The 55988-nt window shown below is 59.4% G+C and carries 55 protein-coding genes and 1 tRNA gene (2 of these 56 running past the window's edge); 28 read left to right on the forward strand and 28 right to left on the reverse strand.

Annotated elements, in window-relative coordinates:
- The 3 genes from N5D22_RS08060 to N5D22_RS08070 all read right to left on the reverse strand — a co-directional run.
- Positions 1 to 2970 carry the 5' portion of an SPOR domain-containing protein gene (locus N5D22_RS08060; protein WP_279657261.1) on the reverse strand. The gene continues 57 nt to the left of window position 1, outside the view, so only the first 2970 of its 3027 coding nucleotides appear in the window; the start codon lies at positions 2968 to 2970; the stop codon falls past the left edge of the window.
- Between the two features lie 66 nt (positions 2971 to 3036).
- Positions 3037 to 4794 (reverse strand): arginine--tRNA ligase, encoded by a 1758-nt coding sequence (argS, locus tag N5D22_RS08065; RefSeq protein ID WP_279657260.1) that lies wholly within the window; start codon positions 4792 to 4794, stop codon positions 3037 to 3039.
- 75 nt (positions 4795 to 4869) lie between these two features.
- Positions 4870 to 6087 (reverse strand): deoxyguanosinetriphosphate triphosphohydrolase, encoded by a 1218-nt coding sequence (locus N5D22_RS08070; protein WP_279657259.1) that lies wholly within the window; start codon positions 6085 to 6087, stop codon positions 4870 to 4872.
- Positions 6088 to 6313: 226 nt separating this feature from the next.
- On the opposite strand from N5D22_RS08070, the gene erpA reads away from it, so the two are divergent.
- Both erpA and xth read left to right on the forward strand, forming a co-directional pair.
- Positions 6314 to 6646 carry an iron-sulfur cluster insertion protein ErpA gene (gene erpA, locus N5D22_RS08075; RefSeq protein WP_020811519.1) on the forward strand — a complete coding sequence of 111 codons (333 nt, stop codon included), beginning with the start codon at positions 6314 to 6316 and terminating at the stop codon, positions 6644 to 6646.
- Positions 6647 to 6945: 299 nt separating this feature from the next.
- Complete coding sequence (gene xth, locus N5D22_RS08080; protein WP_279657258.1) at positions 6946 to 7743, forward strand: exodeoxyribonuclease III; 798 nt, start codon at positions 6946 to 6948, stop codon at positions 7741 to 7743.
- A 43-nt stretch (positions 7744 to 7786) separates the two neighbouring features.
- Here the strand turns inward: xth and exoR are convergent, their stop codons facing one another.
- The 6 genes from exoR to N5D22_RS08110 all read right to left on the reverse strand — a co-directional run bounded on the left by exoR (position 7787) and on the right by N5D22_RS08110 (position 15991).
- Positions 7787 to 8581 carry an exopolysaccharide production regulator ExoR gene (gene exoR / locus N5D22_RS08085; RefSeq protein ID WP_279657257.1) on the reverse strand — a complete coding sequence of 265 codons (795 nt, stop codon included), beginning with the start codon at positions 8579 to 8581 and terminating at the stop codon, positions 7787 to 7789.
- A gap of 1 nt (position 8582) precedes the next feature.
- Complete coding sequence (locus N5D22_RS08090; RefSeq protein WP_279657256.1) at positions 8583 to 8876, reverse strand: hypothetical protein; 294 nt, start codon at positions 8874 to 8876, stop codon at positions 8583 to 8585.
- A gap of 269 nt (positions 8877 to 9145) precedes the next feature.
- Positions 9146 to 10435: an OmpP1/FadL family transporter gene (locus N5D22_RS08095; protein WP_279657255.1), complete on the reverse strand. Its 1290-nt coding sequence runs from the start codon at positions 10433 to 10435 to the stop codon at positions 9146 to 9148.
- A 459-nt stretch (positions 10436 to 10894) separates the two neighbouring features.
- Complete coding sequence (locus tag N5D22_RS08100; protein WP_279657254.1) at positions 10895 to 13738, reverse strand: valine--tRNA ligase; 2844 nt, start codon at positions 13736 to 13738, stop codon at positions 10895 to 10897.
- A gap of 218 nt (positions 13739 to 13956) precedes the next feature.
- Positions 13957 to 14928, reverse strand: coding sequence for a cell division protein PopZ (gene popZ, locus N5D22_RS08105; RefSeq protein WP_279657253.1), 972 nt, complete (start codon positions 14926 to 14928; stop codon positions 13957 to 13959).
- 391 nt (positions 14929 to 15319) lie between these two features.
- Positions 15320 to 15991: a protein-L-isoaspartate O-methyltransferase gene (locus N5D22_RS08110; protein ID WP_279657252.1), complete on the reverse strand. Its 672-nt coding sequence runs from the start codon at positions 15989 to 15991 to the stop codon at positions 15320 to 15322.
- A 446-nt stretch (positions 15992 to 16437) separates the two neighbouring features.
- On the opposite strand from N5D22_RS08110, the gene N5D22_RS08115 reads away from it, so the two are divergent.
- Complete coding sequence (locus N5D22_RS08115) at positions 16438 to 16677, forward strand: hypothetical protein (RefSeq protein WP_279657250.1); 240 nt, start codon at positions 16438 to 16440, stop codon at positions 16675 to 16677.
- Between the two features lie 73 nt (positions 16678 to 16750).
- The gene (locus N5D22_RS08120) at positions 16751 to 16945 is read left to right on the forward strand and encodes a dehydrogenase (RefSeq protein ID WP_279657249.1); all 195 of its coding nucleotides are present in this window, start codon (positions 16751 to 16753) and stop codon (positions 16943 to 16945) included.
- Positions 16946 to 16971: 26 nt separating this feature from the next.
- On the opposite strand, the gene N5D22_RS08125 is transcribed toward N5D22_RS08120, so the two are convergent.
- Positions 16972 to 17430 carry an N-acetylmuramidase domain-containing protein gene (locus N5D22_RS08125; RefSeq protein WP_279657248.1) on the reverse strand — a complete coding sequence of 153 codons (459 nt, stop codon included), beginning with the start codon at positions 17428 to 17430 and terminating at the stop codon, positions 16972 to 16974.
- Between the two features lie 126 nt (positions 17431 to 17556).
- Between N5D22_RS08125 and N5D22_RS08130 the strand changes: the two genes are divergently transcribed.
- The 4 genes from N5D22_RS08130 to N5D22_RS08145 are packed head-to-tail and all read left to right on the forward strand — an operon-like array spanning position 17557 to position 19854.
- The gene (locus tag N5D22_RS08130; protein ID WP_279657247.1) at positions 17557 to 18426 is read left to right on the forward strand and encodes an FkbM family methyltransferase; all 870 of its coding nucleotides are present in this window, start codon (positions 17557 to 17559) and stop codon (positions 18424 to 18426) included.
- A gap of 45 nt (positions 18427 to 18471) precedes the next feature.
- Positions 18472 to 18732 (forward strand): hypothetical protein, encoded by a 261-nt coding sequence (locus tag N5D22_RS08135; RefSeq protein WP_112965103.1) that lies wholly within the window; start codon positions 18472 to 18474, stop codon positions 18730 to 18732.
- Positions 18729 to 19337 carry a hypothetical protein gene (locus N5D22_RS08140; RefSeq protein ID WP_279657246.1) on the forward strand — a complete coding sequence of 203 codons (609 nt, stop codon included), beginning with the start codon at positions 18729 to 18731 and terminating at the stop codon, positions 19335 to 19337. The genes N5D22_RS08135 and N5D22_RS08140 overlap by 4 nt, the downstream gene beginning before the upstream one ends.
- A gap of 13 nt (positions 19338 to 19350) precedes the next feature.
- Entirely contained in the window at positions 19351 to 19854 is a 504-nt protein-coding gene (locus N5D22_RS08145; protein WP_279657245.1) for a tyrosine-type recombinase/integrase, read from the forward strand.
- Positions 19855 to 20075: 221 nt separating this feature from the next.
- Here N5D22_RS08145 and N5D22_RS08150 read toward each other — a convergent pair whose 3' ends face one another.
- Both N5D22_RS08150 and N5D22_RS08155 read right to left on the reverse strand, forming a co-directional pair.
- Positions 20076 to 21248: a site-specific integrase gene (locus N5D22_RS08150; RefSeq protein WP_279657244.1), complete on the reverse strand. Its 1173-nt coding sequence runs from the start codon at positions 21246 to 21248 to the stop codon at positions 20076 to 20078.
- Positions 21248 to 21571 (reverse strand): Arc family DNA-binding protein, encoded by a 324-nt coding sequence (locus N5D22_RS08155; RefSeq protein WP_279657243.1) that lies wholly within the window; start codon positions 21569 to 21571, stop codon positions 21248 to 21250. The genes N5D22_RS08150 and N5D22_RS08155 overlap by 1 nt, the downstream gene beginning before the upstream one ends.
- 109 nt (positions 21572 to 21680) lie before the next feature.
- Here N5D22_RS08155 and N5D22_RS08160 point away from each other — a divergent pair, with 109 nt between their 5' ends.
- The 5 genes from N5D22_RS08160 to N5D22_RS08180 all read left to right on the forward strand — a co-directional run bounded on the left by N5D22_RS08160 (position 21681) and on the right by N5D22_RS08180 (position 24683).
- Positions 21681 to 21881, forward strand: a complete 201-nt coding sequence (locus N5D22_RS08160) for a DNA-binding protein (RefSeq protein WP_279657242.1) — start codon at positions 21681 to 21683, stop codon at positions 21879 to 21881.
- Positions 21878 to 22300: a hypothetical protein gene (locus N5D22_RS08165; RefSeq protein ID WP_279657241.1), complete on the forward strand. Its 423-nt coding sequence runs from the start codon at positions 21878 to 21880 to the stop codon at positions 22298 to 22300. Before N5D22_RS08160 ends, N5D22_RS08165 begins: the two co-directional genes overlap by 4 nt.
- 607 nt (positions 22301 to 22907) lie before the next feature.
- Positions 22908 to 23204 carry a DUF6074 family protein gene (locus tag N5D22_RS08170; protein ID WP_279657240.1) on the forward strand — a complete coding sequence of 99 codons (297 nt, stop codon included), beginning with the start codon at positions 22908 to 22910 and terminating at the stop codon, positions 23202 to 23204.
- A gap of 17 nt (positions 23205 to 23221) precedes the next feature.
- Complete coding sequence (locus N5D22_RS08175) at positions 23222 to 24217, forward strand: contractile injection system protein, VgrG/Pvc8 family (RefSeq protein ID WP_279657239.1); 996 nt, start codon at positions 23222 to 23224, stop codon at positions 24215 to 24217.
- 148 nt (positions 24218 to 24365) lie between these two features.
- A complete protein-coding gene (locus N5D22_RS08180) occupies positions 24366 to 24683 on the forward strand; it encodes a hypothetical protein (RefSeq protein WP_279657238.1) in 318 nt (105 codons plus the stop codon).
- 29 nt (positions 24684 to 24712) lie between these two features.
- Here the strand turns inward: N5D22_RS08180 and N5D22_RS08185 are convergent, their stop codons facing one another.
- Positions 24713 to 27496, reverse strand: coding sequence for a phage tail tape measure protein (locus N5D22_RS08185; protein WP_279657237.1), 2784 nt, complete (start codon positions 27494 to 27496; stop codon positions 24713 to 24715).
- 107 nt (positions 27497 to 27603) lie between these two features.
- Between N5D22_RS08185 and N5D22_RS08190 the strand changes: the two genes are divergently transcribed.
- From N5D22_RS08190 to N5D22_RS08200, 3 genes are all read left to right on the forward strand, one after another.
- The gene (locus tag N5D22_RS08190; RefSeq protein WP_279657236.1) at positions 27604 to 28023 is read left to right on the forward strand and encodes a hypothetical protein; all 420 of its coding nucleotides are present in this window, start codon (positions 27604 to 27606) and stop codon (positions 28021 to 28023) included.
- The gene (locus N5D22_RS08195) at positions 28016 to 29875 is read left to right on the forward strand and encodes a prohead protease/major capsid protein fusion protein (protein WP_279657235.1); all 1860 of its coding nucleotides are present in this window, start codon (positions 28016 to 28018) and stop codon (positions 29873 to 29875) included. The genes N5D22_RS08190 and N5D22_RS08195 overlap by 8 nt, the downstream gene beginning before the upstream one ends.
- 213 nt (positions 29876 to 30088) lie before the next feature.
- Positions 30089 to 30484, forward strand: a complete 396-nt coding sequence (locus tag N5D22_RS08200) for a hypothetical protein (protein ID WP_279657234.1) — start codon at positions 30089 to 30091, stop codon at positions 30482 to 30484.
- Here N5D22_RS08200 and N5D22_RS08205 read toward each other — a convergent pair.
- The 4 genes from N5D22_RS08205 to N5D22_RS08220 form a co-directional block, all read right to left on the reverse strand.
- On the reverse strand, positions 30449 to 30685 hold the full coding sequence (locus N5D22_RS08205) for a hypothetical protein (protein ID WP_279657233.1): 237 nt from the start codon (positions 30683 to 30685) through the stop codon (positions 30449 to 30451). The genes N5D22_RS08200 and N5D22_RS08205 overlap by 36 nt on opposite strands.
- Before the next feature lie 16 nt (positions 30686 to 30701).
- Entirely contained in the window at positions 30702 to 31418 is a 717-nt protein-coding gene (locus tag N5D22_RS08210) for a hypothetical protein (RefSeq protein ID WP_279657232.1), read from the reverse strand.
- A 284-nt stretch (positions 31419 to 31702) separates the two neighbouring features.
- Positions 31703 to 31776: transfer RNA gene (locus tag N5D22_RS08215), tRNA-Cys, on the reverse strand.
- Between the two features lie 238 nt (positions 31777 to 32014).
- Entirely contained in the window at positions 32015 to 32167 is a 153-nt protein-coding gene (locus N5D22_RS08220; RefSeq protein WP_084687064.1) for a DUF3309 family protein, read from the reverse strand.
- A 710-nt stretch (positions 32168 to 32877) separates the two neighbouring features.
- On the opposite strand from N5D22_RS08220, the gene N5D22_RS08225 reads away from it, so the two are divergent.
- Both N5D22_RS08225 and N5D22_RS08230 read left to right on the forward strand, forming a co-directional pair.
- The gene (locus N5D22_RS08225) at positions 32878 to 33183 is read left to right on the forward strand and encodes a hypothetical protein (RefSeq protein WP_279657229.1); all 306 of its coding nucleotides are present in this window, start codon (positions 32878 to 32880) and stop codon (positions 33181 to 33183) included.
- 94 nt (positions 33184 to 33277) lie between these two features.
- On the forward strand, positions 33278 to 33523 hold the full coding sequence (locus N5D22_RS08230; RefSeq protein ID WP_279657228.1) for a DUF982 domain-containing protein: 246 nt from the start codon (positions 33278 to 33280) through the stop codon (positions 33521 to 33523).
- A 500-nt stretch (positions 33524 to 34023) separates the two neighbouring features.
- Here the strand turns inward: N5D22_RS08230 and wrbA are convergent, their stop codons facing one another.
- On the reverse strand, positions 34024 to 34623 hold the full coding sequence (wrbA, locus tag N5D22_RS08235) for an NAD(P)H:quinone oxidoreductase type IV (protein ID WP_279657227.1): 600 nt from the start codon (positions 34621 to 34623) through the stop codon (positions 34024 to 34026).
- A 277-nt stretch (positions 34624 to 34900) separates the two neighbouring features.
- Here wrbA and N5D22_RS08240 point away from each other — a divergent pair, with 277 nt between their 5' ends.
- The 6 genes from N5D22_RS08240 to N5D22_RS08265 all read left to right on the forward strand — a co-directional run bounded on the left by N5D22_RS08240 (position 34901) and on the right by N5D22_RS08265 (position 42504).
- Positions 34901 to 35692: a competence/damage-inducible protein A gene (locus N5D22_RS08240; RefSeq protein ID WP_279657311.1), complete on the forward strand. Its 792-nt coding sequence runs from the start codon at positions 34901 to 34903 to the stop codon at positions 35690 to 35692.
- A gap of 104 nt (positions 35693 to 35796) precedes the next feature.
- Positions 35797 to 36642, forward strand: coding sequence for a universal stress protein (locus tag N5D22_RS08245; protein ID WP_279657226.1), 846 nt, complete (start codon positions 35797 to 35799; stop codon positions 36640 to 36642).
- Positions 36643 to 36959: 317 nt separating this feature from the next.
- The gene (gene gpt, locus N5D22_RS08250) at positions 36960 to 37457 is read left to right on the forward strand and encodes a xanthine phosphoribosyltransferase (RefSeq protein WP_080790571.1); all 498 of its coding nucleotides are present in this window, start codon (positions 36960 to 36962) and stop codon (positions 37455 to 37457) included.
- A gap of 27 nt (positions 37458 to 37484) precedes the next feature.
- Complete coding sequence (locus tag N5D22_RS08255; RefSeq protein WP_279657225.1) at positions 37485 to 37754, forward strand: hypothetical protein; 270 nt, start codon at positions 37485 to 37487, stop codon at positions 37752 to 37754.
- A gap of 383 nt (positions 37755 to 38137) precedes the next feature.
- Positions 38138 to 41956, forward strand: coding sequence for a vitamin B12-dependent ribonucleotide reductase (locus tag N5D22_RS08260; protein ID WP_279657224.1), 3819 nt, complete (start codon positions 38138 to 38140; stop codon positions 41954 to 41956).
- Between the two features lie 215 nt (positions 41957 to 42171).
- Positions 42172 to 42504 (forward strand): helix-turn-helix domain-containing protein, encoded by a 333-nt coding sequence (locus N5D22_RS08265; RefSeq protein WP_279657223.1) that lies wholly within the window; start codon positions 42172 to 42174, stop codon positions 42502 to 42504.
- 6 nt (positions 42505 to 42510) lie between these two features.
- Here N5D22_RS08265 and N5D22_RS08270 read toward each other — a convergent pair whose 3' ends face one another.
- The gene (locus N5D22_RS08270) at positions 42511 to 43836 is read right to left on the reverse strand and encodes an Nramp family divalent metal transporter (RefSeq protein WP_279657222.1); all 1326 of its coding nucleotides are present in this window, start codon (positions 43834 to 43836) and stop codon (positions 42511 to 42513) included.
- Between the two features lie 454 nt (positions 43837 to 44290).
- Here N5D22_RS08270 and N5D22_RS08275 point away from each other — a divergent pair, with 454 nt between their 5' ends.
- Positions 44291 to 44518 carry a hypothetical protein gene (locus N5D22_RS08275; RefSeq protein ID WP_279657220.1) on the forward strand — a complete coding sequence of 76 codons (228 nt, stop codon included), beginning with the start codon at positions 44291 to 44293 and terminating at the stop codon, positions 44516 to 44518.
- A 16-nt stretch (positions 44519 to 44534) separates the two neighbouring features.
- On the opposite strand, the gene N5D22_RS08280 is transcribed toward N5D22_RS08275, so the two are convergent.
- Positions 44535 to 46268 carry an ABC transporter ATP-binding protein gene (locus N5D22_RS08280; protein WP_279657219.1) on the reverse strand — a complete coding sequence of 578 codons (1734 nt, stop codon included), beginning with the start codon at positions 46266 to 46268 and terminating at the stop codon, positions 44535 to 44537.
- 233 nt (positions 46269 to 46501) lie between these two features.
- On the opposite strand from N5D22_RS08280, the gene N5D22_RS08285 reads away from it, so the two are divergent.
- Complete coding sequence (locus N5D22_RS08285; protein WP_279657218.1) at positions 46502 to 47740, forward strand: AI-2E family transporter; 1239 nt, start codon at positions 46502 to 46504, stop codon at positions 47738 to 47740.
- 193 nt (positions 47741 to 47933) lie between these two features.
- Here N5D22_RS08285 and N5D22_RS08290 read toward each other — a convergent pair whose 3' ends face one another.
- Positions 47934 to 48389 (reverse strand): GNAT family N-acetyltransferase, encoded by a 456-nt coding sequence (locus tag N5D22_RS08290; RefSeq protein ID WP_279657217.1) that lies wholly within the window; start codon positions 48387 to 48389, stop codon positions 47934 to 47936.
- 106 nt (positions 48390 to 48495) lie between these two features.
- Here N5D22_RS08290 and N5D22_RS08295 point away from each other — a divergent pair, with 106 nt between their 5' ends.
- A complete protein-coding gene (locus tag N5D22_RS08295) occupies positions 48496 to 48915 on the forward strand; it encodes a hypothetical protein (RefSeq protein ID WP_279657216.1) in 420 nt (139 codons plus the stop codon).
- A 187-nt stretch (positions 48916 to 49102) separates the two neighbouring features.
- Here the strand turns inward: N5D22_RS08295 and N5D22_RS08300 are convergent, their stop codons facing one another.
- The 3 genes from N5D22_RS08300 to N5D22_RS08310 form a co-directional block, all read right to left on the reverse strand.
- Positions 49103 to 50257: a DUF2336 domain-containing protein gene (locus N5D22_RS08300; protein ID WP_279657215.1), complete on the reverse strand. Its 1155-nt coding sequence runs from the start codon at positions 50255 to 50257 to the stop codon at positions 49103 to 49105.
- A gap of 105 nt (positions 50258 to 50362) precedes the next feature.
- Positions 50363 to 50980 (reverse strand): flavin reductase family protein, encoded by a 618-nt coding sequence (locus N5D22_RS08305; protein ID WP_279657214.1) that lies wholly within the window; start codon positions 50978 to 50980, stop codon positions 50363 to 50365.
- The gene (locus N5D22_RS08310) at positions 50980 to 51561 is read right to left on the reverse strand and encodes a nitroreductase (RefSeq protein WP_279657213.1); all 582 of its coding nucleotides are present in this window, start codon (positions 51559 to 51561) and stop codon (positions 50980 to 50982) included. Before N5D22_RS08310 ends, N5D22_RS08305 begins: the two co-directional genes overlap by 1 nt.
- Positions 51562 to 51670: 109 nt before the next feature.
- Between N5D22_RS08310 and N5D22_RS08315 the strand changes: the two genes are divergently transcribed.
- On the forward strand, positions 51671 to 52651 hold the full coding sequence (locus tag N5D22_RS08315; protein WP_279657212.1) for a hypothetical protein: 981 nt from the start codon (positions 51671 to 51673) through the stop codon (positions 52649 to 52651).
- Between the two features lie 148 nt (positions 52652 to 52799).
- Here N5D22_RS08315 and thrS read toward each other — a convergent pair whose 3' ends face one another.
- The 4 genes from thrS to N5D22_RS08335 all read right to left on the reverse strand — a co-directional run.
- A complete protein-coding gene (gene thrS, locus N5D22_RS08320) occupies positions 52800 to 54803 on the reverse strand; it encodes a threonine--tRNA ligase (protein WP_279657211.1) in 2004 nt (667 codons plus the stop codon).
- Positions 54804 to 54928: 125 nt separating this feature from the next.
- On the reverse strand, positions 54929 to 55453 hold the full coding sequence (locus N5D22_RS08325; protein WP_279657210.1) for a DUF1697 domain-containing protein: 525 nt from the start codon (positions 55451 to 55453) through the stop codon (positions 54929 to 54931).
- Positions 55450 to 55809 (reverse strand): membrane protein insertion efficiency factor YidD, encoded by a 360-nt coding sequence (gene yidD / locus N5D22_RS08330; RefSeq protein WP_279657209.1) that lies wholly within the window; start codon positions 55807 to 55809, stop codon positions 55450 to 55452. Before yidD ends, N5D22_RS08325 begins: the two co-directional genes overlap by 4 nt.
- A 3-nt stretch (positions 55810 to 55812) precedes the next feature.
- A protein-coding gene (locus tag N5D22_RS08335; protein WP_279657208.1) for an iron-sulfur cluster assembly scaffold protein crosses the window boundary here: on the reverse strand, positions 55813 to 55988 show its final stretch. The gene runs 271 nt beyond the window's last position; the window shows 176 of its 447 coding nt (coding positions 272–447); its start codon lies off the right edge, out of view — the gene reads right to left on this strand; it ends in the stop codon at positions 55813 to 55815.

Raw genomic sequence — 55988 nt, forward strand, 5'->3', positions numbered from 1 at the left:
GGCTTCGTTCTTGTCACCCGCCGGGATGCGGACGCGGTAGAACGTGCCCTTGCCGGCGATTTCGGCGGCCTTGATGTCGACGCCACGTCCACCGATGACCGAGCCGAACTTGGCCGACATGTTCTGGTAGGACTTCTGGGCTTCCGCCTGGCTCGGCAACGAGGCGATCTGGATGTAGTAGCCACCGGCGGAAGGCGTGCTGGTCGCTGCCGGGGTCGCGGCTGCCGTCTGCTGCTGCGCAGCCTGCGGCTGCGCCGGAGCGGTCGCGGGGCGGACATTGCCCTGGTTGGTCACCGTTGCCACCACATTGGCCGGCTGCGAGGACGGACGCGCCGCAGGAACGGGCGCCGCCGACTGTGCAGCCGGTGTCGTTGCGGCAGGCGTGTTGGCCTGCGGCTGAGCCTGCTCCGGAGCGACCGGAACCCGCGAAGCGGCGATGACGGCGGGAGCGCCCTCACCCGGCTTCGCAGTCTGCGGTGCGGCAAGCTCCGCAACCTTGTCGGCCTTCGGCGGCTGGGCTGCCGGCACCTCGACTTCCTGGGCAACCAGCGTGCCGTCAGGCTTGACGATCATGGTGCGGACCTTGCGCGGCGAAACGCCGGTTGCAGCCGAACCTTCGTTCTGCGCGGCCTTTTCTTCCGGCGAAAGCAGGCGCGGATCCTCGGTCTCGCCAACCGGCGTGCCGGCGGCTTCCATATCCGCGTCGTTTTCGCCTTCCAGCGGCAACTGTTCTGGGATCAGCGTGCGCTGAACCACATCCACAGGCTGCTCGTTGCTGGAAATCAGCGCCGGCTGCTTCGGATCGGCAGCGCTGCCGCCGGCCACGCGGTCATAAACCGCCTTGTCCTGGTTCGGCACAACGCGACCGCCCGGATTTTCCGGCGCGACCTTCATCGGATCGTTATCGGCGGAGATGATAACAGGCGCGCCATTGGAACCGGTGCTGGACGAACCGCCTGACACCAGCGCGTAAACGCCGCCGCCGATCAGCACCAGACCGATTGCGGCGGCAACCGGCATGATCCAGCGGCGACCGCCGCGTTCATCCTCGTCACGATAAGCCGCCTGATGGTCGACATAGGTGTTCTCGGCATCGCGGGACGCATTGCCGCGGGAAGCCGCGGCCTCCTGCATCGAGCGGCGGAAATCCTCTTCCAGCGCCCGTTCGAATTCGTCGGCTTCTTCCGGAGCCTGAACCGGACGCGCCTGGGCGGCGCCACGGTTTTCCGCGTGTTTATGACGGTCGAGACCACCGGCAACCGCAGGCGCAAACAGCGTCGCAAGCTCGGTATCGATATCGAGATCTTCCTCGTGACGGCGCGCGGCGGGTTTCGGTTCAAAAACTCCGACCGGCAGTTCCGGCACGTCCATCTCGACGATGGTTTCCGGATGCTCTTCCGTCTCGCCGATCTGCGAAGGGTCGAAAGGCAGGCTTTCCAGCGTTTGCGGTGCAACCGGCTGCGGTCCTGCGACGGCCGGGCGCGGCTGAGCCGGAACGGCGGCCACCGGCGTGGCCGCGGCAACAGGGGCCGGGCGCGGCTGTGGTGCAGGCTGCACCCTCACCGGCTGCGGCGCGGCAGCCGCAACGGCGACCGGTGCGGCCGGCTGCGGGCGCACGGGCTGCGGCGCAGGCACAACCTCCGCTTCGGCAATTTCGGACAGGTCCAGATCAAGGTCGAGATCGTCGAGCGCAAGCTCGAAATCATCATCGTTGAAGCCGGCGAAATCCGTGAAATCAAGCTCCTCTGCGGGTGCCGCGGGCGCGGCAGCGGCAATTGGCTGCGCCTTCACCGATGCGGCGGCAACCACGGGCGGCTCCACCTTCGCAGCCTGCGCAGCGGGAACGTCCTGCACCAGCGGTGTTTCGCCACGACCGGGAATGGAATATTTCGCGACGTCGTAAATCAGCTCGTCCATCGGCGAGAGATGTTTCGCTGCCGGCGTCTCAGCAACCTCAAACGCCAGAGGCTCTGCGGCAGGCGTGAAGGTCTCAGCGACTGGCAGCGCAAAGGAAGGCGCGGTTTCTTCTGCCTGAACGACGGCAGGCGCGGCTTCGACCTGCGGCTCGATGCGGGCTGCGGCAGGTTGCTGCTCGGAACGCGGCCCGACCCGCCTCGGATCGGCAGCCGAAACATCCCGGCGCGCGCCGAAGTTGGCGAGCGGCAGCCGAAGGCTGGAAAATTCCAGCGAAGAACGGCCGCCATGCGACGGCGGACGCACGGAAACCGGTGCGGGCGCTTCCTCGGCGACAGCGATTTCCACCTCATCGGCGAGATCGAAAGCCTGCGGCTCCGCCGCATAGGAATGGCCTTCGGCGTGAATATTGCTCGAAACATCGGCCGGAAGCTCCGGCATGGTGTGCCATTCTGGCTCTACGGGTTCCGCGGCCTGCGGCTCTTCCCACGCCACCTGCTGGGCGGCCTGCTGGTAAACCATAGGCTCGGCAGGACGCGACTGGCGCGAATGCACATCGAAAACTTCCGCCACCGCGCCCGCATCGTCGCGGAAATCCGCGCGAATATCCTGCGTGGTCGTTTCGACATAGTTGTGAATATAGGCCTGATCGACTTCCGGGAGCGGCTCTTCCCTCACCTCTGGTGCAGATGCGGCCACGGGTGCGGGTTCGGCCACCGGCGCAAGCTCCGGCTCACGGCGGGCGAATACCGATTCGACACGCTGCATGAAATCATTGGGGTGGATGCCCGCACGAACATCGTTTGCCGGATCAAGAACGACCGGATCGGCGTGCGGCGCATCGTAAACCTCGAACTCCCGAAGCAGCTCGTCCTCGAGGTTGAATTCGGGTTCGCGGCGGGTTGCCGGTGAGGCAGCGCGTGGCGCAGCTTCGGAACCCGCATGCGAAGGACGATCTTCGAAGCCGACGATACGCGCCAGTTCTGCCAGAGGATCGTTGTCAGCGAAGCCTTCGGACCGGGCGTCCCGGTTATACGCGACATTTTTTTCGACCATTACGTGTTCCACCATCTACGCATTGCAGCTCTTGCCAGCGTATTGTGAGCAAATAATGGTGAGATGTTATCGCATTTCGTCAGGTGCGTCCGCTCCCAAAAGCGTAAGGCCAGACTTCAAAACATTTGCGACAGCATTCACCAGCCCAAGTCTGGCAATGCTCAATTCTCGGTTTTTATCGTTAATAAAACGTAATTCCGGCTGATCCTTACCCTTGTTCCAGTGTCCATGGAAGGAACTGGCGAGATCGTAGAGGTAAAAAGCAAGCCGGTGCGGCTCGTGCGAAAGGGCCGCCGATTCGATCAGGCGCGGATATTCGGCAAGCTTTGCAACCAGCTGCAACTCGTTGATATCGCTGATCAAAGCAACGGATGCCGCCATCTCTTCCGCAGAGGGAGCAAGCCCCGGAAACGCTTCCTGCGCCTGCCGGAAGATCGACTGTGAGCGGGCGTGTGCATATTGCACGTAAAAAACCGGATTATCCTTCGATTGTTCGGTCACTTTCGCAAAATCGAAGTCCAGCGGCTCGGAATTCTTCCGATAAAGCATCATGAATCGCACCGGATCGCGACCCACTTCGTCGACAACATCGCGCAGCGTGACGAAGTCGCCGGAGCGCTTCGACATCTTCACCGGCTCGCCATCGCGGAACAGCTTGACGAGCTGGCACAGAAGCACCGTCAGTTTCGACTTGCCTTCGGAGACGGCGCGCGCGACCGCTTCCAGCCGCTTCACGTAACCGCCATGGTCGGCGCCGAGCACATAGATCATCTCGGAGAAACCACGGTCGAACTTGTTCTTGAAATAAGCAACGTCGGCGGCGAAATAGGTGTAAGAACCGTCCGATTTCATCAGCGCGCGGTCCATATCGTCGCCCACTTCCGTGGAGCGGAACAGCGTCTGTTCGCGGTCTTCCCAGTCCTCAGGCAATTCGCCCTTCGGCGGCGGCAGGGTGCCCTTGTAGACATGGCCCTTGAAGGTGAGGTCGTTGATAGCAGAGAGGATCGGACCGCCATTGCCCTCATGCAGCGTGCGCTCCGAGAAGAACACGTCGTGCCGGACGTTGAGCAGCGCCAGATCCTCGCGGATCATCGCCATCATCGCGTCGATCGCCTTGTCCTTGACGATCGGCATCCACTTTTCCTCGGGCATGGCGCGCAGCTTGATGCCATATTCATCCGCCAGCGCCTGGCCGACGGGAACGAGATAGTCGCCGGGATAAAGACCGGACGGAATGGTGCCGATATCTTCGCCAAGCGCCTCGCGGTAACGCAGGAACACCGAACGGGCCAGCACATCGATCTGCGAGCCGGCATCGTTGATGTAATATTCCTTGGTAACGCCGTAACCGGCAAAAGCCAGCAGGTTCGCCAGCGTATCGCCGACGACGGCGCCACGGCAATGGCCGACATGCATCGGACCGGTCGGATTGGCGGAGACATATTCGACGTTGATCTTCTGGCCCGCACCGATGGTGGAGCGGCCGAAATCGACGCCCTGCCCGATCATGTCGGCGAGAAGACGCTGCCAGTAACCGACCGAGACCTTGAGATTGATGAAGCCAGGACCCGCGACATTGACGCTGTCGACATCGCCATCCGCCTGAAGAGCCGGCACGATGAGTTCGGCAAGCGCGCGCGGATTGGTGCCGAGCGGCTTCGCCAGCACCATGGCGGCATTGGTTGCGACATCGCCATGGCTGAGATCGCGCGGGGATTCGACGGTAATTCGACTGAAATCGACCTTTTCGCGGTTCTCTTTCACGAGATCGAGGGTCTCGAGCGCGTTTTTGATCCTGGTATCGAAATCGGCAAAAATGTTCATCGTTCCAACCTGCGCGAAGGGCTTCTGTTTATATCCGGCCATCATAACCGGGTCGGCTTCGCGATCGCCCGCTGCCTATCGCAAATCGGGGGTGTGGTCAAACAGACGCTGGTGGGCGCGCAGTGCATAACTGTCGGTCATGCCGGCCAGATAGTCGCCCACATGCCGGGCTTTTGCGGCCACGCTCATGCCGGAAATGCTGTCCACCCAATAGTGGCTCTGCATTTCCGCCGGCGTTTCCATATAACGGTGGAAAAGATCGGTGACGATCTTTGTCGCGCCGGCGCGGATGCGCATGATTTCCGGATGCCGGTAGATATGGGCGAACAGCAATTTCTTGATTTGCCGGTCGGTCTCGGCCATCTCGGCCGAGAAGGTCGCGACGGTGAAATCGGCAGCGCGGATATCCGCCGCACTCTTCGGCTTCAGCCGGGCGAGATTCTGCTGCGCAACGCCGATCACATCTTCGACCATATGGGTGATCTGCCGGCGCATGATCTCATTGGCGAAACGCTCCTTGTCGAGCACGGGATATTTCGCCCGCACCTGCGCCATCAGGCCGCCGAGGAAAGGCACCTCCTCCAGCATCTCGAAGGTGAGATAACCGGCGCGCAACCCGTCATCGATGTCGTGGGTATTATAGGCGATGTCATCGGCAATCGCCGCCACCTGCGCCTCGAGGCTGGCATAGCTGCCGATCTCCAGATCCTGCAGCTCGCAATATTCGAGAATGGGCAGCGGAACCGGTCCCTTGATCCCCTCGCCCCTGGCGTCCACCAGCGGCCCATTGTGCTTGACGAGACCTTCGAGCGTCTCCCAGGTCAGGTTGATGCCGTCATATTCGGCATAACGGCGCTCCAGCTTGGTGACGATGCGCAGCGACTGCGCGTTATGATCGAAGCCGCCATAGGGCAGCAGCACCGCATCCAGCGCATCTTCGCCGGTATGGCCGAAAGGCGTATGGCCGAAATCATGCACCAGCGCCACGCCTTCGGCCAGATCCTCATCCAGCTTCAGCGCGCGGGCGAGCGCCCGGGCGATCTGCGCCACCTCGATGGTGTGGGTAAGCCGGGTGCGGTAATGGTCGCCGTCAGGGCTGATGAAGACCTGTGTCTTATGCTTCAGGCGACGAAAGGCTGTCGTGTGAACGATGCGGTCGCGGTCGCGCTGGAATTCGGAACGCGTCAGGCTTCCCTCTTCGGGAAAAAGACGTCCGCGCGTGGTCCATGGATCGGAGGCGAAAACCGCCCTCTCGCCGCTTCCGAAACCCAATGCGCGCTGGTCTATGATCATGCATCCACCTGTTGTCTTCTCCGCCATGACCTCGGCTGTGACTTCCTTTTGGTCTCGGCCATTGACCTTTTCATTCACCCTTCATACCTATCGCAGAGGTCAGCGCAAAGCATCATCGCCGCGCTGACCGTCTTCACACAGGCTATAGACCGGTAATTTGACCGGTTTATAATGGTGACAACGAGATTATTGCTCTCCGGTTCTTGACCCCGGCAGGAGAAACGACATGGAAAACAGCGACATTACCCTTTCTGAAGCTGCGGCGAAGCGAATCGCCCAGATCGTCGCGGCCGAAGCCGGCAAACAGGCGCTGCGCGTCTCGGTGGAAGGCGGCGGCTGCTCGGGCTTCTCCTACAAGTTCGATCTGGCCGAAGACAAAGCCGATGACGACATCGTGATTGCCCGCGGCGACGCCAAGGTGCTGATCGACAGCCTCTCGGTCGTCTATATGGCCGGCTCGGAAATCGACTTCGTGGACAATCTGCTCGGCCAGTCGTTCCAGATCAAGAACCCGAATGCGGTGGCAAGCTGCGGCTGTGGCACGAGCTTTTCTATTTGAGCGAATGGCCCGCGACTCAACCTCGATGCTCTCAGCTTTGAGGTGATCCACATCTCTCTCCTCCCCTCATCCCTGTGCTTGTCACAGGGATCCAGCCAGCCCAAGTCCTTGGGCTGAAAAAAGTCCTCTCGTCGCGCAGACGCGCGTCGGCTGGATTCCTGTGACAAGCACAGGAATGAGGGAAACGAGAACCGCGCCATTCTTGCTTCTTTCCACCGCATCCACAGGGCCGCTTTCCAAAAACGGTGGCAATCGCTTTTGCATCGGGTAAAAGTACCCTCCACAAAAGGGAAACTCCGATGAAGATTGCCACCTGGAACATCAACGGCGTCAAGGCGCGTATCGAAAACCTCTGCCAGTGGCTGAAGGATTCATCGCCCGACATCGTCTGCCTTCAGGAAATAAAATCGGTTGACGAGGGGTTTCCCCGGCTGGAGCTGGAGGCGCTCGGTTATCACGTCGAGACCCATGGCCAGAAGGGCTTCAACGGTGTCGCGCTGCTGTCGAAGGTCAAGCCCGACGAGGTCAATCGCGGCCTGCCGGGCGACGATGCCGACGAACAGGCGCGTTTCATCGAAGGCGTGTTTTCCGTCGATGGCGGTGCGATCCGCGTCTGCTCGCTTTACCTGCCGAACGGCAATCCACCTGATGATCCGGTGAAATATCCCTACAAGCTTGCCTGGATGGAGCGGCTGCGGCGCTTTGCCGAAGATCGCCTTGCGCTGGAAGAACCGCTGATCCTCGCGGGCGACTATAACGTCATCCCTGAACCCTTCGATTGCCACGACCCACGCGTGTGGGAAGGCGATGCGCTGTTCCTGCCGCAGACCCGCGCGGCGTTCCGCAGGCTGGAGAATCTGGGCTTCACCGACGCCGCGCGCGCGACTACGGATGAAGCAGGACTTTATTCCTTCTGGGACTATCAGGCCGGCGCATGGCCGAAAAACAACGGCATCCGCATCGATCACCTGATGTTATCGGCGGAAGCGGCCGACCGGCTGCAATCCGTCAGCATCGAAAAACATGTACGGGCCTGGGAAAAACCGTCCGACCATGTGCCGGTCTGCGGTTATTTCGACTTCAGCCCGGTCGGCTGACCGGCTCTTCACAGGTTGAAAAAATCAAGCGCGCTCGACAGTCTCAATCCGGACCGTCGAGCTGCATGTTCTGCGCCATGGCAATGGCGGCGCGGCGATCATTTTCGCCCGCAAGTGAGAAAGCCTGCTCCTGCAGGTTCTGGATCCAGGTACAGTCAACCGCCGTGCACTTGTCGAGCGCCGCCGTCATGAAGGCCAGCCCCTGCGTCGTCTGGCCTTCCTGGAACAGCAGGTTGCCGAAAATCGACATGGCACCGGCATGGCCGTGCTTGCGGGCCTGATTAAGCCATTTCTTGGCCTGCTGCACATCGGCGCGGCCGCCTTCGCCGGCGAGAATCATCTCCGCCAGACGGAACTGCGCCTCCGCGACGCCAAAGGTGGAAGCCACCTGGAAATAAAGCTGGCGGGCCTGCGAAAGGTCCATTTTGACAGGGCTGCCGGGAATGCCGTGCCGGTAATAATCGGCGAGAGAAAGCAGCGCATTGACAAAGAAGCCGGTATCTTCCGAACCCGGCTCGACGCCCTGATTGGCAATTTCGCTATAGATCTTGAAAGCTTCGAAATCGTTCTTGGCGACGCCGTCACCAAAGGCATACATATTGGCAAGCGCCCAGCGCGAGCCGGTATGGCCCTTTTCAGCCGCGTAGCGATAGGCCTCGACGGCTTCGCCCTTATTGCCGTTCTTGTAGGCCTTGAAGCCGAACTTGAACAGATCGAAGGGGCCGGATTCCTTGGTCACGCCCGCATTGATGTCAAAAGCCGCGGCAGGCATTGCGAGCGACGCAAGCAACATGCCCATGAGGAGCGGCTTTAAAACGTTGGCTTCACATTTCAGCATTTCAGCGAACTTCTCTCACTCTTCCCGGCATATAGCCAATACTTGCGGAATACTGCAAAGCCGAACCCCGCCGGGTCGCGATTTTTCGAACACACTGCGTCTTTCCGGCAGCACTTTCCAGCGCACCACCGGTGGTCTCATGCGGCAATTGCCCTAATTTTCCAGTGAAACAGATATAGGCATAATTTCCGGCAATATAACGGCATTTCGCCGCCCGCCGGCCAGCGTCAAGCAAGAAAGCCGGGCCAAATTCCCGTATTACTTGCTTAAACCCTGAATCCAAACCCGTTTTCACTTTCTGCAACTCCGCAGGCCCACATCAAACGCCTGCATGTTCTTCCATTCCCGCGCCTTTAAACATAAGCCAAGCACCCTGTTTGTGGCGGGAAATGGACAGATATGCTCACATTCCAACGCGACCACACGCTTGCAGAAAAGTGTTGCCAAATCGTCACAAAACTCTCGGGCCAGAAGATTTTATCGAGCAGGAATCATAGCTGCAGATCAAAAAAAGGCCCGGTTGGTAAACCGGACCTTTATTTTAGCATATACGGAAGTAAGGCGTCAGAACTTGACCTTGACGCCCGTGGAGATCGCCGCCACGAGGTCGTTGCCGAAATCGTAGCCTGCCTCGTTGCCGCAGGTGAAGCCCGCGCCGCAAGGTCCGCCGTTGATGGAAGAGCTGCCGGAGGTCAGGAGGCCGAGAGCACCGGCAATCTTGAACTCGATGTTCTTGTTCGGGGAGTAGACGATCTGCGTGCCCAGCGTCCAGGTGTCGGTCTGGGTGCCGATGACGGTCGATGTACCGCGATCCCAGGTCAGGCTCACAGCACCGCTCCACTGCTCGTTGAACTTGTGACCGACGCCGCCGGAAATCGTCCAGCCGTCGCGATAAAACAGGTCGAGCGTGTTCAGCGTGTCAGCGCCGCTCGGAACGCAGGGGGACGTGCCGACCGCGCAGAAAGGAATGACCTGAATCTGGCTCCAGTCAGTCCACTTGACCGAACCGAAAGCGAGCCAGTCCGGCGCAATGCCGGATTGCACCTTGAGTTCGATGCTATCAGGCATCGAAACAGAGCCATAGATCGGCACGAGCTTGCCGCCGTATTTCGCGAGCGTCGGAGAGATGGACGGCGGCGTCTGCGGAACCCCTCTAACGTCGGCGACCCCGGTCAGGTCGTGATCGACGGCGCTGTTATAAACGAGGCTCGCACGGAAGGCGATCTCAGGGATCTCGTAGGCAACGCCGGCGCGCCAGCCCCAGCCGTCACCTTCCATCTCCAGTTTGCCGACGCCACTGAAGCTGGACCAGGCCGGGTTCAGGCCAAGAACGGCCGGGCCAAGAACCTGACGGTATTTATAACCGCTGATCTCCTGGTAGAAGCCGCCGCCGATGATCGAGAAGTCACCCTTGCCAACATCGAATTTCACCCGGCAGGTCGTGGCATAATTGTGCGACTTGACCTTGGTTTCGATGTTGTAGCTCGATCCCTGCCAGATGCCGGGATTGAGATGTGCGCCCCACGGCTGCGAATAATCGAACATGCAGTCGCCGAAATCGCCGATCGACGCCTTGGCGCCAATGCGGGTCGACCAGAAGTTTTCGGAGTCGTCCGCCGTCCTGGACCAGGACGCAGGCAAGGGACCGCTTTTCAGCGGATTGTCACGTGCATTCTCCACCTTGCGCTGCGGCGCGACAAAGGTGGTGGAACTGTCGAGAACGTAATCGGACGGATCGAACAGCAGGTCGATATTGTAACCACCGCGCTCAAGGCCACCCGCCAGTGAAGGCGTTACCGCCGCGATGCTGACTGCGAAACATACCGCGCCGCGAAAAATTGCAGTTTTTGCCATCTCTCTCCCCAATTAAGGCAATGTGATCGTCAAAAGAGTGAAGCGCTTCGCGGCAAATGACAATCTGCCGCACTCTGGCACAGTTCTGCGACACTTCTCCATTTTTTACGTAAGAATTTCATGTCGCTGCCCTTGCATAATCATTTTAGGTTATTTTTCTAATCCAATTGAAGCAATCAGACATAAAATGAAACAAATTCCCACTTAGGACAGGAATTGTCGCCAAATAACCACACTCGCGGGTTTCCCGGGGAAACGCGCTTATCAGGCCGTTTTTGCTTGGTTTTTTGGCCGTCTGGAGGGCTTTCGGCCGGATATGGCGTGAAATAAACGCGCTTTCGCACGGGCATGATTCGCCGTTGCAGCGCAGCAATCAATCGAGACGAATTGTTACACCAAAACAAAAAACGCCCCGTTTGAACCGGGGCGTTTTCTATTCCTGCAAGACCTTAAGCGATATCAGCCTGCTTCGCTGACCCGTGCGAGCGCCGTTCTCAGGCTGGCGAGCTGCACTTCCAGCTCCGCCTTGCGTTCGCGTTCGGCGGCCACGACTTCCGGATCGGCATTGGCCACGAACTTCTCGTTCGAGAGCTTCTTGTCGATACGTTCCATTTCCGCATCCACCTTGCCGATCGCCTTTTCAAGACGCGCTTCCTCGGCCGCCAGATCGATGAGGTTGCCGAGCGGCAGGCAGACCGTCGCCTCACCAACGATGATCTGAGCGGAGCCCTTCGGCGCAACATCGGCGGCGCGGATTTCGTCCGCCCGCGCCAGGCGCCGGATGGCGGCGGCATGGCGGTCGAGCCGCGCTTCGGTGGAGGTATTGGCGCCAACGACGACAAGCGAAGCTGTGGCGCCCGGCGGCACGTTCATCTCGGCGCGCGCGGAGCGGATGCCGGAAACGAGATCGATCAGCCAGTTGATTTCCGCAGCTGCGGCATCGTCGCGGAATTCCGGCACCGGCCAGTCGGTGAGGCAAAGCAGATCATCCCGCTCCTCGCCCTCGCCCGCCGTATGCGCCCACAGCTCTTCGGTCATGAAGGGCATGAAGGGATGCAGCAGCTTGTAGATCTCATCCAGAACATAGGCCGCGCAGGCCTGCGATTCCTTCTTCGCCTTTTCGTCCTCGCCGCCGAAGACGGGCTTCAGCAATTCCAGATACCAGTCGCAGAACTGGTTCCAGACGAAACGATAGAGAATGCCTGACGCATCGTTGAAGCGGAAATTCTCAAGCGCCGCCGTCACGTCGCGCGCCGTATTGGCAAGCTCGGTCAGGATCCAGCGGTTGATGGTCAGCGAAGCGGTTTCTGCAAGGAAATGCGGATCGCGCTTCACGCCGTTCATCTCGGCAAAACGCGTCGCATTCCAGAGCTTGGTGCCGAAGTTGCGATAACCGGCAATACGCGCCGGATCGAGCTTCACGTCGCGACCCTGCGCCGCCATGATGGCGAGCGTGAAACGCAGCGCATCCGCACCATATTCGTCGATCAGTTCCAGCGGATCGATGACGTTGCCCTTGGACTTCGACATCTTCTGGCCGTTCTTGTCCCGAACCAGCGCGTGAATATAGACCGTGCTGAAGGGCTCGACCGGATTGCCCGCATCGTCCTTCATGAAATGCAGGCCCATCTGCATCATCCGCACCACCCAGAACGGGATGATGTCGAAACCGGTCACCAGCACGTTGGTCGGATAATAACGCGCCAGTTCCGGCGTCTGCTCGGGCCAGCCGAGCGTCGAGAAAGGCCAGAGCGCCGACGAGAACCAGGTGTCGAGCACGTCTTCATCGCGCGTCAGGATTTCACCCGGCGCAAAGTTCTCGAGCTTCTCCTCGACCCAGGCCTTCCACGGGCCTTCGTGGGCGATGTAGTGCTGGATGGCCGCCTGCAGCGCCTCTTCTTCGGTCTTCTCAACAAAGACCTGCCCATCCGGGCCATACCATGCGGGAATCTGGTGTCCCCACCACAATTGCCGCGAAATGCACCAGGGCTGGATGTTCTCCATCCACTGGAAGTAGGTGTTTTCCCAGTTCTTCGGCACGAAATTGGTGCGGCCTTCACGAACGGAGGCAATCGCCGGCTGGGCGAGCGTCTTGTTGTCCACCCACCACTGGTCGGTCAGGCGCGGCTCGATCGGCACGCCGCCGCGGTCACCATGCGGCACCACATGCTTGTGCGGCTCGATCTTGTCGAGCAGCCCGGCTTCCTCGAAGATTTCGACGATAACCTTGCGGGCGAAGAAGCGATCCTGTCCTTCCAGACGATCCCATGCGCCATGCAGCGCGGCGGGATGGCTGAGGCCTTCGAGGAAATCCTCGTTCTCCTTGATGGTGATCGTGCCGTCGATATTCATGACGTTGATGGCGCGCAGACCGCAGCGCCTGCCGACTTCGAAATCGTTGAAATCATGCGCCGGCGTGATCTTCACCGCGCCCGTGCCGGCCGTCGGATCGGCATAGTCATCGGCGACGATCGGAATCTTGCGGCCGACAATCGGCAGGATGACGTGCTTGCCGACGATGCCCTTGTACCGTTCATCCTTCGGGTTCACAGCAACGCCGGTATCACCGAGCATGGTTTCGGGCCGCGTCGTGGCGACGACGATATAATCGCGGGTTTCGAACTCGGTGGGCTTGCCCTCCTCGTCGAAAGCGACCGGGTATTGATAGGTGACACCCTTTTCCAGCGGATAACGGAAGTGCCAAAGGTTGCCCTTCACCTCGATCTGTTCGACTTCCATGTCGGAAATCGCAGTCTGCAGTTTCGGGTCCCAGTTGACGAGGCGCTTGTCCTTGTAAATCAGGTTCTGCTTGTAAAGGGTGACGAAGACCTCGAGAACGGCTTCGGACAGGCCCTCATCCATGGTGAAGCGCTCGCGCGACCAGTCACAGGAGGCGCCGAGACGTTTCAGCTGGTTGAAGATCAGGCCGCCGGATTCGGCCTTCCATTCCCAGACCTTCTCCACGAAGGCCTCGCGGCCCATCTCGCGGCGGCCCGGAAGCTGCTGCTCCATCAACTTGCGCTCGACGACCATCTGCGTGGCGATGCCGGCATGGTCCATGCCCGGCTGCCACAGCACGTCCTTGCCGCGCATGCGCTCGAAGCGGACCAGAATATCCTGCAGCGTGTTGTTGAGCGCGTGGCCCATATGCAGGGAGCCGGTCACATTCGGCGGCGGGATGACGATGGTGAAGGTTTCCGCGCCCGGCTTGGCGTTGGCGCCGGCACGAAAAGCGTTAGCCTCGTCCCAGGCTTTGGCGATCTTCGGTTCGACGGATGCGGAATCGTAGGTCTTTTCGAGCATTTCCTGACCTGAATTTTAGAGTTCTTGTGTGGATTTTTTAAATAAGGATGGACGGGAGAGAGTCAACAGAAACCAGCCCGCGAGACCACCATTGAGCGGACCCACGGGTGACTATGACCCCATAACACCTTCATCTTCAACAAAAAAGCCGCCCCGATGCCGGAGCGGCCCCTGTTTCGTCGCATCCGCCGCGATTGCGTGCGCGGCTGCAATGCACGTTAGCGGCGCGAACCGCGCGCCACGCGCTCGATTTCCTCGCGCACCAGACGCTCAACCAAGGTCGGCAGGTTGTCTTCCAGCCAGTCCTGCAGCATCGGGCGCAGCATTTCGGCGGCCATATCCTCGATCGAACGCCGCTCGACGCCGTCGAAAACCTCGGCCAGCTCACTGAACGAACGGGCGATCTGCGCACCGGCAGCGGCGGAGAGGAGATTGAGCGACAGGCCGCCTCCGACATCCGCCTCGTCTTTTGCCGGCGGTTCGGCCAGATCGAATACCGGCTTCTCGACGAGAGGCTCCAGCACGGCAATCTCGAAACGCTCCGCAGGCAGCGGCGTTTCAATCGCACCGCGCAGCGACAGCTGATCGAAGCGGCTTTCAGCCGGAGGCGCGTTTTCGATGGCGGCGGCAGCGGCGCGGTCCTCGACAGCCAACGATGCCGGTTGCTCATCGACGCTTGCGGCGACCGCGGCCATCAACGGGCGAACATCCGTCGGCCGCTGCGGTGCGGCGCGCTCGGAAGACGATACGGAGGAAGGTTGCGATGCATGCAAGGCGGCAACGGCCGGCGGCGCGGCCTCGCCGCGCTGCGCGGCGAATGCCTGCGGCCCCATGGCGGCGTTACGGTCGGCGGCGGCGCGCACACGGGCAGCGACATCGGCAAGCGACATGGTCTTTTCGGCGGGGCTTTCCTGCCGCTCAGCGACAGGCTTTTCAGCAGCCGGCGAAAAATCCTGCGCGGGTCGTGCGCCATAGGCCTGATTGGCGGCCGGGGGAACGCGCGCCGGCGGGCTGATGGGCTCCGCCACGAAGGCCGCTTCGCTTGCAGCCTCGTCCTCATCGTCATAGACCGGCGGCAACTGCCCGGAAAACGCACCGGCAGGCCCGGTCTCGTTGCTCTCGATGATCCGGCGGATAGACGCCAGAATCTCTTCCATGGACGGTTCACGCGCTACGCTTGGCTGAGCCATATCAATCCCCGGTTTCCACTTTTCGAGCGCCCTGCCGCATCCCTCGGACACCGGGCAAAGCGCTCCTTGACCTGTTCAATTTGCACATCGCATTGCCGACAATCGAAATCGACCGTCACACCGATGCTCTGAAACACGGTCGGCCAAAGCGCTTGAGCATTTCGCCGTCCCTGTCGCAGGATCATGCGGGGCAGAAATACGCACACCCCGAATCACCCTTAGTTTAGGTCAGCATAACGAGGAACTAAATCACTGATTCGACAAGTTTCGTGATGATGCACAGCTTTGTGAAAAATGCTTTGGAGCACATGCTCGGCCGGCATGTCAGGCATAAAAAACGCCGGGGCGGAAAATCCACCCCGGCGCCTGAGAAAGAATGATCTTTTACCGATCAGAAAACGAATTCGGCCGCCTTGGCAAAACCCGGCAGCGGCTTGACCGATGCGTTGAAGAAGGTGGCGGCAGATGTGCTGTTGCCGTCGCGGCGGTAGACGGTGGCCTTGGCGGCGCCGCCATATCCGACAACGACGACAAGACGGCCGCCGTCACGCAGCTGGTCGGTCAGCGCCGCCGGCACTTCTTCCACCGAACCGTTGACGAAAACCAGGTCATAGGGGGCTTCGCCCGCGTAACCTTTTTCAAGATCGCCGGTAACGACGGCGACATTGTCATAACCGAGCGAAGCCAGCGTCTCGGTCGCCTCTGCCGCCAGTTCCTCATCGCTTTCGAGCGAAACCACCGAACCGGCAAGCTGCGACAGGATGGCTGCCGCATAACCGGAACCGCCGCCGACTTCCAGCACCACATCTTCCTTCGACACCGCCACGAGCTGCAGCAGCTTCGCCAGCGGCGAGGCCTTCATGACATAACGGGCCGGTCGGCCGTCGCGGGCCGGACAGATCTGCAGATCCTCGTCCACATAGGCAATCTGCCGCACGCCCGCCGGCACGAAGGCCTCGCGCGGCACGCTCAGGAACGCCTTCAGCACGGAATGCGACGTTACGTCGGTCGTGCGCAACTGGCTGTCGACCATATTGGCGCGTGCGGTTTCGAAATCCATCATATCGTATCGCCTCAATTTCACGGATGCCGGTCGGGAAGCCAGGCTCCAAAAGCTCAAAACGGCCGGGGTCCACCCTCGCCTTTGGATAATCTCATAATTGCCAAGGCGCGCGCTTTCAAGCGCGCTAAGCCGGATGTGCGGGAAAAAGCGAAAGGGTGGGGATTTTCAGAACAGCAAATGACCGCGAAGCGGCGTCAAAAACTGAAAAACCATCATGTTTGTGGAATTTTTGGAGGCCTCGCCCGGAAGCGGAGAAAATAGCATTTTCAATGGCATGAGGTTGAGAGCGCCACACCTTGCCTGAAATATTTATCAAGAGATTTCAAAGTCGGCTGCCACACGCTGCCACACCTTGTAGCGAATATCTCCCCTCCGATCCCAAGCAGACATCCTTGACTCTGCCAAAAAATGAGAACATTCATAGAACAAACGAGAGATCAATAGACATGTCGGACGCTGAAAAAATCATTGTCGTGCAGTTCAAAAATGGTCGCGGCGGCGTTGTTCCGGGCGAGATGCGGCAAGCGTCCAATCAAGCCTCTGCCGAGAAAATCGCGAGCGCAATGGCCCCTCGTCATGTGGGCGTTGCCGCGTATGCTGTTACGGTGGATGAGGAAAGCGGCACCATGGCAAACCCGCGTCTGCTGGTTTCGCACGGGCAAATTGCCGACTTGATGCCAGACTGATTTAACGGCGCGGGGGCGCGCGTCTTTCAAAACAGGGAAAGATTTTGACACTCTGAGATAGGAGAATGAGAACGTGCACCCAAAGAGAAGAGAACCGGAAGCCGATCCGGTAGACCACATCATCGCATGGCACGATGGAGACAGCCGCGCTGCGATAGAGACGCTGATGGAGGACATACAGCATTTGCGTATGCAGCTCGCTTTGGCGACCGCCGCGATGGGCACAGGATTTACAAGGGGATGGAAGCCGGAGGCGGAGCGGAAATGACATGCGCCACCGTCCCGGGATCGATCTTACCGGCGGGAGCAACGACAATCTGCCGCCGAAGCCCGCGGGTACACCGCTGCGAGCCTCTTCGAACAAGGCGACGACAGACGGATAGCCAAGAGCCTTCCAGTGGCTGCCCATGACCTGCCCAACGCCGAAGGACGTGCTTCCAGTGCAGCCTGCTTGTCGATCATCATCGCTCGCCCGAGAAGCTGCCAGCGGGCCTTCTGCGAGGCCGGGTTCGTCACCCCGCCAACCGTCGGAGACGCAAGACCAAGCCGCCTCGCCTCCTCCCGCCGAGATGCCGTCACCAGCCGGTCGAAGTAATGGCCCTCGAAGCGGATAACTGGCATTTCCTTGCCGTCGATATCGGCAAAGACAACACCGTTGCTTTCGACCTCGACAACAGCCTTCAGAGCCGCAGGGTCAATACCGTGCACGCTCGCAACGCGCTCTATCGAGCGGGCGACATCAGCCTTCAACATGAGGCTTCTCCTGATTGTGGGTTATGGGTGACGGGTTGGCGAAATCGCCTTGACCGGCCAAGTTGCAATCTACAATATCGCTCCACTTAAATTGGAGCGCTTCAACGCGCTTGAGGGGGAAGACGTTTGACGCTCGAAAACAATAAGAACAAGAGAATCCGCGCTCTCGTTGAGAGTTTCCTGCGGCGCGTCCCATTCACTCGATCCACATATCATCAGCTGGATTTGATGACGGATGAGATCAACAGTCTTAAAAGCGCGGTAGATGATGCCTTCAGGCAAGGCGCGGCCTCAGTGGCGTTACCACCCGTCCCGCCAAGCATGCTTGATGAACAACGCCGCCTAGTGCCAAAGCCATCCATCATCCTCGATGTTGGCGCTCATCACGGGCATTCTACGATCGAATATCTCGATGCTTTCCCATCTGCCCGTGTTTTTGCTTTTGAACCAGACGAAGCAAACAATCGCCAAGCGGTAGAACTATTGCGCCCTTATGGCGATCGTGTCCGCTTGTCACGTTTGGGGCTGGCCGAGCACGTAGGCAAAGCCTCGCTTCACATTAACTCGCATGACGGCACCCATTCTCTATTGCCGATTGGCGACATGTCGTATTGGCATGGTCAAGCGAGTGAAATAGAGCAAGTTGATATCGAAACGACCACTCTGGACAGCCTGGCGGCTAGCGAGGGGTGGGATCGTATCGACATTCTCAAGATGGACATTCAGGGGGCTGAACTTGCCGCCCTGAGAGGTGGGTCAGGCCTGCTGGCTGTCGGGGCTATCGATTTGCTCTGCCTTGAGGTCGAGTTTGAGCACCTCTATGAAGGGCAGCCACTCTTCTGGGACATCGCGGCCTACCTTAACTCGCTAGGATATCGCCTGTACCGCGTCTATGATTGGCAATACGGATTGAAGCGATCGAACGAACTATGTTGGGCTGATGCGATATTTATCAGCCCTCGCTTGCTGAGCGTCCCGAATGGCGTAGGAGGCTGAACTAGCGGACGGAGGGTGCCTGGTTAGCGGGGAAAGCGGGGACGAATGACGAACACCGTTGATCTCGCCCGCAATGTGCCGCGCCTTGGTCTGAACCGAGCCGAGGTCGCGAGCGCCATTGGTGTAAGTGCCAATACAGTGGATTTGATGGTTGAGGAAGGTTTTCTTCCGAAGCCGCGGAAGTGGCACACACGCAAGGTGTGGCTTGTTTCCGACGTGATAGCCGCGATGTCGTCTTGGCCGGAGGATGGTGCGACCAAACAACAGGAAGGCGCGGACGACGACCGGTGGGAGATGTCTGCGTGATAAACGTGGCGAATATCAATCTGCCGTACATCGAAAAAAACAAAAGCCGACATGGGTCAATGCGATATTACCTTCGCATCGACGGGAAACGCTTATGCAGGCTTCCCGACAACATCGATTCGGAAGAGTTCGGCAGCGCCTACTGGAAGGCCCGCGAGGAAGCGAAGCCATTGCTGGAGAAGGCAGTCGAGGCTAAGCCCCTCTCCTCTATCGTCCGGCCAAATAGCTTCCGCTGGCTATGCATGGAATACATGCGCAGCAACGCGTTCATCTCGCTTGATGAGACGACGCGCACCCGTCGCCGGAAGATCATGGAAGGGATATGGGAAGAGCGGCTGAGCGATACGGACGATCGGCTGGTTGCAGACATCCCTCTTCCTAGAGTCACCGTCACTCATATCGAAGCCCTTCGTGACCGGAAAAGAGACGCCCCTTTTGCCGCCGATGAGCGGCTAAAGGTTCTGCGCCAAGTGTTTGACACCAAGAAAGACGGAAAGGCCATTGTGCCGAACATCGCACGGCTCGTGCAGCCATTCAACGCTCACAGCGACGGGCACGCCAGAGGACATCGAGAAATTCATTGCCCACCATGGCACCAGCTCTAAGGCCGTGCTCTACGTGGCAATCCAGATGTATACCGGTCTCCGCGTATCGGATCTGGCTGTCCTTGGCCCTCAGCACCGCCGGAAAGACGCCTTTAAGCTCCGCCTGTTCAAGAACAGGAACCGGACGCCGGTAGACATTGATATAGCCATTCACCCGATTCTTGAGGCCGTGCTGGCCAGCCATAAGGTTGAGAACCTAACCTATCTCGTGACAGAATTCGGAAAGCCGTTCTCGGTGAAGGGTCTCGGCAACCGGATATCGGACTGGTGGAGACAGGCTGGGATGGGACACCTAACCTCTCACTCGGTTCGGAAAGGTCTCGCTACGGACGTCGCCCACAACGAAGCAACAGACAGCATGCTTGAGGCGATGTTTGGCTGGAAGGATGGCAAGACGTCGAAAATCTACACCCGCAACGCTGAGCGTGCGCGTCTGGCTAGGCAGACAGTGGAGAGAATTAATTGGGATGGAATCGGCTCGAAGCTACTGCCGGCCGATGACGTGAAGGCGGGATAAAATAGGCACAGACTGCCACACCTCGTTTAAGTGTGGCGGAACGGTTCAAGCCCTTATTGCCACACCTAGAAAATAATTCAGGAAATTCATATACTTGCTTCCGGTGAAAAAGCTAATTGGAGGCCTCGCCCGGAATTGAACCGGGGTACAAGGATTTGCAGGCTTTCACCCGATACTGTTTTCACAGCGCAATTTCGCTGTTTGTCGCAACCATGTTGCAGTCAGTCGAGCAGAATGTTCGCTGCTTGTGCTAGTTCTGTCCCATCATCCAGCCGCGGGAACAGGTGTCCGTAGGTGTCCATTGTCATCACGATCGAGGAATGGCCCATGCGCTCCTGCACCATTTTAACCGGCAGACCTAAGCCGCCGTCTTCCTTGCGGTTGATAAGCCACGAGGCGTAGAAGTGGCGCAGCGCGTGAAGGCCGGTGTATTTCGCCTCGATGTCATCACCCGTGCCCACGGTCACGCCAGCTCGAATCATCGCCGGCTTGAGGCCCTTGTTGACGATGTTCGCATGCGAACGCGGTTCTCCGTCTGGATTGGCGAATACCAGTTCGAAGCCTGGCGTCTGACGGAGCTTGTGTTCCTTCAACGCTGCGATGACGACGGGCGGCACAGGGATTGTTCTTACGCCGGCCTCTGACTTCGTCGGGCCGATTTCCTTGAACTGGTCGGCGCGTTGATTGACGTGGATCTCGGCCTTCTTGAAATTCACGTCACGCCAGCGAAGCCCCCGGATTTCAGACGACCGCATACCGGTGAAGATGGCTGTCACAAGTAGTGGCCTCCAGTTGCCGTCCAGAGCCGCCACCAGCGCTTTAACCTCGTTTCTCGTGGGAATATCCACCCCGACGACGAGCTTGCCCTTCTGGCGCTTCTCCTGGCGCCGATCACGGCCCTTGCGGCTGGAGCGGATATCCCGCACCGGATTGCGCGTGGCGAGGCCACGCTCGTTCGCATCGGACAGGATTGAGCCGAGCGATGTCAGTACCTTCTTGACCATTGCCGGCGAACGGCCGCTCTGGCGCAAGTTGTCCTCGAAATCTCGCACGGCCGGAACGTTGAGGCGCGATAGCAGCGTCTGGCCGATAAGCGGGTTGATGTGATGCTTTAGATGGCTCCTGCGCTGGCCCATCGACGAACGCTCAAGTCCTGCGCTTTCGCCTGAGGCGATCCACAGGGAGCCCGCTTTCTCCACCGTCACGCTCGCACTGTCAGCGACATGAACGCCTTCTCTGACCTCCACCGAAGCTGTGGCGGCGAACCTGTCCGCGTCCTTCTTCAACTTAAAGGTTTTCAGCCGGCGCTTACCTGCGTTGTCGAAATAATCGACCACCCAAGCGCTTTTCGCTTCGCCCTTCGGAGTTGTCCATTCACGTTTCCGTACAGACATTACAGCCCCTCATCAGGTGGAATTGCTGCAGAGAATTCGTCCGTCAGTATTGCTTTGAGCACCGCCTCGCGCCCTTCAGGCGTTTGGGTAAGATGATCAATGAACGCCCTCACTGTTCTGCCCAGCGCGTCATTCATTCCCTCAAGGTAGGCGACCTTTCCAGAGAGATCCTGACCTTCGAAGCTCAATTCGAGACGAGCCACAATATCCGCGTTCATGCTTCGATTTTGGTTTTCAGCGCTCGCGCGGATTCGCTCCCTCAACCCATCGGGAAGGCGAACAATGAATTTATCCTGCGGTTGTGATATCGGCTTTTTTGTCATGATGGCTATCAGCCATATTTTTATCCTTGACGCAATGATGGCTATTAGCCATGGTTAACCAGTGGCTACCAGCCATCACCTCTGTTCACCGATTTGCGAAGGAACTGACATGCACGACGATGGCGAAAGCAAGAATGACAGCATCGAACTGGTGTGGGGAGGAGAAGAAATCGCACGGGTTATTGGCCGTACTCCGAGAGTGACTTTTCAACTTTTAGAACGCGGCTTGATACCGGCGAGGAAAATCAAAGGTCGCTGGGTTGCTAGCAAGCCGAAGCTTCTCGAGTTTTTTATGGGCGACGTAGCATGAACCAAAAAACAAAAGGCCCGGCAACCGCTCCAACGGTTCCGAGCCACGGTCCACTCAATCCGACACAAGGAAACGATATGAACATGCGTACAAATAGCACGATTAGCGACATCATGCAAAATCTGACGGTGGGGGAACTCGTGGCGTTCACGACCGCAAAGCGGCGGCTAATGGATGCACTGGACGGTATATCGTCCATGCCCCGTTGCGCTGTGAGTGCAGCAGTCTCCGAGCTTCTCGATGCCGAATATGACCGACTGGGCGAGCGCCTCGAGGCCGCGGCCGCCGAACTGGCGCGACGAGAGCCAGCAACCGGCGACGAAATTGAGGAACGCGTTTTTGCCCTCACCTCGCTTGCTGCCGCTCATCGCATGACACTTCCAGAATTCTTGGAACAGTTTCACGAGGCGAGCGAATGAAAAAGGGGAGAAACTCTGAAGCCCGCCATATTCGGTTTTATGAGTGGGAGTTGAAATCCGATGCATATCGGTCGCTCGACGTTTATGCCCGCGCACTCTTGGTCGAGTTCAAGCGCCGGTACAATGGTCAAAACAATGGAGGGATTCCCTTCAGCTTAAACGAGATACAAGCGGCTCTCGGATGCTCGAATAAACCGGCAGCGAAAGCCCTTGAGGCTCTTCAGGACCGTGGATTCGTAAGATTGGCGCAGAAGGGCAGCTTCGACTGGAAGGCACGCGGAGGGGTACATTCGAGAGCCAGCACCTGGATATTGACAGAGCATTCCATCGATTTGCCGGTGCAGGCTCTCACGCCGGGAACGAAGGACTACATGCGATGGAAGGCACCACCGAAAAAATCACGGGAGTACGACGGCACTCCATTGGGGGTATCTCGTACCCCCATCGTGGAGAAGATGGGGGTATCTGGTACCCCCAATCGTGGTACGCCGTCACCCCATAACGCCGGTTTTTCGATGTACGATGGGGGTACGTCGTCACCTACTTATAATATACCATCTCATGGCACCGATACCGGCCCCGCCGAGAGACACAGCGGGAGGGTCGCATGAAGCAGCTCGATCTGTTGGAATGGACCCGGCCCGCTTCCATCATTCCGTTCCCCACTTCAAAGCGCATCGGCAAGATCCGTCAGACGGCTATCGTGGTACGGCAGAAGCGCGGGAGCAAGAAAGCTCTTGAGGCGTACTGGACTCAGACCACTGACAACATCGCGCGCCAGATGCTGCGAAGCGGCATCCCGCCGGATATCGTCTGTGGCGAACTCATCGACTTTGAAAATTCCGTCGCCGCAGAGGTCCGCCGCTTGGATGTCCTCGACGGCTATAGCGCACCTCGCGCTTGAACGTAGGAGCGCGCAATATGCCAAAACCTGTTTTTTCGATCATTGCCGATGGCGTTGACGTTACCACGGCAATTTCCCCTGCATTGATTTCAATGACAATCGTGGACGGTGAAGGGCGGAAGAATGATACGCTCCAACTGGACATCGATGACGTGGACGGCAGTATCGCTGCGCCCCGTACCGGTGTCATTATTCGTGCTCAAGGCGGCTACGAAGGCAACATGAGGGACTTCGGCCTCTTCTCAGTCGATAGCGTCGTCTATAGCGGCTGGCCGCAGAAGATCACCATCGGTGCCCAAGCTGTCGCAGCGAAATCCCTCGCGAGGCACCGCGCGGTGAAGGCATACCCGGAAGAGGACTTCCCCACCTATGGCGATATTTTCGCCGCTGTGGCTGAAGCGGTTCAACTACCGTTGCGGATTTCGGCTTCAGTGGCTGATGTTCCAAACCCATATCATGCTCAAACCGATGAAGATTCGCAGGAGTTTATGCTTCGCATTGGAGAGCAAATTGGTGCGAGCGTCACTGTTAAGGCAGGCCAGATCGTAGTGGTTCCGAAGGGAGCCGGCCAAGCTGTAAGCGGCAGCGCGCTTGACTTGTTGCGGGTGGCGGTAGGTGAAAACCTCATCGATTACACCGTGACGCAGCGAGACGTACCGCAGCATAGCTCCGTTGAGGCCACATGGTATGATCGCAAGAAGAACGAGCGCAAGGTGGTTCAGGTGGAGACGGGCCAGGAAGGGCACCCCCTTCTGCTAAAGCGGCCATATTCCGGTGAGGTGGAGGCAATGAGCGCGGCGGAAGCTGCGGCAAGGAAACTCCAACGCATCCGAGCGGATGCCACGTTCCTGATAGACGGGACGCCTGGTGCAATGGCAGAGGCGTGGGCAACCGTCTCCGGCATCAGAGCCGACGTCGACGGCAAGTGGCGTATCAAGCAGGCAACGCACAGCTTCTCCGCCACAAGGCCGTACACAACCAGTCTGGATTGCGAGGTGCCGAATGATGAATGAGGCTCCCCCGGTTAGGTTCTCCTTGCCCCCAGGGGCAGGCACCGCGGGTCGGCGGCAGCGCACCATTTGAGTGATTTTCGAGCTTTTGATTTTAGACTTCCGCTTCCGGTTTTCCTGAAGCGAAAGCACCGGTTAAAAGGACATTGATATGGAAATGGACGAGGAAGACGAAAAGCCGTTTATTGATAGCAAATGGTTGACGTACGATCGGTTGTGCCGGTTTTTGGTCATCGCTGAAGACGTGGCAGGGACCGATTTTCGGAAGTTTGGAATACTGGGAGCGGCCACACGATTCGCAGTCGAGTTGGGTATGACCGTCGAAGCCGCTCACGCAGATATTTATCGCCGATACCTGTCCTATCGCGATATTTTTGAGCTGGACCAACGTGCGTTCATTGAACGCATTGCTGTACTACGACGCCAATATGGCGATGAGCGCCTACGGGAATTGTATGTGCTGAAATAGTAAGATTTGGGGGCATGGCCCCCACTTCTTTATAAATCGTAATCTTTTATCCCGCCAACCAGGGTATCGCGGGATCGGCTTAGCTTTTGATTGAGCCCTCTCGTAAGGGTCACCACAGCTTCCTGTGCTGCTTCTTTGGCTACGCGCTTGACGTCTGCCGCCGACGACCCGTGGAACGTGAGGCTTATCGGGGCGTGAAGCACTATCCCACCCCCGCCGCCGAGCGCATGGTTCGGCGTGATGAAGCCGTCGGCGCCCGGCGTGAATCTCTCTTCGCCATCTTCGCCAACTCGGTAGGTTTTGCCTGCCTCAACGGGGCCACCTCTCCTTCTCGCGCCGGAAACAGGAGGGGTCGGCCCGGCCGACGGCGCAGAACCCGGGCTAGTGGGTACCGTGCCCCAGCGCGCGAGCGTGTCCTTCAGCAAATTTGCCTTCGCCTGAGCCGCATCGATGCTGCTCGAGTCGATCTGCGGCTTCACCTGCAGCTGGTCGAACGCCCTGATCCGGTTCTCGAGCATGTCGAGATCCTGCTGGAGGGGTTGGATCAAGGTGTTGGCCATCTCCGGTATTCTGGAGTTGGCGCGGATCTCAGCGATTTTCCTTCGCTTCTCATCCGCCTGCGCGCGAAGATCCGCAGCGTCATCCTGATCCTTCGGCATCCAATGTCTGCCGCCGGCAATAGCACCGACGCCCCGCGCAGCCTTGCCGAGCTCGTAGCCTGTATAGGCGGCACCGAGCGGGCCAAGGAGGCGCGCGGCACCACCAAAGGCCATCGACCCGCCACCACCGGCAAAACGCGCGGCGGTGCCAGCAGCGGCCCCACCACCGAGCATGCGGCCCACAAAACTGGTACCCGCTCTCAGCGCCGCAAACCCCATCAATGCCCCGGCGAGCCCCGCTACGCCAGCCACCGCCTGCCGGGTGGCCTGGTCAAGCTGGAGGAACCCGTCGCCGACAGAATTCAGGTGGTTGATGACCGGCCGCGTTACACCTTCGAAGTCCTGGCCGATGCGGGTCACGACTGTCTCGAAAGTGCCGACCATTTTTGTCCAGTCACCGTAGAGCTCGGCGTTTGCCTTCGTGCCGATGTCCTTCGCAACCCCGTTGGGGGTGTTCCGAAAGGTGTTGAGCAGCTCTTGAAACAACGGCCACTGCTGGGCGATCATGTTGGCGCGGCCACCTTGCTTGTCCGTGAAGAAGGCGTTCAGGTTGCCGAGTCCCGGGTTAGAGCTCATGATCGCCTCAAACAGACCGACCGAATTCACACTGTCTATCGAATATTTCTGGTAGTCAGCGAGGGCTTTTGCGAGAGCCTTCGCATCCTGCGCTGACATCTTCCCCTTCTTGTCCTGGAACAAAGGGGCGAGAATGTTGCTCATCTGGGAGACGAACTCACCCGAGTCGGAGATCACCGACCGGTTTTCACCCGTCTCCGGGTCTGTGAACTCGCCGTTGTCGATGAGCTCCTTTACCGAGTCTTTCATCTCCTGTGTGAGGCGCGCACCGAAGTTGTTGCGCATCATGATACCGATGCCATCGGTGTTCATGGCGTCGATGGACGTGAATTTGTTGAAATCGATACCCATGGCAGCGAGGGCGTCACGGCCCTTTTTCGTCGGTGCCACAAGCTTCGACGATGCGGCGCGTGCAAACACGCCGGCCTCATCGCCCCGCACACCCGCGCGCTTGAGCACCATAGCAATGGTGGCGGCATAGTCATCGCTCAAGCCGGCACCGATCGTCGAAGCGCCGCCGTATTTTTGAAACTGCCGGACGTCCTCGTCGTTCATCCCACCGTTCTTTGCCATCCAGACGAGCTGGTCGACGAATTTCCCGATAGCGTTCGCATCGCTGAGTTTAATGCGTTTTGAAAGCGCGGAGCCCCGCACAGTCTCGGCTGCCTCATCAAGCGTAACACCCATCGCGAGGGCATAGTCCGTCACCTTGTCGGTGAGATCCATAATGGTTTTCGCGTCCCTGATGCCACCCTGCAAAATCGTGGTCTGTGCACGGATAACATCCACGTTGTCGAAACGAGTGTCGCCGCCGATCTTTTCGGCCTGGCGGTTGAGAGCTTTCCTATCCTCGCCTTCGAAGCCACCGATAGCAGCCTGAAATGCCGCTGCCTCGTTGAAGTTGACCGCCGACATAAGCGACTTGCCGGCGACGTTTCTCACCCCGTATGCAGCATATGCGCCGCCGGCAGCGACCACGGCTTCGTATGCGCCCGATCCCCCACCAGGCGGACGTGGGCCCGGAGGCTGACGCGAAGGAGGCTGACGTGGCGGTTTCGGCCTGCGGGCCTCTGTGTCGAGGCGGCGCATTTCGCGAATTGTCTTGGCGATCTCGTTGCGGATCGCCTGCTGTGCGCCCGAGATGTTCTTGCGGCCGGCAATGCCGTAAGCCTGAAGCATGCGCTCTGAAACCCGCACCGCTGCGCCTTGCTCGCGGAAAGCGCGCGTCGTTGCCTCAACTTGAAGCTCTGCGGTCTTGAGCTCCGCTTTCATCTTCTCGGTCGGTCTGGCTACGCCTCTCAACGACTGCTCAAGCTTAGATAGGTTCGACCGAGCTGCCCCCATCTGCGTTGCAAGATCTTTGAACCCGCGCCGTTGGGCGGTGAAATCTTCAATGGAGCCCGCCTTCTTCTGAAGGTGCTCCAGTTGCTTGACCATCCGCTTGATTTCTGGAGTGCCACCTTTGCCGAAGCGGGAGAGCGCACCGTCGATGCCCCTAAGCGAATTTGCGGCGTTGTGCGACGGACCACTCACGGCGTCGATGAGTTGCAGGCGGAGTTTGGCAACACGGGTCGTCATGATTTCCTCTAGTAAAACTGATCGGCGTGAATTCTAACGATAAGTTTACCCTATCAGAAACGATGATCCGGTGATATGTTCATGTTGCGTTCTCAAGGGAGAGTTAAATGAATATCCGCCAAGCTGACCTCGCTCGTGAGCTTGCCACCTCTGAAATGACCGTGTCACGGCTTCTGCGTGGCCTCTATCGGGACAGCCAAGAGCTCACCGAGCTCGATTGCATCAGGGTGTTCGCCACCGTGGAATTACAGCGTCACGGGCTTCCTCGATCGGCCGCACTGGAACTGGTCAACGAGTTGACGAGTGAATTTCGTTATGTCGCCCAGAACAGCAAAAACCGCTGCTGGGCCGTAATGATCAAGAATGGAAATCGGAGCTTTCCGATGCCAGCCGTCGCACCGGCCCACCTTGACTCGCTCCTGTCCGTTCGTCCCATGTCCCGGGTTATCGCGCTCCACCACATTGCATCCCAGGCATCCGAACGCCTGGCGTCGTTGACGGCAGTGAAGGAGGCAGCCAATGCCTGAGATGATCGAAAACGTGCAGACCAGAGAGGACCGCAAAGTCTCCTCGTTCAACGATAAAGCTCGCACTGTGGACATCGTGCTCGCCACAGAGAATGAGGTGAAACGGCGGTCATGGGAGGAAGGCCCCTACGTCGAAATCCTCTCCGTCAACAGAGCAGCTATCGACACCACCCGGTTGAATGCGCTTCCCCTCGTTGACCAACACGATGTCTACAATGGCATGTCCGCCCGCTTAGGCTCGGTGGTGCCGGGCAGCCTTCGATTTGAAAACGGGACAGCGATCGTAACTGCCAAGATCTCCCGCAATGAGAAGGGAGCGGAACTGTTCCGAGATCTGGAGGACGGCCACGTGTTCGGCGCCAGTGTCGGCTACCGCATCGACGAATTCAAGAAAACAGACGCGCCATCCGGCGGTCTTCCAACTATCCGCGCAACCCGCTGGACGCCACTCGAGCTGTCCATCGTCAGCATCCCGGCCGATCCGGCAGCGACGACGCGCTCCCTCGAAACTGAAAGGAACCCGCAAATGCCCCAGGCAACCCAGACGCAGACCAACGACGACGACGACGACCACGCCACGCGGCAGATGTCGGTCCGCGAAGCCCGCGGCTTCGCCACCGAGTTCATGCGCGCGACAAACACCAGCGAATTCGGTGATGAAGTTCAGGACCGCATCAAGCGTGGCATGACCCAACAGCAAGTTCGAGACATACTTCTTGAGGTCATTGTCGCCCGCCAGGAGAGCTCCCCAACCTTCCCCCATGTGGAGACCCGTGGTGTGCATGAAAACCGTTATGATGGGCTGACGCGCAACCAGGCGATGGCCGACGCGCTCATGCTGAGACTCAATCCGGACCACAAACTGAAAGGCTCAAGTCGCGACTTCGTAGGCCTTTCGCTGGTGGAAATAGCTCGCCGTACCTTGGAGGCTAATGGCATCAGCACCATCGGCCAAGGAGCGGGCGAGACGATAACGCGTGCGCTACACACGACGAGCGACTTTGGAATTGTCATCTCTGATGTGGGCAAAACTGTCCTGCTTGCATCCTACGCCGCCACTCCGTCGGCATTGAAGGCAGTGGGCAAAAGAGCAATCGTAAAAGACTTCAAGACGAAGAACGCCGTGCGCCTCACCAAAACCGGCGGTTTGCAGAAGGTGAACGAACACGGCGAATTTAAGCGTGGAAGCTTCACCGAAAGCAAAGAGTCCTATCGTGTCGACACATTTGGCGAGATCATCGGCATGAGCCGACAGATGCTCATCAACGATGATCTGGGTGCATTCTCCGACCGCGCACTTCTCCTGGCGCAGCAGGCGACAAGGTTCGAAGCGAAATTCCTTGTCTCCTTGCTGAAGAGCAACCCGATCATGGGTGATGGGAAAGATTTGTTCCATTCCACACATGGAAATCTGGCTGCAACTGCGACTGTTCTGAACCATGCCACCCTCGCGGCGGGCAGAAAGAGCTTCCGCAAGCAAACAGACGACGCCGGAGAGCCGATCGGTCTGGGTCCGAAATTCCTCGTGGTGGGCCCCGAACAGGAAACCATCGCGGAACAGGTGCTCGCCCAGATCCAGCCGGCGCACACTGGTGACGTCAACGTATTTGCTGGAAAACTCCAGTTAATCGTAGAGGACCGGCTCGGTGACTCGCCGGAATGGTATCTTGTTGCAGATCCCAACCTGGTGCCCGGTCTCGAATATGCCTACCTCGAGGGATTCGAAGGTCCGTATTTCGAAGACAACTGGGGCTTCAATGTAGACGGAGTTGAGACAAAGGTTCGTCTGGATTTCGGCGGCGGCTTCATGGACTGGCGCGGCTGGTACAAAAACCCCGGACTCGCGGGGTGATACGAGATTGCCCGGGAGGCCTTGCGGCTACGCGCCCCGGGCATGGCGCTGGTGATCGCCTCGTAGTCACCCAATAACCTGGCTCCCTTCTGGATGGGGAGCGCAGGGAAGATGGGCAAACGTCATCCCGCCTTTACCGGCGCGCCTCCTTGGGAACTCGCAGACCGTCCGCTGCGGAGCGAGGGAGGCTCCTCCTGAAAGGAACAGATCCCCATGGCACTTTTCGACCGACTCGACCGCATGACCTCCAGCCAGGTCGATCGCATGTACGCAGTGCGCGCCACTATCGACGGAATGCAGGCCACGCCCAACGGCCGGCCAAAGCCCGACCCGGAACGGCGTGAGATACATGTGCGCGGCATATTCGATCAGGCGCCGGCATACGCTGAAATCGAGCAGGGCAAAAGGGACAGGACCGGAAACGATCTCCGCGCGCTCGTGAGTGGCGCCGATTTCACATTCAGCATCGACATCAAGCGCTATCCGGCGGCAGCCAGCGCCAAGCAGGGTGACGTGATCACGCTGGACGACGCCCGCAAGTTCCGGATTTCAAGTGTGCGGCCGGATGGCCTATCACGAACGGTCTTTGTGTTGACGACGAAGCTTTGACCGAGCGGCGCGGGCGCGGATCTCGTCCATCTTCGCCTCGAGCTGCTTCATGGGCTCGAGCTCCATCTCGAGACGTTCATAGATGGGCAGTACCTCAACGCCATCGTCGCCGAGAAAAACAATGATTTCGGCCAGCTTATCGAGCGCTCGCTCAATGCGCTCGGCTGTCACGGGTTCATTGGGTTTTACCGGCCGTCCCATCCCCCTCACCAAACCGCTATACTAACACAAACTGAAAACGCCTATGCGGAAGCAAATTCATAATATTAAGGTCTTGATGCAAAGTGTACCGCTGGTTGTCGATCATATAATGGACAGTGATGAGCGGCCTCGGGATCGTACCTCGCAGCGAGCGGATGAGGTCAGTATGGTCTTCATCACCCTGCCTAAATGCGATGCTGAATCTAAGTGAGTTAGGCGCTTTCTGTCTGTCAAGCCATCCACCCACGTTGATATACTGTGACATTGAATATCCCGTGGTCAAGCGCACGACTGTATGACCTTGTGCTTCAGAATGTTGAAAAATGTACGCCCACGGAAAAGGGACCTCCTCTCCGATCTTGCTTATGGAGATATTTTCAACTGTGACCCTGCGTCGATTCCAGTTGACCAACTCGAACTGAGCACGTCTACCAAGGTCAGCGGTAACAGAAATCTCTAAAGTTGGATGACTTTCTCCGAGAGCAAAGGCTGTTTGTCGTCTCTGCTCCCTGAGCTGACCAAATACAAGATACGCACCGACGGCAGCTGCTGCACCGCCCAACAGCCCCGAGGTCGCTGATAACCAATCTTGGGCCGTGCATCTATTCTGCTCGCATAAGTATGCACGCAGAACAGAAAAATCGACTGTATGCCAGTATCGTGCGATTAAGACGATAGCCAACATCACCAAAACTGTGACACTTGGCCAATAGATTCTGTGGATTTTCTTCATAGACTCACCCCTATGGCGAACCTACCCATTGAATGAAAGCTACACAATCAACTCTCAACGCTTCCAGATCGAGCACGGCCTTTTAGCAGAATCTTTCACAATCCGCCTCGCGTAACTCCAGAATGGCGACAGTTTCTATGTTGCAGTCCATGTCGCACGGAATCGCGGCCACGTCCGGTGAGTCGAGGAGAATCAAGGTGATACGCGGTGAAGTTTATGGTGCCAAACCAAAACCAACGAATGCGCCAATCAGCGCCAAGTATCTGATTTTGTGCGGCAATTTTTGGAGGCCTCGCCCGGAATTGAACCGGGGTACAAGGATTTGCAGTCCTCTGCGTCACCACTCCGCCACGAGGCCTCACGCGCTCTTCAATCAAGCGATGGCGGGCATTTAGAACGAATCCATTATGGGCGCAAGAGGGTTCGTTCCGAATGTGGTGTTTTTTCGGATCGGCCGGCACGCCGCAAAGGCCGGCCTCCTAAGCGCTTAAGATTTCGAAGTTTTTTGCATCTGCCTTATATTTTAGAGGAAACAAGGCCCGCATCCGGCGTGTTTGCGCCGTTGCGGGCAATGCGGCATTTCCTGTGCCGGCCGCTCATATCCGCCCAAGCAGAACCAGGATCAGAATGATCACCAGAACCAGTCCCAGGCCACCCGACGGGCCGTAACCGTAATTATGGTAACCCCAGCTGGGCAGAGCGCCGATCAGGAAAAGAATGAGCAGGATGACGAGGATGGTGCCGAGCATGTGTAACCCCCCTCCACTATTGGCATGTGTCCTGCCTGTTTGAATGACGAAGCGCATAAAAGGTTCCCTGGTCACGCGTCTCCGCGACAGGACGCCGAAAAGGCAAGCCGTTCCGTTTCAACGGCTTAAGCCGCAATTTCCAAACGCGCCCTTGCCGCACCGCCTCAGACGGTAATTCTCTGGCTAATTACATCGCGACGACGGGCCCGGGATGCGGATGGCGGGCCCGGCTTTTCGCTGTTCGACCAAGGTAGCGATTTATTCGAGGTGATTTCTCGGCCTATGTCTATCGGCGGTTGTCCGCCATAGTAGCGATAGTCCCCCGTACCCTGAAACTGGCGGGAGACGGAGAGATCTGGCATCACTGGCAGTGCGCCGGATCTCTCCCGCCCCTCCCTAAGCCCCCCAAATTCTCCTTTGCAGGCACACGGATATTTTACCGGCCGTGTACGCCTTTGCCTTGCCCTGCCGGTTTTACTCCGGTTAGACCCGGCATCGGGAGGGAGAAACGAGAATCACATGTCCGGTTTTGCGAACCTCATCCCGCTTTTCATCTTTGGCCTCCTCGTCTACTTTTTCTTTCGCTGGGTCGCGCGCGACATTCAGAATCCGAAGAGCAAATAGTCGGGGGAAAATCGCCTCCGGCCCCTTGTCCGCCGGGAACCGTCGCGCCTCCACATCGTTTTCACGGACGCACTTCGGAGGACAGGATGAAAACGCTCGCATCATCGGCCACTATCGCGCTTGCGCTGGCACTTGCCGGATGCACGACAGGCGGACCGGCCGCTTATGTCGGCCCCGCGCCCTATGTCGAACCCATCCCCGGCAGCATCATCTACAGAGGCCAGCCGCGCACCAAGCTGACAAAATCGCCGATCGGCAGCACCTTCAAGCATGAATTCCGCATCGACGGCAGCACAAGGGCGGTAGAGACCTACCGGATCGCGCCTGACCGTTCGCTGGAACTCATCGACCGGCGCATCATTCGCGAATGGCTGTTTGGCCGCGACGACTGACCGCACCGCAAGCGGGACGAACGGGCCTGTAACGGGATTGCGCATCCTGACCGCTTGGTTTAGAGCCGGGCGCAACAATCATTATGGATAGGCGATGAACACGCGCTGGCAAAAACCCGTCCTGATCGCGTTTGAAACGCCGGGCGACTATACGAGCATCGAAACCACGCAGGCGGCCTCCTGGGCGCTGATCGAGGACTGGCCGACAGAAGATGGCGAGGCGCTGGACAAGGCGCTTTTGATCTGCGCCGCCGTCGATGCCGGCCGGAAAAAGCCGGAAGATGCGCGCAAGGCCTTCATCGCCGCCGCAATCGAGGCGGGGCTCGATATCAAGGCCTGACAGAAATGGGCCATGCAAAAGGACGCCCTGAGACACAAGGTTTTCAGGAACACGGGTTCGATGGATCGCAACAGATGGAAGCTTCCGGAAACATGAAAAAAGCGCTGTTCATTTTTCTCCTCGCCTGCCTGGCGATCGGGCTTCTCGGCCACCTCGTGGTGGCCTTCGTCGTCACCAGCTGAAGGGCCGAAATCGCGTCCGCCGGAGAGCGGAACGGCAAGGCATTAAAAATCTCTAAATTTCATTCTTCTGTTATGGAACCGCGATAACCCTTTTCCGTTCTCTTTTCGATCAACCAGGGAGGATTGAAATGCGTGACGGATTGAACGGTTTTCTGGAAATTTCCATGCTCGGCTTCGTGGTCGCAAGCTGCCTTTTCATGGTCAACCTGCCGATCTGACCTTTTCAAAAAGTCCTTGCCTGACGGCGCCGGCTGCCTGATACGCCGGAACGGAAAATGCGGCCCTTTGGGCCGCATTTCTTTTCGATGAGGCTTCAGGTCAGGCCGAAAGCTTGGCGGCGATCTTCGCCACATGCGCGCCCTGGAAGCGTGCGCCCTCCAGTTCGATTTCGGAAGGCTGGCGCGAGCCGTCGCCATCGGTGATGGTGGAGGCGCCATAGGGCGAGCCGCCCTTGATTTCGTCGACGCCCATCTGGCCCTGGAAGGCATAGGGCAGACCGACGACGGCCATGCCGTGGTGCAGGAAGGTGGGGATGAAGCCGAGGATCGTGGATTCCTGGCCGCCATGCTGGGTTGCCGACGAGGTGAAGGCCGAGCCGACCTTGCCGACCAGCTTGCCACCAAACCACAGGCCGCCGGTCTGGTCCCAGAAATTGCGCATCTGCGACGCGACGGTGCCGAAACGCGTGCCGGCGCCAACGATGATCGCATCATATTCGGCAAGCTCATCCACTGTCGCCACCGGAGCCGGCTGGTCGAGCTTGAAGTGGGAGGACTTGGCGACCTCTTCCGGAACGAGTTCGGGAACACGCTTGACCACGGCTTCCGCGCCGGTGGATTTCACGCCTTCGGCAACCGCATAGGCCATTTTTTCGATATGGCCGTAAGAGGAGTAATAAAGTACCAGAACCTTCGTCATTCTCTTGGTTTCCTTTGCTGGAACTGTTTCCGGCGTACCGGCCAGAAGTTTTTTCAAAAACTCGATGATCATCGGCGTTGACCCGTCAAATGTGTGTGAAGAAAACCTAGCCGACGGGCCCTTGTCCCGCCAGCCGGAGATTGGCATACGCACTGTTCACGATGAGTGAACGGAAAACCCGAACGTCAACCATTTACAAAAAGACATTTTTTCAAAAGCGCTTTGCATTCCCCGGGCGCAGGGCTAACGTCTGATAAAACAGATGACGAGTGCACCCATGTCCAGCCCCTCCTCCACCTCCTCCGTTGTCACCGCCGCCATGCTCGCCATCGGCGACGAGCTGCTCTCCGGCCGCACCAAGGACAAGAATATCGGCCACCTCGCGGATGTCCTCACCATGTCGGGCATTGACCTCAAGGAAGTGCGCATCGTCGCCGACGAGGAGGAGGCCATCGTGGAAGCGCTGAACGCGCTGCGCAGCCGTTATGATTATGTCTTCACATCCGGCGGCATCGGCCCCACCCATGACGATATTACCGCGGATGCGGTCTCGGCGGCGTTCGGCCTGCCCTGCGAACACGATGCCGAGGCGCTGCGCCTGCTTGGCGACATGTACCGTGTGCGGGAGATGGAATTCACCGAGGCGCGCAAGCGCATGGCGCGCATGCCGAGGGGTGCGACCCACATCGCCAATCCCGTTTCCGTCGCCCCCGGCTTCGTCATCGGCAATGTCCATGTCATGGCCGGCGTGCCGCAGGTGTTTCAGGCCATGCTCGACAATGTCATGCCGACCCTGCGCACCGGTGCGAAGGTCATGTCGCAGGCGGTGCGTTCTCCCTATGGCGAAGGCGATATCGGCACGCCGCTGACGGCCATCCAGAAAGCCCATCCCGAAACCAGCATCGGCTCCTATCCCAAATATGACGGGCAGCGCTTTTCGACCGAGATCGTCGTGCGCGCCCGGGACGCCGGCGTGCTGAAGGCGGCGACCGACGCGGTTGCCGCCATGATCGAGACCATTGGCCAGGAAAAAAGACTGGCGGCCGGCAAGGGCGATGCAACCGCCTGAGTGAGAAAAGGCTTTAGACGAAAAGGTTTGACCAAAATCAAGGTGGCCATCGGCAAAGACGGCCACTCTCCCCCTAGAAACGACATGTCACCGAGGAGAGAGAAATGGGTTACAAGACGATACTGGCAGTGGTCGACAATGTTTCGAACACGCAGAAGCTCGGCGAATTCGTGGTGAGCCTTGCCGATCAGTTTTCCTCGCATGTGATCGGCCTGCACATGGAAACGCTGGCCGCGGTTCCCCTCGTCGCGCCGATGGAAATTCCCGACCCCGCCACCGTGCAGGCGCTGCAGGACGTGGCGCATAAGGAAACGACCGATGTCGGCACCCTTTTCGAGCGCACATTGTCCGCCAATGGCATCTCGCATGAATGGCGCAGCTTCGTCACCTCGGTGGGTTACGCTTCCGCATCGGCGATCGACAGCGCCCGCTGCGCCGATCTCATCGTCGCCCGCCAGAGCAGCGCCTCGGCACTGTCTGACAGCCGCTCGGACATCGATGGTTTCCTTTATGAAAGCGGCCGCCCCGTTCTCCTCGTGCCGCATGTGCTGACGGTGGCCAAGCCGATCAAGCGCGTCCTGATCGCCTGGAACGGCTCGCGCGAGGCGACCCGCGCCACCTTCGACGCCCTGCCCTTCCTCAAGGCAGCCGACAGCGTCGAGATATTCTCCGTCGATCAGGCCGAGAGCGAAACGCAGTCTTCGGGCCTCGCGGGCACGGAACTGGCCGCGACGCTCGCCCGCCACGGTGTGAATGTCACCGTCACATCGCAGGAAAAGATCGCCGGTATCTCGCCGCAGGCCGCTATCGAGAACCGCCTGTCCGATAACAGCATCGACCTTCTGGTCATGGGCGCTTACGGCCATTCCCGCTGGTGGGAGCTGCTGTTCGGCGGCGTCACCCGCACGCTGCTCGATTCCATGACCGCGATGACGCTGCTGTCGCGTTAAATGTGAATGCGGCGCAAACAGCGCGCCGCAAACCCCGCCATCTCGGTTAAAATGAGCGTCTGCCCCTTGTTTCTTCTCCCCGCCGGGGAGAAGTCCGCGGCAGCGGGATGAGGGGGCGAGCGCCGCGATATACGGAGGGGTTGCCCCCTCATCCGACCCTTCGGGCCACCTTCTCCCCGGCGGGGAGAAGAAACAGGCCGCAGACTCGCGTTTCCTGCGGATTGGCCTCACGGACTCTGAGCGCAAAGCTTGCCTTTTTGCCGGTCTTGCGGCTATTAGCCAAAGCCATCGACAATTTTGACCAGATGGTAGACGACATGTCCCTTCCCGATAAAGCCTTTCCCGTTTCCTGGGACCAGTTTCACCGCGACGCCCGTGCGCTTGCCTGGCGTCTTGCCGGTCTCGACAAAGAGTTCCGGGCAATCGTCTGTATCACCCGCGGCGGCCTCGTGCCGGCGGCGATTATTTCGCGTGAACTGAACATCCGCATGATCGACACGGTCTGCATCGCCACCCGCCATGACTATGTCAATCAGGGCGACACGGTTCTGCTGAAGGGCGTGGCCCCGGAGCTTACGGCGGATGCCGGCGAAGGCGTGCTTGTCGTCGACGACCTGACCGATACCGGCAAGACGGCGCTGGAAGTGCGCGAAATGCTGCCGAAGGCGCATTTTGCCTGTGTCTACGCCAAGCCGAAGGGCGTGCCGACCATTGACACTTTTGTCACCGAAGTGAGCCAGGATACCTGGATCTATTTCCCCTGGGATATGGGCTTCACCTATCAGGAGCCGATCGCCAAGGGATCACGCGGCTGATCGCCCGGCCGCGATTAAAAATCGGATATGCAAAACCGCCCCGCCGAGGGCGGTTTTTTATGGAGAAAAGTCCTTTTTGAAGGCGGCGGAAAAACACGGAAAAACCGCAGTGTCGCCATTATGCCTCACCCCGGAAATGCGGGCTTTTGTCTTTCCGTTGCGGAAACCAGCCTCGCGCAAGCTTCAAATTTTCCCGCCAAGTCACTGATTTTTCTAATCGCTTTTCCTATCCCCGTTTTCCACAGGCACTCCACACAATATCTTGTGGTTAAAAATGCGTTTCAATCTATGGCTTGACGAATCTGTGCTGCGAGAGGAAAGTGACATTTATGTTGCGGCGGCAACGGACCGGAAAGTAACGAGGCCGGTTCTTCCCCATCTTCAGCGCGCAAGTCCAAAGCGGCGTCCCGACCATGAGGGGGCGGTTCGCCGGAAGGTTTTGCGCGCCTTGCGGAAACCGCCAAAAACATGATGCGGGGACTGGCGGCAGGAAGCTGTTGATACTATATTTAGTATTCCATGACATGCTTGCAGCCGAATAAGCCACGATATACAGGGATCACATCCAAGGATGAACATCCCTTTCAGATCGGCAACAACCGGCTGCGCGAAGGTATCGCACGGCTGGACCGGATTTTTGCGCCCTTCACCGGGCGCCCAATGGACGAGGACAGGAAACCATGCGCATTGAACGCCGCTTCACGAAGCCCGGCCAATCGCCTTATGCGGAAATAGACTTCCGCAAGGCCGTCAGTGAAATCAAGAACCCGGATGGATCGATCGTGTTCCGTCTGGCGGATATCGACGTTCCCGCGCAGTTCAGCCAGGTTGCCACCGACGTTCTGGCGCAGAAATATTTCCGCAAGGCCGGCGTGCCGAAGTTCCTGAAGAAGGTTGAGGAAAACGACGTTCCTTCCTTCCTGTGGCGCTCTGTTCCCGACGAAAAGGCGCTGAAGGATGTGCCGGAAGCCGAGCGTTTCGGCTCCGAGACCGATGCGCGCCAGGTTTTCGACCGTCTGGCCGGCACCTGGGCCTATTGGGGCTGGAAGGGCAAATATTTCTCGTCCGAAGAAGATGCGCTCGCCTTCCGCGACGAGCTTGCCTATATGCTTGCCACCCAGCGCGTTGCGCCAAATTCCCCGCAATGGTTCAACACCGGCCTGCACTGGGCCTATGGCATTGATGGTCCCGGCCAGGGCCATTTCTATGTCGATCCCTTCACCGGCAAGCTGACCAAGTCCAAGTCCGCTTACGAACATCCGCAGCCGCATGCCTGCTTCATCCAGTCCGTCGAGGACGACCTCGTTAATGAAGGCGGCATCATGGATCTGTGGGTGCGTGAAGCGCGCCTGTTCAAATACGGCTCCGGCACCGGCTCCAACTTCTCTTATCTGCGCGGCGAAGGCGAAAAGCTTTCCGGCGGCGGCCGTTCCTCCGGCCTGATGAGCTTCCTCAAGATCGGCGACCGCGCAGCCGGCGCCATCAAATCAGGCGGCACGACCCGTCGTGCAGCGAAGATGGTCGTTGTCGATGCCGACCATCCTGACATCGAAGCCTATATCGACTGGAAGGTGAACGAGGAGCAGAAGGTTGCCGCTCTCGTGACCGGCTCCAAGATCGTCGCCAAGCACCTGAAGGCGATCATGAAAGCCTGCGTCAATTGCGAGGCCGACAATGGCGATTGCTTCGACCCGGCCAAGAACCCTGCCCTGAAGCGCGAAATTCGCGCCGCCAAGAAGGACATGGTGCCGGAAAACTACGTCAAGCGCGTCATCCAGTTCGCTGAACAGGGTTACAAGGACATTCAGTTCAAGACCTATGACACGGATTGGGATTCGGAAGCCTATCTGACGGTTTCGGGCCAGAACTCCAACAACTCCGTCTCGCTGAAGGATGACTTCCTGCGCGCTGTCGAAAATGACGGCGACTGGAACCTCACCGCCCGCAAGGACGGCAAGGTCATGAAGACGCTGAAGGCCCGCGACCTCTGGGAAAAGATTTCCCACGCCGCCTGGGCGTCGGCAGACCCCGGCCTGCACTTCAACACCACCATGAACGACTGGCACACTTCGCCGGCCGCCGGCCCCATCCGCGCCTCCAACCCGTGCTCGGAATATATGTTCCTCGATGACACGGCCTGCAACCTCGCCTCGCTGAACCTTCTGCAGTTCAAGGATCAGGCAACGAAGCGCATCGATATCGCCGATTACGAACATGCCGTTCGCCTGTGGACCGTCGTGCTCGAAGTCTCGGTGATGATGGCGCAGTTCCCGTCGCGCCAGATTGCCGAACTCTCCTATGAATACCGCACGCTCGGCCTCGGTTACGCCAATATCGGCGGCCTGCTGATGTCCTCGGGCATCCCCTATGACAGCGCCGAAGGCCGCGCCATTGCCGGTGCGCTCACCGCCATCATGACCGGTGTATCCTATGCCACCTCGGCCGAAATGGCCGGCGAGCTTGGCCCCTTCCCGGGCTTTGCGCCGAACCGCGACAACATGCTGCGCGTCATCCGCAACCACCGCCGCGCCGCTCACGGCCAGTCGGAAGGTTATGAAGGCCTGTCGGTCAACCCGGTCGCGCTCATCCATGGCGATTGCCCGGATCAGGACCTGATCGCCCATGCCGTCGCCGCCTGGGACAAGGCGCTGACGCTCGGTGAACAGCACGGCTACCGCAACGCCCAGACGACGGTTATCGCGCCGACCGGCACGATCGGCCTCGTGATGGATTGCGACACGACCGGCATCGAGCCCGACTTCGCGCTGGTGAAGTTCAAGAAGCTCGCCGGCGGCGGTTACTTCAAGATCATCAACCGCGCCGTTCCGGATGCGCTGCGTTCGCTTAGGTATTCCGAAAGCCAGATCGCCGAGATCGAAGCCTATGCCGTCGGCCATGGCAATCTCAACCAGGCGCCCGGCATCAACCCTTCCACGCTGAAGGCCAAGGGCTTCACCGATGAGAAGATCGAAGCCGTCAATGGCGCGCTGAAGAGCGCCTTCGACATCAAGTTCGTCTTCAACCAGTGGACGCTCGGCGCCGACTTCCTCAAGGAAACGCTGAAAGTTTCCGATGAGCAGCTCTCCGACATGAGCTTCAACCTGCTCGAGCACCTCGGCTTCGGCAAGAAGGACATCGAAGCGGCAAACGTTCACGTCTGCGGCGCGATGACGCTGGAAGGCGCACCGTTCCTGAAGGCCGAGCATCTGCCGGTCTTCGATTGCGCCAACCCCTGCGGCAAGATCGGCAAGCGTTACCTCTCGGTCGAATCCCATATCCGCATGATGGCGGCAGCACAGCCCTTCATCTCGGGTGCGATCTCCAAGACGATCAACATGCCGAACGATGCGACGGTTGAGGATTGCGGCGCAGCCTACATGCTCTCCTGGAAGCTGGCGCTGAAGGCCAACGCCCTTTACCGCGATGGCTCCAAGCTTTCCCAGCCGCTCAACGCCTCGCTGGTGGAAGACGAGGACGAAGAAGATTTCGTCGAGGAACTGATCCAGCAGCCGCTCGCCCAGCAGGCCGTGACGATCACCGAAAAGATCGTCGAACGCGTCATCGAGCGCGTCTCGCGCGAGCGTGAAAAGCTGCCGAACCGCCGTCAGGGCTACACCCAGAAGGCAACGGTCGGCGGTCACAAGGTCTATCTGCGCACCGGTGAATTCGGTGACGGCCGCATCGGCGAAATCTTCATCGACATGCACAAGGAAGGTGCGGCCTTCCGTGCGATGATGAACAACTTCGCCATCGCCATTTCGCTCGGCCTGCAATATGGCGTGCCGCTGGAAGAATATGTGGAGGCCTTCACCTTCACCAAGTTCGAACCGGCCGGCATGGTGCAGGGCAACGACGCGATCAAGAACGCCACGTCGATCCTCGACTACGTGTTCCGCGAACTCGCCGTCTCCTATCTCGGCCGCCACGATCTCGCCCATGTCGATACGTCGGACTTCTCCAACACGGCGCTCGGCAAGGGTATCCAGGAAGGCAAGACCAACCTCGTTTCCACCGGCTGGACCCGCGGTTACAAGCCGACCATCGTTTCCCGCAACGACGGCGAGCGCGCCGCTTCCGAACCCAAGGGTTCGGCAACGGCAGCCCCTGCCCGCGCTTCGGCCAACGTGACGGCTTTCGCCGGCTCCGCCGCCCGCAAGCTGGAACCGACCGTCGCCATCGCAACCTCCGAAATCGTCTCCTTCAAGCGGGACTATGAAGAGCGCGCCAGGGAACTGGCCGAAGAAATCGCCGAGGAAGTCATCGACGACGTCGCCCAGGAATCCCAGCAGACGGCAACCGCCCTCTTCTCCGACAAGGCCGCCGCCGACGCTGCATCGGCCAAGACGGAAGCCAAGAAGGTGGAAAACGAACGCCGCATGCGTTCGATTGCACAAGGGTATACCGGCAACATGTGCTCGGAGTGCCAGAACTTCACGATGGTGCGGAACGGCACTTGCGAGAAGTGCGATACTTGCGGTGCGACGAGTGGGTGCAGCTGAGCGTTAGCTCAGGCACCAAAAAATAATTAATCTTGAGGGCTCTTTCAGATATGAAAGAGCCCTTATTGTTTCGATGTTTTATTTATTGAAACTACTAGAAACCCGTAGTTGGTGGAGTTGGGAAACGGATTGGTTCTGACCGGAATCTATACCGAATGAAGCGAAACGATCCGCATCATTGGCGACACGCGCAGAGCGCAAGGAATATGACGACAATGGCTGGTAAAACCGATCAAACCGACTGGGTCCGTCTTCACGCCATGGCCGACGAAGAAGCGCAGGCCAATGCGCTGGCCGACCCTGATAATCTACCGCTTTCCGCCGAACAGCTCGCCGCAGCTCCCAGAATGCCGCATATCAAGATCATCCGCCGGGCCCTGAAGCTGACGCAGGAAGAGTTTTCCGTGCGTTATCATATTCCGCTCGGCACCCTGCGAGATTGGGAACAGGGCCGCAGCGAGCCGGATCAACCGGCCCGCGCTTATCTAAAGGTCATCGCTGTCGATCCGGAGGGAACGGCCGCCGCGCTCCGTAAGGGCGCGGCCTGACCCACCTCACCCCATAAAATCCACCAGCAACTTCACATTCAGCGCCGCAATCACCACCGCAATCAGCCACGCAAAGGCCGAAAGCCAGAGCGGCGCGCGAAGTGCACCCATCTTGGCCTTGTCAGCAGTGAACATCACGAGCGGGAAGACGGCGAAGGAGAGTTGCAGGCTCAGCACCACCTGCGTCAGGATCAGCAGTTCCGCCGTGCCGCTATCGCCATAGAAGATGGTGACGCCGGCGGCGGGGACGATGGCGATGGCGCGGGTGATGAGGCGGCGCAGCCAGGGGGCGAGCCGCATCTTGAGGAAACCCTCCATCACGATCTGGCCGGCAAGCGTTGCCGTGACGGTGGAATTGATGCCGCAGCACAAAAGCGCCACACCGAACAGCGTCGGCGCAATGGCAAGGCCAAGCAGCGGCGCGAGCAGATTATGCGCTTCGCCGAGTTCGGCGACATTGGTCTGCCCGGTCTTGTTGAAGGTCGCCGCCGCGAGAATGAGGATCGAGGCGTTGATGGTGAGGGCGAACATCAGCGCGATGGTGGAATCGAGCGTCGCGAATTTCAGGGCCTCGCGCTTTTCGGCAAGGGTTTCGCCGATTTCGCGGGTCTGCACAATGCCCGAATGCAGATAGAGATTATGCGGCATGACGGTGGCGCCGAGAATGCCGAGCGCCAGATAGAGCATGTCCGGATTGGTGACGATCTCCGTCGTCGGCGCAAAACCGAGGATCACCTGCCCCCAGTCGGGGTCGGCAAGCGCCACCTGAATGGCGAAACACACGGCGATGACGCCAAGCAGGGTGATGACCAGCGCCTCCACCCAGCGAAAGCCGAGCTTCTGCAGATAAAGGATCAGGAATACATCGAGCGCGGTGATGAGAACGCCAAGCTCAAGCGGAATGCCGAAGATGAGGTTGAGGCCGATGGCGGTGCCGATCACCTCGGCGATATCGGTGGCGATGATGGCGATTTCGGCCAGCAGCCAGAGCACCATGGCCACCGGCTTCGGATAGGCGTCACGGCAGGCCTGGGCGAGATCGCGGCCGGATGCGATGGCAAGACGGGCGCAGAGCGATTGCAGCACGATCGCCATGATGTTCGAGACCAGCGCAACGGTCAGCAGCGTATAACCGAACCTGGAGCCGCCGGCGAGCGACGTCGCCCAGTTGCCGGGATCCATGTAACCGACCGCAACGAGATAACCGGGGCCGAAAAAGGCCATCGCCCGGCGAAACGTGCCGGCATTCGGCTTGACCCTGATCGAGCTGTGAACGTCGGACAATGAGAGATCGTCGCCGTTCCGCCGCCATCCAAAGACTGGCTTGTCCATTTTATGCGCTTTCAAATGGAAGGTTGAATTTATGCAATTGCAAATCATTCGCATAAGCAACAGCGGCTGGCAAGCGGAGTTTTGCGGCCAGGCGGACGACGGCGGGGAAACCCGTCCGGTTTGAACGCAAACCGTTACGCTCTCGCCGGCTGCCGCTCCCGCCTTTCCGGCCTGGAACAAGCATCCAACGGGCAAAGCACTGCGGCTGAAACGCCTCGTCTCGCGGCGCAGGCGCGGATCCGCCGGATTTTGGCTCCGGGTCGAAATTCCGCAGGTCGGAAGAGAAGGACGGCAGCAGATACATAGGCTGCTGCAAAGGCAGGCGCAGGTGACGGAACCGCGATCAGTCGGGCGCGCTTCACGGCCTTGTCATCGCCCCTGCCCGCGCGCGCCGGAACAGCCGGGCGCCCGCCTGCGTTGACCTTCGGAAAACACGCAAATACCGGGGAAGTTCATGCGACGTGGTCAGAAATTCAGCCTGGTGAACCATCCGAGCCGCTGGCCTAAATATATCATGGCGCAGCGAAGGCCGCGCGACTGGCTGATGACGATCAGCGGCATCGTGCTGCTCTTCATCGTCGCCGCCGCGGTCGCCATGGGCTATCTCGTCACCAGCCATCCCGGCAAGCCGGAGCCGAACGCCGGAATCGCAGAGGAACAGGCAGCGGAAAACGGCGGATGAGCGGCGGCGCGGCGGCTTAACTCAGGCCCGCAAGATGCCCGCTGAACTGCGCCTCGTGCAGGCGGCTGTAATGGCCCTTGGCAGCCAGAAGTTCGGCATGGGCGCCGGTTTCGGCAATGCCGGTCTGGTCCACCACCACGATGCGCGAGGCATCGCGGATCGTCGCCAGCCGGTGGGCGATGACAAGCGTGGTGCGGCCCCTGGCAAGTTCCGTCAGCGATTGCTGGATGGCCCGTTCGGTTTCCGTGTCCAGCGCCGAGGTCGCCTCATCGAGAATGAGGATCGGCGGGTTCTTGAGGAACATGCGGGCAATGGCGAGACGCTGCTTCTGGCCGCCGGACAATTTGACGCCGCGTTCGCCGATGATGGTGTCGAGCCCGAGCGGCATGGCCTCGATGACGCTATCCAGCCGGGCGCGCCGCGCCGCCTCCATGATGTCCGCATCCGAAGCGCCGAGCCGGCCATATTCGATATTCTCACGGATCGTACCGCCGAACAGGAAAACATCCTGCTGCACGATGCCGATCTGGTTGCGCAGCGATGCAAGCTTCATCCCGCGGATATCGACGCCGTCAATAGTGATCGCACCGCTGGTGACGTCGTAAAAGCGCGGCAGAAGCGAGCAGAGCGTCGTCTTGCCCGCCCCCGAAGGGCCGACAAAGGCCACCGTCTCGCCGGCGCTGATCTTCAGGTCGATATTGGCGAGAACCTGCTTGCCCTCGGCATAACCGAAACCGACATGGCGATATTCAATATCGCCGCGCAGCAGCGGCGCTTCCACCGCATCCGGCGCATCGACAATATCGGGCGCGGTATCCAGCAGTTCGGTGAAGCGGCGGAAACCGGCAATGCCCTTCGGATAGGTCTCGATGACCGAGTTGATCTTTTCCACCGGGCGGAAAAATACGCCCACCAGCAGCAGGAAGCCGACAAAGCCGCCTTCCGTGAGATCGCCCGTCAGCACGAACCATGCGCCGCAGATCATCACGATCATCTGCGTCAGCCGCATGCTCATGTAGCTGAGCGACGTGCTGGCCGCCATGATCTTGTAGGCGTCAAGCTTGGTGCGGCGGTATTTCTGGTTGTCCTTCTCGAACAGCGCCCGCTCGTGATCCTCGTTGGCGAAAGCCTGCACGACCCGCATGCCGCCGACATTTTCCTCGATACGGGCGTTAAAATCCCCGACCCGGCCATAAAGTGCGCGAAAATTCTGCGTCATGCGGCCGCCGTAACGGCTGGTCACCCAGGCGGTAACGGGCACGACGGCGGCGGTGATCAGCGCCAGCGGCACATTGACCGACAGCATCAGCAGGAAAGCGCCGATGAAGGTCATGATGGCGATGAACAGGTCTTCCGGGCCGTGATGGGCCACCTCGCCGATCTCTTCCAGATCCTTGGTCAGCCGCCCGACCAGATGACCGGTCTTCTGGTTGTCGAAATAACGGAAGGAGAGCTTTTGCAGATGATCGAAGGCCAGACGCCGCATGTCGGTCTCGATGTTGATGCCGAGCATGTGTCCCCAGTAGGTGACGGTCGCCATCAGCCCGGTATTCAGCACATAGATGAGCAGCAGCCCCACGGAAGCGGCAAGGATGATGGCCCATTCACCACCCGGCAGCAGCACATCCACAAAGGCCTTTACCGCCATGGGAAAACCAAGTTCGAGCACACCCGACAAAACCGCGCAGGAAAAATCGAGAATGAACAGACCGCGATAGGGACGGTAATAAGCGAAGAAACGGCGGAGCATGGCATGACCTGAAGATCGGGCGCGGCAACCTTACGCCGCAATAAAAACGGAGTTCAATTGTCATATTTCAATGCGCGCGCCAAGACCGATGTTCTATTTTTACCAAAATCGTTCAATAGGTTCAGCAATAAACACACAACGGTAATGTGATCCGATTATATTGCACTTATATGTATCGGTGTGACAGAGTGAATGCACCCCTTAAGGGGGGAGAATGCGAGAAAGAGCCTGCCGTGAGTAACAATGACAGCCGTAAGCAGAGTGGCGAACCGAGATGGCTTGGTCCTGCCAGCCCGACGCGGATCGCCCTGATCCCGCCCATTTCGGCCGCGCGCTGGCTGCTTGTTCTCGTGGCGCTGGCCGGCATCTATTTCTTCCACGGCTTCCTTGTTCCCGTCCTTGCCGCCCTCGTCATCGGTTTCGCCAGCTGGCCGGTTTATACGCGGCTTCTGCGGCAGGTGGGCGGCAACACCACGCTCGGCGCCACCATCGCCATCATCCTCATCCTCGCTTTCCTCGTGGTGCCGATCTTCATCGCCGCCTCCTATACGGCGAGTGAAATCCGCGAATGGTTCGGCTGGGCGGTGCATGCCAACAAGACCGGCGCGCCGGTGCCGGACTGGATCGCCGCGCTGCCCGCCATCGGCCCCTGGCTCGGCGAACAATGGGTGAAATATATCGGCACGCCGGGCGCCATCGGCGAACTCATCCAGCTCGTCAGCGGCGCCAATATCGGCAATATCTACAGGGCGATCCTCGCCGCCGGCAACGGCGCGTTCCACCTGGTGCTGACGCTGCTCTTCATGCTCATCGCGCTGTTCTTCGTCTACCGCAACGGCGCCGGCTTCACCCGGCAGGTGGATCTGGTGGGTGAGCGCATCCTGCCGACGCGCTGGGAACGCATTTCCCGCGTCGTGCCCGCCACCATCAGCTCCACCGTCACAGGCATGACGCTGATCGCCATCGGCGAAGGCATCATCCTCGGCATCGCTTACTGGATCGCCGGCGTGCCCTCGCCCGTCACGCTCGGCGTGCTGACCGGCGTCATGGCGCTCATTCCCGGCGGCGCGCCGCTCTCCTTTACGCTGGTATCGATCTATCTGGTCGCCAGCGGCTCGCCCGCCCACGGGCTGGCGCTATTCGTCTGGGGCTCGGTCGAACTCTTCATCGTCGACAAGACCATCCGCCCGAAACTCGTCGGCGGCCCGATCAAACTGCCCTTCCTGCCCACATTTTTCGGCCTCGTCGGCGGCGTCAAGACCATGGGTTTCCTCGGCCTGTTCATCGGCCCGGTGCTGATGGCGCTCTTGGTGGCGATCTGGCGCGAATGGGTGCGTGAGGTGGAAATCTCCGCCGCCGCCAGCGCCGACGTGCCGCCTCCGCCACCAACGCAGGATGACGCCGTTGATGAGGTCGCCGCGCTCGAAGACGATGGTGAGGAAACGACGGCGTTTCGCAAAGCGGCTTTTTGATCGGTTGACGCCTGCGGGCAGACGCCTCGGCCCTCGTACCTGCAGACAGTCCTCAAACCGCGCATTCGTCATGCTCGGGCCTGTCCCGAGCATCTGCCAGCGATTGATACAACGATACGTGATCAGATCCTCGGCACAGGGCCGTGGATGACGTGAAGGATAGGCAAGGTCGCGGCAAACTCGTGCCGCTGGCCTAAATCACCTTCTCCATGAACAGGCTCAGCGGGTCAGGCCTGTAGGGCGCAAAGGCCTCGATTTCCACAAATCCCGCCTTGCGGTAAAGACCGATAGCCTCCGGCTGGCTGATTCCGGTTTCGAGACGGATGGCGGAAAGGCCAAGCTCGACGCCGCGCGCAACAAGCGTATCCATGATCAGCTTGCCGATCCGCAATCCCCTTGCATCAGGATCGACGAACATGCGCTTCACCTCCGCCGTGCCGTCGCCCGCCTCCACCAGCGCGCCGCAACCAACGACGCGGCCTTCATGCCGCACCACGAAGAAGGAGACATTGTCCTTTTCCAGCTGGCTTATATCGACCAGATGATTGCTCTCTGCGGGGTAAAGCGAGGCCATATAGGCGTTGGAAAGATCGATGAGGCGCAGAACCGCGTCCTGCCTCGGTGTCTCAAGCTTGATTTCGGTGGCCAATGCGATGCCTGCTTTCTCTCAAAAAATGCGTATTTCGTCGTAATGTCACTGCAATCGGGATAGATGAGTTTCTAGAGCATTATTCCCGACAGAGGCAACACACCCCATGAAAACAGCCCTCGTTCTCATGACCTTCCTTGGCTGCGACGACAGCGCCACCGATTGCCATTATCTCGCCACCTCGCAGCAGCGCTGGACGAGCATCGAACTGTGCGACGCCGTGTCGGAAAAGGAACTGGAGCGTTACGCCAATGCGCCCTACCCGGTCGTGGTGGCCGTGTGCCAGACGCCGGGTGAGCAGGCCCCGCAGACGGCCGGCGCGCAACCTCCCGCCACGGCACCGGTCACTGCACCGCAGCCAACGGCAGCGGTTACGCCGAAGGAAGAGGAGAGCCTCACCAAACAGGCAATCAGCCGCGTCAGCCGTATCCTGCCTTCCACCGAAGGCATAAAGCATCTTTTGGGGACACCGGTGAGGATGGTTGAAAACAGCTATTCGTGGATCGCCAAGCGGTTCGATAAGTGAGGCAATTGGGAAAAAGCGGCGGCGGCTTTCTTTGCCGATGCTAGGTAGAGATTTCCTCTGACAGCAAAGCACCCCACTTTCCTCATTCCTGTGCTTGTCACAGGAATGAGGAAAGTGGGGTGATGCGCCCTGTCCTGAAACAGCGCAGCGTCCATAGGTTTCCAGCCTCGCCCGAAATACCCAGACCTCAGGCCGCCTCGACCGTCAGCGCTTCCGCATAATACCGCGCCTTCTGCCGCTCTTCCGCAATGGCCAGCTTGCGCACGGCATGCAGCAGTTCGAACAGCGTTTCGGAACCGCTGGCGTCGCGGAAATGCGCCAGCAGTTCAGCCGAGACGGAGGCTGCCGCTTCAGAAAGCTGCGAGCGGGCGGCACGGCGCCACATCAGTGTCGCCTCAATGAAGACGTCGACAACATCGCCAAATAGCCCGACGGACTGAAACAGTGCCTTCAGCGCATGTGGCCGCCCCGTCGCCAGAATGGCGCGCACCTTGCGGTCATCGAGACCGGAGAGATTGACCATCGCCGCGGTAAAGAATTCCAGCCGGCCAGAACAGACGGCATGGATGAGCAGCGCCGGCGTCAGTTCCAGCCGCTGGCGCAGATGCTCCACCAGCGCCGGCAGCTCCGGCGAGGAAACGTTTGATGCGATGAGGATGGTGGCGGAATCTTCCGCCTCGCGAAAAATGCTGTCGGCGCGGTTGCGCGCGATCATCGCGTGAACCAGCGCGGAACCGGCAAGCGCCTCGCTGATGCGGCCCATCAGCAGGTGCCGTGCATCGGCCGGCAGCGCCTCGCGGCGCAAAAGGAGGTCGCGAACATCGGCGTCGCAGCCATGGCGCTCGGCAATACGCCTGAGCGAGAATGGCGTGATGAAGGCATCGTCGTTTTCGAGCAGGATGATGGTTTCGGGCAGATCGCCGACTTCGGCAAGGGCGGCGCAGACCCCGCGTGGCAGGCCGGGCCGTGCGGCGATGAGGGAGCGCGTCAGGCTTTCGCCGCGACCGGCAAGATCGACCAGATCGGCTTCGCCCAAAACCGGCGAGCGGGCAATCACCGTGCAGGCGATTTCCGGCTGGTCTTCGGCAAGCGAAACCAGAATGGCGCGCGGTGCATCGTGGGCATCCGCCAGCGCCTCGGCAAGCGCCAGCCGCACACGCGGCGAAGGATCGTCGAGCAGATAGGTCATCGCCATATAGGCGGCATCGCGGTTCTCGCGCGCCATGTCGGACTGAAGATAGGCGCGACCGAGAGCATTGGCGGCTTTCGCCCGCTCGGTCGATCCAGCCTTTTCAGACCAGCGAAGAAATGCCTGTACGATCACCTGAGCCTCGAAACACATTCATACAATGGATGGCGGCATCATCGCCGCCACCATGTATAAAACTCTAGGCGCAAATGGTTTACGTTTGGTTCACCATAAAATTTAACCCTTGCCGGCGAAGGATTATATTGACGGCGTAGTAGAGGGGCGCTGCAGCTGGAATACATCGCTGCCGCCATCGCAATAATCCATATAGCCCATGCGCGCCACCGGGCGCGACAGCCCCATGTCGATGCGGCCATCGCGAATGATCGTCTCGTCGATATGGATCGCCATGACCTGACCGATCACCATCCACGAATCCGTCGGCCTGCCGTCGACATCCCCGAGCTGCTGTATCTGGGTCACCCGGCATTCGAGGACAGCCAGCGCTTCGCCGACGAAAGGCGCATCCACCACCCGCCCGTCGACGGCGGTGAGCCCGGCAAGGGCGAACTCATCGACATCGTAGGCAACCGGCGCGGAAGAGGTGTTCATCCGGTCCACCAGATGGCGACTGACGAGATTGGCGGTGAAGACGCCGGTTTCCTCGACATTGCGCAGGCTGTCCTTCCGGCCGCTGGAGGAAAACATGACAAGTTTCGGCCGGTCCGAGATCGCGTTGAAGAAGGAATAGGGCGACAGGTTCAAGACGCCCTCCCTGCCCTTCGAGCCGATCCAGCCGATCGGCCGCGGCGCGACGATGGCCTTGAACGGATCATGCGGCAGGCCATGCCGGTTGGTGTCTGTGGTGTAGAACATCAGATGTCCCCAACCCAGGTGACGACATCGGCAAGCTCCGGTCGTGGCCGCTCCACCGGCGGGAATGTCGTTGAGCCGATATGGATATAGCCCGCGACCTTTTCTTCCGCCGTAACACCGGTTTCCGCAAGGAAGATCGGGTCGAAGGCAAACCATTCCGTCAGCCAGTTCGCCGCAAAACCGCTGGCATTGGCCGCGAAAATGAGGTTGAGGCACACCGCACCGGCGGACATGACCTGCTCCCATTCGGGGATCTTGAAATGCGGCTTGGCGGTGCTGATGACGGCGATGACAACAGGCGCGCGGGTGAAACGCGTACGCTCGGCTTCCTGCTGCTGCAGGTCCAGTTCCGGGTTCTTTTCGAGCGCGATCCTCAGCGCCGTTTCGCCGAGACGCACACGGTCCTCGCCGCGATAGACGACGAAACGCCACGGCGCGAGCTTGCCATGGTCAGGGACGCGCACAGCAAGGCGCAGGATTTCCTCGATTTCCCCTTTCGAAGGTCCCGGTTCACTGAGTTGCAGGGCGGGCGTGGAGCGGCGAACCTTGAGATAATCGAGGAGCTTGATATCGCTGGTCATGATCAAAAATCTTCCATTCTGCTGTCATCGCGAAACATGGGCCTTGAAATAGCCATGGCATTGGTTTTGAAGTGATGCGGGAAAATCAAGAAGTCAATCGGTATCGAAAATGTCGGCAATCAAAATCGCGGCACGTCTGGCCATTGCATGTGCTGCGCTTGACCTTTTATCACAGGCCGCTTTTTCGCAGGATGCCTTTAAAGACTTCAAGCAGCTCGGCGGCACGCCGAAAATGCCGAAACTCAATGCTTTCACCGCCCCGACAGCGCCCAATGCCCCCGAAAGCACCGCCCGCGATATCGCCATGGAAGCCAAGCTGACCAGCGAAGGCGAAGCGGTGAAGGAGGGCCTGTCCTGGCGCGTCTTCAGCCCCATTCCCGGCGCCGATGGCAAGCTACCGATGCTGGCAAGCTCCGAGGGCGGCTCGGCGGAATTCCATCTGGTGCCGGGCGAATATTTCGTCAACGTCGCCTTCGGCCGCGCGGGCGTCACCAAGAAGCTCAATGTCCCGACGTCAGGCAACGTCCAGAAACAGGTGCTGATTCTCGATGCCGGCGGTTTCGTGCTGAATGCGGTTGCGGGTTCCGACAAGCAGATTTCCGGCAACCAGCTCAAATTTTCCGTCTATTCGTCAGACGCCCGCCCCGATGGCGAGCGCGGCCTCGTCATGTCCGATATCAAGCCCAACACCATCGTGCGGCTGAATGCCGGCACCTACCACGTTGTTTCCGAATATGGCAACGTCAACACGGTGGTGCGCGCCGACATCCAGGTGGAAGCCGGCAAGCTGACGGAAGCGACGCTGCAGCATCAGGCGGCGCAGATCACCCTCAAGCTCGTCTCCGAAGAGGGCGGTGAGGCGATTGCCGATACGGCCTGGTCGGTGCTGAACGGCGGCGGCGACGTGGTGAACGAAAGCGTCAGCGCCTTTTCGACCATGGTGCTGGCGGAAGGCGAATATACCGCCATCGCCCGTAACAAGGACAAAGTTTTCCAGCGCAATTTCAAGGTGACCTCGGGCCGGGATTCGGATGTCGAAGTGCTGATGAAGGATCAGGCGCCGGAAGACATGACCGGGGATTTCGAGTAGGTTTCGCTGCCTGCTCAAAGGCGGAGCGCCTTGAAGGCCCTACACACTCCACGTCATCCTCGGGCTTGACCCGAGGATGACGTGCAGAGAGCTTTTAGCGCCCCTCACCCACAAACAAAACGGCCCCCGAAGGGGCCGTTGTCATTTCTCACGCAACCTGCTTCTTCGCCGCAAGCTTGCGCTTCACATCCGGCGGCGTCGCCTCGTCCACAAGGCTCGTAATCGCGTCTTCCAGCGACATCGACGTCTGGTTCTGCGAGCCGAGACGGCGGATATTGACGGTGCGCTCTTCCGCTTCCTTGCGGCCGCAGACGATGATGACCGGAACCTTGGTCACCGAATGCTCGCGGACCTTGTAGTTGATCTTCTCGTTGCGGAAGTCGGTCTCGACCGCCATGCCCGCCTCGCGCAGCGCTTCGGCCACTTCGCGACCGTAATCATCGGCATCCGAGGTAATCGTCGCGACCACGACCTGAAGCGGCGCGAACCACAGCGGCATGTGACCGGCGAAGTTCTCGATGAGAATGCCGAGGAAACGCTCCATGGAGCCGCAGATGGCGCGGTGGATCATCACCGGCTGCGTCTTTTCGGAGTTCTGGTCGATATAGAAGGCGCCGAAACGTTCCGGCAGGTTGAAGTCCACCTGCGTCGTGCCGCACTGCCATTCACGGCCGATGGCGTCCTTCAGCGTATATTCGAACTTCGGCCCGTAGAACGCGCCCTCGCCCGGCAGGATGCCGGTCTTGATGCGGCCTTCGGACTGTTCCTCGATGGTCTTCAGAACATCCATCATCACGCTTTCGGCGCGATCCCAGAGATCGTCGGAACCGACGCGCTTTTCCGGGCGCGTGGAGAGCTTGACGACGACTTCGCTGAAACCGAAATCCTCATAGACGGAGAGGATGAGGTCGTTGATGCGCAGGCACTCCGCCGCCATCTGCTCTTCCGTGCAGAAGACATGCGCATCGTCCTGCGTGAAGCCGCGAACACGCATCAGGCCATGCAGCGCCCCCGAAGCCTCATAACGATGCACGGTGCCGAATTCCGCAAGGCGGACGGGCATTTCGCGGTAAGACTTCAAGCCATGCTTGAAGATCTGCACGTGACCCGGGCAGTTCATCGGCTTCAGGGCGAAAACGCGTTGATCGGCTTCCTCGTCATCGGGATGGGTGAAGGCATGGGCGGATTTTACCGCGAACATGTTCTCCTGATACCAGCCCCAGTGACCGGAGGTTTCCCACAGCGACTTGTCCAGCACCTGCGGCGCATTGACTTCCTGATAGGTATTGGCGAGCCGGCGGCGCATATAGGCCGTCAGCGTCTGGAACATGCGCCAGCCCTTGCCGTGCCAGAACACGACGCCCGGGCCTTCTTCCTGGAAATGGAACAGGTCCATTTCGCGGCCGAGACGGCGGTGGTCGCGCTTTTCGGCTTCGGCCAGCACATGCAGATAATTGTCCAGCTCTTCCTGCGTCGCCCAGGCGGTGCCGTAGATGCGCGACAGCATCGCATTGTTGCTGTCACCGCGCCAATAGGCCCCGGCCACCTTCATCAGCTTGAAGGCCGTGCCGATCTGCCCCGTAGAGGCCATATGCGGCCCACGGCAAAGATCGAACCAGTCGCCCTGATAATAGATCTTCAGGTCCTGACCTTCCGGAATGGCGTCGACGAGCTCGACCTTGTAGTTCTCGCCCTTGGCGGCGAAAACTTCCTTGGCCTTCTCGCGCGACCAGACCTCGCGGGTAAACGGCTTGTTGCGCAGAATGATTTCCTTCATACGCTTTTCGATCTTCGGCAGATCTTCCGGCGTGAAGGGTTCGTTCTTGGCGAAGTCGTAATAAAAGCCGTTCTCGATGACAGGGCCGATCGTCACCTGCGTACCGGGCCACAGTTCCTGCACGGCTTCGGCCATGACGTGGGCGGCATCGTGGCGGATGAGTTCCAGCGCACGCCCGTCTTCACGCGTGACGATCTCGATTTTGCCATCGGTGATGGTCTCGGACAAATCGCGCACGGTCCCGTCAAGCGCAATGGCGACAGCCTTCTTGGCAAGCGATTTGGAGATGGATTCGGCGACCTCGCGGCCGGTCGTACCGGCGGGGTAGCTACGCACGGATCCATCGGGAAATGTAAGGGAAACAGCTTCAGACATCGTCTAATCTCCTGTCCAGTCCCGCCAACGAATGCGGGTGGTGTTGGAATAATGATTTGCCCGCGACAAGCGGACAGGCAGGCTGATAAAGGCTTTTGCCATTGCAGTCAAAGGCGAAGGATAGCTCAGCGAAGCATTTGCGCGAGACCATTGACCGTATTGGCGTTGCGGGTCGTGCCGATACCGAGCCTTTTGGTGGTCAGCACGGACAGCAGCCTGCTCTCGCTCGGCTTGCCGCAAAAATCGATCCACAAGTCGCCGCCGACCACGGCAATTTTTTCCTGCTGGCGATACTTATCGAGCAATCCGAGAACCTTGCCGTCAAGCGGCTCCCGCATGACCCGAACGCAGACGTCAGGCGGATTGCCGTGCGGAAACGGGTTATCCGCCGCCAGTTTCAGCCAGTTGCCGCCCGAACGAACCAGAATATCGACATGTTTGCCGAAGCGGTCTTCGAAGGCGCGCTCCAGCCTGTCCTCAATCTTACGAACAGGTGCCGCCCCGGCGCGAAAAACCAGATTTCCAGTCGCGACCAGCGTTCTGCATTCGGCAAATCCCAGCTCTTCCGCCATTGCCCGCAGATCGGCCATGACGAGCCGCTTGCCGGCACCCAGCACGATGCTGTGCAGCAGGGCCACATGGTCATTCATCGATGCGGGCTCCAGTAACGCCACGGCATCCACCAGCGCCTGCTGCGATCGATTGCTTCCGGCACCGGGTCCAGCCCGCTGGTGCCGCCCGGGCCGCAGCGCGCGACGCGAAACAGCGTCATCCACCCGCCGGCCCAGAGCCCATGGCGGGCAATGGCTTCATAGCCATATTCGGAGCAGGTGGGGATATGACGGCAGGAATTTCCGATGAAGCCGGATAGCGTCAGCTGATAAAGCCGGATGAAACCGACGCCCAGAAGCCGCCCCGGCGTTTTGGCAAAAGTGCCGCCCCAGTTGCGGGATCGCCCGGCCCTTACCGCCTTCTCGGAATGCCGGCAGCCCGGTTCGCCGCACATAGCCTAACCCGCGACGTTCAGAACCGGCCGGCCTTCGATCTGGTCGAGCGCATCGACCACCGCTTCGAAGGTCAGCATGGTGGAAGCGTGGCGGGCCTTGAAATCGCGGACAGGCTGAAGCACCCGCATATCCTCGAATCGGCCCGTCGGCCCCTCGCCGTCCTGTTTCAGCATGGCGA

It is taken from the genome of Agrobacterium sp. GD03872 (assembly GCF_029840625.1).
GTDB lineage: Bacteria > Pseudomonadota > Alphaproteobacteria > Rhizobiales > Rhizobiaceae > Agrobacterium > Agrobacterium fabrum_A.

Excerpts from the sequence above, each read along its gene's own strand:
- argS (WP_279657260.1), bottom strand. The coding sequence starts at position 4,794 with ATGAACATTTTTGCCGATTTCGATACCAGGATCAAAAACGCGCTCGAG.
- N5D22_RS08070 (WP_279657259.1), bottom strand. The coding sequence starts at position 6,087 with ATGATCATAGACCAGCGCGCATTGGGTTTCGGAAGCGGCGAGAGGGCG.
- erpA (WP_020811519.1), top strand. The coding sequence starts at position 6,314 with ATGGAAAACAGCGACATTACCCTTTCTGAAGCTGCGGCGAAGCGAATC.
- xth (WP_279657258.1), top strand. The coding sequence starts at position 6,946 with ATGAAGATTGCCACCTGGAACATCAACGGCGTCAAGGCGCGTATCGAA.
- exoR (WP_279657257.1), bottom strand. The coding sequence starts at position 8,581 with ATGCTGAAATGTGAAGCCAACGTTTTAAAGCCGCTCCTCATGGGCATG.
- N5D22_RS08095 (WP_279657255.1), bottom strand. The coding sequence starts at position 10,435 with ATGGCAAAAACTGCAATTTTTCGCGGCGCGGTATGTTTCGCAGTCAGC.
- N5D22_RS08100 (WP_279657254.1), bottom strand. The coding sequence starts at position 13,738 with ATGCTCGAAAAGACCTACGATTCCGCATCCGTCGAACCGAAGATCGCC.
- popZ (WP_279657253.1), bottom strand. The coding sequence starts at position 14,928 with ATGGCTCAGCCAAGCGTAGCGCGTGAACCGTCCATGGAAGAGATTCTG.
- N5D22_RS08110 (WP_279657252.1), bottom strand. The coding sequence starts at position 15,991 with ATGATGGATTTCGAAACCGCACGCGCCAATATGGTCGACAGCCAGTTG.
- N5D22_RS08115 (WP_279657250.1), top strand. The coding sequence starts at position 16,438 with ATGTCGGACGCTGAAAAAATCATTGTCGTGCAGTTCAAAAATGGTCGC.
- N5D22_RS08125 (WP_279657248.1), bottom strand. The coding sequence starts at position 17,430 with ATGTTGAAGGCTGATGTCGCCCGCTCGATAGAGCGCGTTGCGAGCGTG.
- N5D22_RS08135 (WP_112965103.1), top strand. The coding sequence starts at position 18,472 with ATGACGAACACCGTTGATCTCGCCCGCAATGTGCCGCGCCTTGGTCTG.
- N5D22_RS08150 (WP_279657244.1), bottom strand. The coding sequence starts at position 21,248 with ATGTCTGTACGGAAACGTGAATGGACAACTCCGAAGGGCGAAGCGAAA.
- N5D22_RS08155 (WP_279657243.1), bottom strand. The coding sequence starts at position 21,571 with ATGACAAAAAAGCCGATATCACAACCGCAGGATAAATTCATTGTTCGC.
- N5D22_RS08160 (WP_279657242.1), top strand. The coding sequence starts at position 21,681 with ATGCACGACGATGGCGAAAGCAAGAATGACAGCATCGAACTGGTGTGG.
- N5D22_RS08165 (WP_279657241.1), top strand. The coding sequence starts at position 21,878 with ATGAACCAAAAAACAAAAGGCCCGGCAACCGCTCCAACGGTTCCGAGC.
- N5D22_RS08170 (WP_279657240.1), top strand. The coding sequence starts at position 22,908 with ATGAAGCAGCTCGATCTGTTGGAATGGACCCGGCCCGCTTCCATCATT.
- N5D22_RS08175 (WP_279657239.1), top strand. The coding sequence starts at position 23,222 with ATGCCAAAACCTGTTTTTTCGATCATTGCCGATGGCGTTGACGTTACC.
- N5D22_RS08180 (WP_279657238.1), top strand. The coding sequence starts at position 24,366 with ATGGAAATGGACGAGGAAGACGAAAAGCCGTTTATTGATAGCAAATGG.
- N5D22_RS08185 (WP_279657237.1), bottom strand. The coding sequence starts at position 27,496 with ATGACGACCCGTGTTGCCAAACTCCGCCTGCAACTCATCGACGCCGTG.
- N5D22_RS08190 (WP_279657236.1), top strand. The coding sequence starts at position 27,604 with ATGAATATCCGCCAAGCTGACCTCGCTCGTGAGCTTGCCACCTCTGAA.
- N5D22_RS08195 (WP_279657235.1), top strand. The coding sequence starts at position 28,016 with ATGCCTGAGATGATCGAAAACGTGCAGACCAGAGAGGACCGCAAAGTC.
- N5D22_RS08200 (WP_279657234.1), top strand. The coding sequence starts at position 30,089 with ATGGCACTTTTCGACCGACTCGACCGCATGACCTCCAGCCAGGTCGAT.
- N5D22_RS08205 (WP_279657233.1), bottom strand. The coding sequence starts at position 30,685 with ATGGGACGGCCGGTAAAACCCAATGAACCCGTGACAGCCGAGCGCATT.
- N5D22_RS08210 (WP_279657232.1), bottom strand. The coding sequence starts at position 31,418 with ATGAAGAAAATCCACAGAATCTATTGGCCAAGTGTCACAGTTTTGGTG.
- N5D22_RS08220 (WP_084687064.1), bottom strand. The coding sequence starts at position 32,167 with ATGCTCGGCACCATCCTCGTCATCCTGCTCATTCTTTTCCTGATCGGC.
- N5D22_RS08225 (WP_279657229.1), top strand. The coding sequence starts at position 32,878 with ATGAAAACGCTCGCATCATCGGCCACTATCGCGCTTGCGCTGGCACTT.
- N5D22_RS08230 (WP_279657228.1), top strand. The coding sequence starts at position 33,278 with ATGAACACGCGCTGGCAAAAACCCGTCCTGATCGCGTTTGAAACGCCG.
- wrbA (WP_279657227.1), bottom strand. The coding sequence starts at position 34,623 with ATGACGAAGGTTCTGGTACTTTATTACTCCTCTTACGGCCATATCGAA.
- N5D22_RS08240 (WP_279657311.1), top strand. The coding sequence starts at position 34,901 with ATGTCCAGCCCCTCCTCCACCTCCTCCGTTGTCACCGCCGCCATGCTC.
- N5D22_RS08245 (WP_279657226.1), top strand. The coding sequence starts at position 35,797 with ATGGGTTACAAGACGATACTGGCAGTGGTCGACAATGTTTCGAACACG.
- gpt (WP_080790571.1), top strand. The coding sequence starts at position 36,960 with ATGTCCCTTCCCGATAAAGCCTTTCCCGTTTCCTGGGACCAGTTTCAC.
- N5D22_RS08255 (WP_279657225.1), top strand. The coding sequence starts at position 37,485 with ATGCAAAACCGCCCCGCCGAGGGCGGTTTTTTATGGAGAAAAGTCCTT.
- N5D22_RS08260 (WP_279657224.1), top strand. The coding sequence starts at position 38,138 with ATGCGCATTGAACGCCGCTTCACGAAGCCCGGCCAATCGCCTTATGCG.
- N5D22_RS08265 (WP_279657223.1), top strand. The coding sequence starts at position 42,172 with ATGGCTGGTAAAACCGATCAAACCGACTGGGTCCGTCTTCACGCCATG.
- N5D22_RS08270 (WP_279657222.1), bottom strand. The coding sequence starts at position 43,836 with ATGGACAAGCCAGTCTTTGGATGGCGGCGGAACGGCGACGATCTCTCA.
- N5D22_RS08275 (WP_279657220.1), top strand. The coding sequence starts at position 44,291 with ATGCGACGTGGTCAGAAATTCAGCCTGGTGAACCATCCGAGCCGCTGG.
- N5D22_RS08280 (WP_279657219.1), bottom strand. The coding sequence starts at position 46,268 with ATGCTCCGCCGTTTCTTCGCTTATTACCGTCCCTATCGCGGTCTGTTC.
- N5D22_RS08295 (WP_279657216.1), top strand. The coding sequence starts at position 48,496 with ATGAAAACAGCCCTCGTTCTCATGACCTTCCTTGGCTGCGACGACAGC.
- N5D22_RS08300 (WP_279657215.1), bottom strand. The coding sequence starts at position 50,257 with ATGTGTTTCGAGGCTCAGGTGATCGTACAGGCATTTCTTCGCTGGTCT.
- N5D22_RS08305 (WP_279657214.1), bottom strand. The coding sequence starts at position 50,980 with ATGTTCTACACCACAGACACCAACCGGCATGGCCTGCCGCATGATCCG.
- N5D22_RS08310 (WP_279657213.1), bottom strand. The coding sequence starts at position 51,561 with ATGACCAGCGATATCAAGCTCCTCGATTATCTCAAGGTTCGCCGCTCC.
- N5D22_RS08315 (WP_279657212.1), top strand. The coding sequence starts at position 51,671 with ATGTCGGCAATCAAAATCGCGGCACGTCTGGCCATTGCATGTGCTGCG.
- thrS (WP_279657211.1), bottom strand. The coding sequence starts at position 54,803 with ATGTCTGAAGCTGTTTCCCTTACATTTCCCGATGGATCCGTGCGTAGC.
- N5D22_RS08325 (WP_279657210.1), bottom strand. The coding sequence starts at position 55,453 with ATGAATGACCATGTGGCCCTGCTGCACAGCATCGTGCTGGGTGCCGGC.
- yidD (WP_279657209.1), bottom strand. The coding sequence starts at position 55,809 with ATGTGCGGCGAACCGGGCTGCCGGCATTCCGAGAAGGCGGTAAGGGCC.